Below are 56,365 nucleotides of genomic sequence, written 5' to 3' on the forward strand. Positions count from 1 at the left end.
CGCAGGTCGGCCGGGAGCGCGTGCTCTGCGCGCTCTCGGGCGGCGTCGACTCGGCGGTCGCCGCGCTCCTCGTCTACAAGGCGGTCGGCGACCAGCTCACCTGCGTCTTCGTCGACCACGGCCTGCTTCGCCTCAACGAGGCCGAGACCGTCGTCGACCTGTTCCGGCATCACTACAACATCCCGCTCGTTCACGTTGACGCGTCGAAGCAATTCTTAAGCGAACTCCACGGCGTCACCGACCCGGAAGCCAAGCGCAAGACCATCGGCCGCCTCTTCATCGACGTGTTCGATGCCGAGGCGAAGAAAATAGGCGGCGCCGATTTCCTCGCGCAGGGCACGCTCTATCCCGACGTGATCGAGAGCGTGTCGTTCACCGGCGGCCCGTCGGTCACGATCAAGTCGCATCACAATGTCGGCGGCCTCCCTGAGCGAATGAACATGAAGCTGGTCGAGCCCTTGCGCGAACTGTTCAAGGACGAGGTCCGCGCGCTCGGCCGCGAACTCGGCCTGCCCGAAATCTTCGTCGGCCGGCATCCGTTTCCGGGCCCCGGCCTTGCCATCCGCTGCCCCGGCGACATCACGCGCGAGAAACTGGAAATCCTGCGCAAGGCGGACGCCGTCTACATCGACCAGATCCGCAAAGCGGGTCTCTACGACGAGATCTGGCAGGCCTTCGCCGTGCTGCTGCCGGTGAAAACCGTGGGCGTGATGGGCGACGGCCGCACCTACGACTACGTGGTCGGCCTGCGCGCGGTGACCTCGACCGACGGCATGACCGCGGATTTCTACCAGTTCGACATGAGCTTCCTCGGCGCCACCGCGACCCGCATCATCAACGAGGTGAAGGGTGTGAACCGGGTGGTGTATGACGTGACGAGCAAGCCGCCGGGGACGATTGAGTGGGAGTAGGAGAACCGGCGGCGAAATCGTAGTTCCGCGCAGATCCCCCATTAGTCCCATGAGGCTCCGGCGTTCGTTGCCGCCAGACACCAAGCTTGGAGATTTCTCTCTCCGGCACCGAACCATGGAGAACCATGGTAGCCGGTCTATCGCTACAGGTGGCGCGGCCGGGGTTGTGCCCTGAATCGAGAAACGGGGATCGTTCTTCTTTATCGTGGTACCGCAACACCGGACTGCGCGAGATCGCTCTCGATCAACCTATTCGCATGAAGAACTAATGATCAGAATTTGCGCCGATAAATGTTTCGAATTATCAGCGGCTTATCTAGGTACTCAACCTAAAGTATCTTACCCACGATGGGCTGTGAATAGCCGTCCTTGAAAAATCCTGAATCAGCTACTAAATTCGATCCAATTTATTCATTGGAGGGTTGAGTGAATACGACAGATGCGCTGCTGAAAGCCATTCTGGCAACCGTTGGGCGTACCGCCTTCCCACCGGAAGCTCTGTATAAGATCGTGGCGCCGACGGCGGGCAGCGACAAGCAGTTGGCCGCGTACAACATGTGCAACGGCGAGAGGGCGCAATCGGATATTCGAAAAAAGCTAAAGCTTGATGCGGGCAATTTCAGCCGCCTCGTGACGAAATGGGTTGAGGCTGGCATCATTGTTCGGGTCGGCGCCGAGGAGTTTCCGCTCCACCTCTATCCACTCGTTAAGCCGAGTGGAAAAACCCCGAAAAAGGCGAGCTGACCATGGCTGACGAGATCGGGGCAAAACTCGACATTCTCATCAAATTGCAAGCTGCTGCGCTGACAAGTTCGATGGAGTCAAGCAAGGACAAAATTCAGTTCTTGGCGCAGGCGGGCCTTCGGCCCAGCCTTATCGCCGAGATCGTCGGCACGACGGCGAACCACGTCAATGTGACGCTCTCCAAAGGACGCAAATCGGTGAAGGGGAAATGAAGGCGATGGAGCGCAAAGATGAAAACTCGCTTACTGAAGAGATCCATTCCGTCAAAATGCTTCTTATCCTTCAGGCACTAGCAACCGGCTGCCAGCAGAAACATATTGCCGCCGCGCTTGGCGTCAGTGAACCAACGCTCAGCCGCATGCTGCCCAAAGGTTTCGCAAAGGAGATTGCGAGAATCGCTAACCGCCGCATGGAGGTGCGCGAATGACAATCACCGACGAGCAGGCGACGGCCATTTTGAAGGAACTTGAAATGTTGCGGAAGCTGAAAATGCTTGAACTTCTCGAAAAAGGCTACTCGCAGGGTCAGCTCGCGCAGGTGCTTGGCGTGAGTCAGCCTACCATCAGCCGCATGGTCCCGAAGGTAACACCGAAGAAGAGCTAGGACTATGAGGGGCAGACAGGCGGTCGTTGACCCGACAGGAAACTATGAGGAGAACAACCAGCGCCTCGGCAAGAGCCTTGGACAAGCCAAGCTGCGGCGCAGGTTATTCGACGTCATCTACGGCCGCGGCTCACGGCCTCGTTCCCGCAAGCAACTCATGACAGTTGCGGAAATAAAGCCCACGGACGCCCAGCAGGCCCAAAACGAAATCGAATATCTCTATAAGAAGCACCTGGTCGCACGTATTGCCAACGAAGGTTACGCGGACGACGGAAGCCATTACGTCTATCTGAAGGACGAATACGTACGCGCCAACCGCGACGACATCGTCAAGATCGCGAACAATCCAAAATTGGCCGCGAAGATGGCGACCAAACGCTCTCCGGCGTTAAACGGGAAGACGGTGATTGTGCGTCAGTTGGTCACGCCATCGGCCCTTAAGAAGCGAAAACATCTCGACGTGCTCTACTTGATGGCCAATCCGATCCGGCGATATGCGCTCCGGGTCGACGCCGAAGTCACCAAGGTTGCAGAGGAGATCCGTCGTTCACTGTTCCGAGACAATGTTACGCTTCACCAATTGCCGGCCGCCAATCTCGACACGCTTATCCGCGGTCTGAACGATCACCGGCCTCGTATCGTACACTTTTCGGGCCATGGCAGCGCGGACGGCATCGCCGTCGATGACGGGGGTATTAAACGGATCAAGAGGCAAGTCCTGAGTTTCGACATTCTGGGCAAAGCGCTTAGCGCCACGGATAAGCCGCCCGACGTCGTGGTTCTTAACGCCTGTGAAAGTGTTGGCGCCCGTACTGCTCTTCTCCAGACGGCGAAGGCCATCATTGTCATGCAAGACGAGATCAGCGACCTTGCCGCGGTGGCGTTTGCCATAAAGTTCTACGGCGGGATCGCCAGCGGTCAGCCCCTACAGTTCGCTTTCGAGCAGGGCTGCGTCGCCGTTGAATCCGTATCAATCAGCGAAGCCGCAACACCTGTTCTCATTACTGCCAAAGGATTCAATCCGAAGAAACTCATCCTGGCTTAAGTGAATTTCGGCACATCAGGTAAGTTTTCGGCTCGTAGGAATTGCGGTGACAGGACCCTTAGGGTGGGTTAGCGGAGCGTAACCCACCACTTCGCCGCATAGCAGGTAGCGCGGTGGGTTACGCCTGCGGCTAACCCACCCTACGTACTTACCGTGTCATCTCGGGTATGCCTTCTCGCCAGTCTTATCCGCACTGGCGACGGTAATTGGACGGTGCATTGAGGCGCCATTTTCTTGACCGTCAGACAGTCCAGAGTTCACATGCCAATCCAGAACTTTGGCTTATGTGCTGAGATCGAGACCCGAGTCTATGCGAAGTCGCGATGAGATACCAAGTCATCGCCACCATGAGATTCAGAGAGTTCGTGGCGAGCTTGAGCGAGACGGTTTTCCACGGCTCCAGATGTTGCTGCTCGTCACGCTCACGGGCGCATCAGGCTTTATCGCTTCATACATTCTTCTTCACGCTGGTATCGTCGAAATTTGGCTTAGGTACCTCGCCGCATTCGGTGTCGCGTACCTTCTGTTCCTAGGTCTGCTGTGGCTTTGGCTAAGAACAAGAGCGAAGGACTACGCTGACCTTCCAGATTTGTCGGACTCACCATCATCTGGCTCAGGTAGCTCTGGCACTTGTTTCAGTGGCAAGGGCGGCGAGTTTGGGGGCGGAGGAGCCAGTGGCTCGTTCGATGCATCATCCGAGCACGTCTCCGTAATTGGCGATTCGAGCAGTCCCGTCGGTGATGCTCTTGGTACGGCTGCTGAAGCTGAGGAGTTTGCTATTCCGCTCGTCGTCTTGGTTCTCGTCGCCACTATGTTTTTCTCGTCCCTCTTCATGATCTATTCGGCCCCAGCACTCTTCGCCGAACTCTTGGTTGATGGTGTGCTTTCCGCGAGTCTCTATCGCAGGCTTCGCGGTCTCGAAACGCGGCATTGGCTGGAAACTGCACTGCGGCGTACAGCTTTGCCCTTCGCGCTCACCGCCGTGATCGTTTCCGCATCTGGTTGGGGCATGGCACTTTATGCGCCAGGGGCTCATTCAATCGCCGATGTCATTTCTCATTCGAAACAAGCTGATTAGCCCGTAGGGTGGGTTAGCGGAGCGTATCCCACCACTCTCGCCGGATGGCAGGCGACGCGGTGGGTTACGCCTGCGGCTAACCCACCCTACGACTGTGTTGCTTGCATCCTTGCCGCCCGGTCACATGTACTTCCGCACCCGGTATCGGATCTCGTAGTCGCCCGGCGGCAATGGTGATACCTGGCGCGGCGGCGCGATGAACTCGATGCGTTGCCACGGTCCGAATTCCTTCTCCAGCGCGGCATCGGGCTTGATGGGCAGCTGCCAGTAACCTTCCGTCGCGTTGTTGAGCCGCAGGGACATGGTCTGGTGCGGATCGGTCTTGTGCAGGAGGAAGGCGCCCGCGATCTCGTAGCGGTCGCCGACAAGGCGAATGCTCTCGATGTAACAGCCGTGACCGCTCCGGCTGTCCCATATGGTCAGGTCGACGTCGAGATCGCCTTGATCGGATGCCGTGATGCCTGGCGGCAGACGCAGCTCATATTGCACGGACGGAATGCCGGAACTCTTGGGCCAGTCGAAGGAAGCGATCATGAGCCCGGCGCCGCCGAATGCAGTCGCCGCAAGCAAGACCAGCGCGCCCCGCTGAACCAGCTTGCCGGCGCCGATCAGGCGCAAGGCCGACCAGGCGCCCGTCAACGCCCCGACGAACAGCCCGGATATCGTGCCCCAGATCAGCATGTCCTTGAGTTCGGCGATGTCCCGGTCCGTCAGCGATGCGATGGAGTAGACGAGTTGTTCGCCGGCGCCCTGGCCGAGCCACGCGCCCGCAACGACCGCGGCGACGAACAGGATCAAACGGGTCAGAAACAACAAGGTTGGGTTGATGGTCATTACCGTTTTCCAGCGACCGGCCATTCTCGATGTGCATCGGCCCGATGCTTGGTCGGCTACTTGCCCGATCCGGTTCGAGCAAGCTCGTCCGATATCTGGACGGCAGTCCATTAGATCGTAGGGTGGGTTAGATTAGCGGAGCGTGACTCACCGCTTTTGCCGCAAGCCGTGTGGGTTACGCCCGAGCCTGTCATCGGGCCGCGCTTTGCGCGGACCCGGCGGGTTACGCCCTGCGGCCAACCCACCCTACGGCTGCCTCGCTTACGCCCGCGCCGCCCCGTTTCACATGTACTTCCGCACCCGGTATCGGATCTCGTAGTTGCCCGGCGGCAGCGGTGAGACCTGGCGCGGCGGCGCGATGAACTCGATGCGCTGCCACGGTCCGAATTCCTTCTCCAGCGCGGCATCGGGCGTGATCGGCAGCTGCCAGAAACCTTCCGTCGCGCTGTTGAGCCGCAGGGACATGGTCTGGTGCGGATCGGTCTTGTGCAGGACGAACTCGCCCGCGATCTCGTAGCGGTCGCCGACGCGTCGGATGCTGCCGATGTAACAGCCGTGACCGATCCGGCTGTCCCATACGGTCAGGTCCACGTCGGCATTGCCTTGATCGGACACCGTGATGCCTGGCGGCAGCCGCAGTTGATATCGCACGACCGGCGTGCCGGAACTCCTGGGCCAGTCGAAATAGGCCGTCATGAGCGCGCCGCCGCCGAATGCAGTCGCCGCAAGCAAGACCAGCGCGCCCCGTTGAACCAGCTTGCCGGCGCCCATTAGAAGCAGGGCCGACCAAGCGCCCGTCAACGCCCCGACGAACAGCCCGGTGATCGCGCCCCAGATCAGCATGTCCTTGAGTTCGGCGATGTCCCGGTCCGTCAGCCATGCGATGGAGTAGACGAGTTGTTCGCCGGCGCGCTGGCCGAGCCACGCGCCCGCGGCCACTGCGGCGACGAACAGGATCAGGCGGGCGAGAAACAACAAGGCGAGCTTGATGGTCATTACCGTTTTCCAGCGACCGGCCATTCTCGATGTGCATCGGCCCGATCCTTGGTCGGCCACTGGCCCGATCCGGTTCGAGCAAGCCCGTCGGACCAACTGATTGCTGCACCCGACGGGCAAAGCACGCAAGATGTTGGTCAAACTCTCGCAGCAAAAATATTTGGCTTTCCCGAAATTCGGAATCGGCGTATATGCCTCCCGTCTCACCCGGCACGAGGGGCGGTCGTACGTCGTCGCGAAACGCGGGTTTGGGATGCGGTGGACGCGGCAGCGTCGGGCGCGCGGGCAGTCGCAGGGCTGGCCTTCAAGGCTGGTGAGCGATCAGGCGGCGCGCGGACGAACGACGATGAAGAGCGTTCTTGTTTCGGTTCGATGGCGAGCGCACGCCAGCCGTCGGAAGGTGAGGCAGGGATGTCCGCGTACGGCAAAATCGTGTGGCCTGACGCCCGAAGCTGGCGCCAAGTCCGCGGAGGCGGTTTGCATCCAACCGGATGCGAAGTGCATCCAATCTGCGGGCGACGGTGGCAATAGAGCTCGTCTCACCGGGGCGACCACGACATAAGCCGTAAAACCATCGCGCAGGGAAGGCCGGGATGTCTCGGCTGCCCTGTGGTCCAACCCGTGCGCGTTTGCGCACGGACCGCGGGTGTCAGCCGGCACCCGGCCTTCCCTGCGCCCTCGGTGTGAAGAGGGTGTGGAAGTACAGCACAACTCGGGCAAAACATGCCGCGGGAAGGCGGAGTCGTATCCACAGTTTGGATATGCGTTGTTGCTTGACTCGTCTTTGCGAGCGAAGCGAAGCAATCCAGACTGCCTCCGCTGCGACAGCCTGGATTGCTTCGTCGCTTGCGCTCCTCGCAATGACGAAGCCGAGAGAGCCGCGAACATCACTCTTTCACCGTCATGCTGAGGAGGCCGCGCAGCGGCCGTCTCGAAGCACGACGGCCACACTGGGCCGTTCATCCTTCGAGGCTCGCATTCGCGAGCGCCTCAGGATGACGGAAGTGGCAGCGTCGTCGTTGCGAGGAGTGCAGCGACGAGGCAATCCAGACGATCGCCGTCGAGACAGCCTGGATTGCTTCGCTTCGCTCGCAACGACGATGCGGATGATGAGGGAGGGAACATCGCGAGCAGAAATAGCGGGGAGGGTGCGCGCAGCCCCGAGACGGACGGTACCGCAGTTACTCCGGACTTTCCGTTCCATCGGCGTGAACGGGTATCTCCGAAATCGTCGCGCCGCTCATATCACAGGCCTGGATGATATTGCGCGTCACGAGCCATCGTTTGACCCGGACCTGGTCCAATTCGGATTCATCGGCGAGGTCGCCGGCGAAATTCCGCCACTGATCGAGATTTCGTGCCGGCACGCCTACCACGACGGCAATCCCGAGCTCGGCTGCTTCGGCAATGGTGTCGCGGACTCCGCCGCCTTCCGCCTCGACCTTTCCGAATTTGTTCAGGACAAGAACTGCCGGCTCCTCGGCAAGAGCTCTCTTGAGCAAGCCGAGGGCATCGGACAGGGCCGAGCGGTCGAGCCGACATCCTCGCGCGCTGTTTCCCCGGTACTCGGAAATCCGCAGGATGTCGCCAGAGGCAAGCTCCTCGATATCCATGTCGCACTTTGCGCGGTCCCGGAGGAACTGGTTATGCTGCACCAGGCCGGCGACGTGGACCCCCATGTCGCGAAGCCCGTAGCCAAGATCAGCGAGGAAGCGGTCGGCCGCGATCCCGTCCGTGTAAACCACGGCCAGGATCGCGCGCGTGTTCTTCGTTTCAGCGTCTGCCGTCATCGTCGCCTCCCCATGGCCTGCAAGTCATGGCACTCGTCCATTGCCGTTGCCGCCGGACGTCTCGCGCAGTTCGGCCTGAATCCCCAGCTTCTTGAGCTTTTCCCAGAGATTCTTCCGGCTGATGCCCAGTGCCGACGCCGTCTGGCCCATGTGCCAGTTGTGGCCGTTCAGCGCGTTGACGATGTACCGGCGCTCGCAAGCCTGCAGATACTGGCTGAGATCTGTTTCCGGTGCCGCGCTTGGCGCGATGATGCCCTCCTGAAACAGCGCCTCTGCGGACAACACGTGCCCGGTGGTGAGAATGCTGGCACGTTCGATTGCGTGCTTCAGCTCGCGCACATTCCCCGGCCAGGGATAGTCGAGCAGCGCCGTCTCTGCGGCAGGGTGCAGCCTCTTGCGCACATCGCCGTGGGTGCTGGCGTAATCGTCGAGAAACAGCGCAGCCAGCCAGAGAATGTCGTCCCTGCGCTCGCGCAAGGGCGGGATCTTGAGCTGGATGACGTTGATTCGATAAAACAGATCTTCCCGGAATCCTCCGGCCTCCACCATCTGCCTGAGATCGCGGTTGGTGGCGCAGACCAGGCGCAGATCGACGGGGATCTGCCTCTCGCCGCCGACCCGGACGATCGCGCGCTCCTGGATGGCCCGCAGCAGCTTCACCTGCATGGCGAGCGGCATCTCGCCGATTTCGTCAAGGAAGAGGGTGCCGCCGTTGGCCTGTTCGAAAACGCCCTTCCGGGTGCGTACGGCACCGGTGAAGGCGCCCTTTTCATAGCCGAACAGCTCGGACTCCAGCAGCGTCTCGGTAATCGCACCGCAATTGACGGCGACAAAAGGTTGTTCCGCGCTGCCTGCTGTCGCGTTGCGGTGCAGCTCCAGGGCGACCTTCTCCTTGCCGACCCCCGACTCCCCGGTGATGAGAATGGTGGTGGCGTGCCGCGCAAGCCGCGGCAGCATTGCGGCGATCCGGCGCATCGGGGGCGACACGCCGAGCGCGGCGCCGGGCTCCTCGCAGGACAGCGCCGATCGCGGCAGTGCGGCCTGTTGCCTGATCTTCTCGACGAGGGCCTCGAGATCGAACGGCTTTGTGATGAAATCGGCCGCGCCCTGTTTCAGCAGTCGCACGGCTGCATCGATGGTTCCGAATCCAGTAATGAAGATGAAGGGCGGCAGCTGGGTGCGCGTTGCCTGGAGCCGGGTGAACATCTCGTCGCCGGTGAGGTCCGGCAGACGGATATCGCTGATTACGGCGTCATATCGTTCCTTCTCGATGCTGGCGAGCGCGCTGCGCGCGCTCTTGTGCCAATCGCAGGCGAAGCCTTCCAGTTGAAAGCGATCGCACAGCGAGTCGCCCATGATCTCGTCGTCTTCCACCAGGCAGAGGCGCGATTGTGCGGCCGTCATGGCGAAGCCTCCACGATCGGGAGCGTCACGACAAAGCAGGTCAAGCCCGGTTGGCTCTGCACCGCGATCTCTCCCTTCATCTGCTGCGTGATCTGGTAGATCACCCACAGCCCGAGGCCGGTGCCGCCCTCCCGTGAGGATGAAAACGGCTCGAACAGATAGTTCATCCGCTCCGGCGGAATGTGCTGGCCGCCGTTTTCCACGCGCATGATCATATTGGTGCTGTCCCGGTAGATATGACAGCGTACCCGCCCCTGGGTCTCGACCGCGGCAATGGCATTGAGGAGCAGATTGATGAGGATTTGCCGCACGAGGGTCGAAGGCAGGGGGAGCGCGTCCATGATGTCGTTTTCCCAGACGAGCTCCGCCGACTTGCGGTGAGCATCCGACAGCACAAGCGTGCAGGTATCCTCGATGTCCTGCACCGAAAGGGGATGGCTTTGCAGCCGTGCTTCAACGAGCAGGGCCGCAATGATGTCCTTGATCTGGACCAGGCCGCGCTCGATCAGCGACAAGGTTTTCATCGTCTGCGGGTCGTCATTGCCGTGCTTCTTGAACGTGCTTATGGCGTTCAGCATGCCACCGAGCGGGTTGTTGATCTCGTGAGCAATACCTGCCGCCAGGCGCCCCACGGCCGCCAACCGCTCCGAATGCAGCATCTGAGCTTCGAGCGCTTCCTTCTCCTTGAGCTGGCCGAGCATGCGCGCAAATGCCGTCCCCACCTGGCCGATTTCATCACGCGAGACATACAGCCTGCAGTCGGCGAGATCGGGCAGCGTAGGGCCGACGCGCCCCATGGCCTCGGCGAGCCTGGTGAGCGGGATCGCCATGCGCCAGGCCCAGTACCAGGTCACTGGCAGAAGCAGCGCGAGCGCCAGCAGGGTCATCACCACGGCGCTGCTCGCCATGTCAAAGAAGCGCGGCACGAACATGGATCTCGAATAGCCCATCACCAGTGTCGCAAGCCTGACCTCGTCCGACATGATCGGCGTCAGGATATAGAAACGGTCGGTGCTGGGCAGCGTGATCACTGTGAATTCCGGGGCGACCATGGCGTCGATTGCCTGTCGCAGGGGGCCCGCGGCCGGATCGTCAGCAGCAAGGTCCGAGAGCATCGGATATTGCTTCGGCTGGGTCGAAACATACACCTTTTGCCGTGCATCGAGCACCATCATGACCTGCGGCTGGCTGCCTCGGCCTTCGCCCGTCGCCCGCGTCGGCGAATTGATGATCTCATAGGCGCGCCAGACATCGTCATGGAGGATGGCCGTTGCCAAGGGACGCGCCAGAACGCGACCCATGCTGGAAGCATCGGCGAGCAGGTCGTTCTTCAGGTTCTCGTAGACGCGGTACATGACGGCTGCCGTCACCACGGCGGCGGTGAATGCAATCAAAATGCTGGCGCGAAGCGGGATCTTGTAGCGGAAGCTGAGATTGCGAATCACAGCTCAATCCTCCGCAGCGGCGCGCATGACGGCGATGCTGTCAAAGAGCTGCTCGTCGGCTGCCGTGAATCCATCCAACCGAAGCTGAGCGATCAGACGCGCTCCTTCCTCATCCGCCGGCATGGCGATCAGGGTGTCGCGCATCATCTTGAAGTCTTCCGGCGCAACCGTCTTGGCTGCCACAAACGGAGGGAAGCCGTGTTCACTCGATGCGCGAACGATACGTGTCTGCTGGGTCAGCGCGGGATGTATCTGGGCGAGGACGTCCCAGATGTAGCCGTCGACGGCCCCGCCCTGAGCCAGACCATCGGCCACCGCCTGCACCACATTGCGGTGTGACCAGGTGAAGAACGTCTTGGCGAAAAACCCGTTTGGCTTCTGATGCAGGCTGAGCAGCTCGTGGACCGGCACCAGATAGCCGGAGTTCGAGTCACGATCCGAAAACGCAAACACCTTGCCTCGGAGATCGGCGATAGAGGCCGTCTGGTGGTCGGTCGCGGGAACGATGAGATAGGAGCGGTAAGTCGGCTTTCCCCGATAGACGGGCACGGCCAACAACGTCATCGCGTCCTTGTTGCGCACGTAGGGATAGCCGCACACCCAGGCAAATTCGAGTTTCCCGGTGCGCAACAGGTCTGTGATCTCGCGGTAGGTGGCGCGTTGGACGAACTCCACAGGGCGATGGAGCTTGCTGGTTAGATAATTGCGCCAGGAATTGACGAAGGCTGTCTGGTCGTCGAGGAAGACAGGGGTAAGGCCGATACGGATCGGCGTCTGGTCCGCACGTGAAACGGCAGCGCAGAAAAACGCGCAGCACAATATGAGCGCAAGCCTGATGCTGCTCCGCAAACGTCTCTCTCCCCGAATTCCGTTCCCGGGGAGTATAACGCGACGGCCGCTCCTCCACTCTTTGATTTAGATCAATATCCGGTGCGACCCGGTGTTACCGCGTCGCTACGGCCGGCGCTCGTGAGCCGAGATGTTTGTTACCGAACAGTAACGGCCTCATCGCTCGTCTTCTCAGCTCCCTCATTGAATCGAAACAACATTAAGCCGATGGCACGATCCTTGCGATCGCGTTTCCAGCCACCCGTGCGTGGCGCTGAAAAAATTGTGCCGCCCTTAGCGGCTAGGGAGGGAACGTTGGCATGACCGAGAAACTGACCTCTTCGAGCGAGACCAGAGGCGTGCAGGGCAAGAAGCGCTACGCCATGGTCATCGATTTGCGCCGCTGCATCGGCTGCGACGCCTGCATGGTCGCCTGCAAAGCCGAGTTTGACGTGCCCGTCGGCGTGTTCCGGACCTGGGTGCCGTACCGCGTAACAGGCACCTATCCGAACGTGAAGAAGCACTTCCTGCCGCGTTTGTGCAATCACTGCGACGACCCGCCTTGCGTGCGCGCCTGCCCGGTGGGCGCGACCTACAAGGAGGAGGACGGCGGCTTCGTGTTGCAACGCTATGAGCGCTGCATCGGCTGCAAGGCATGCATGGCGTCATGCCCCTACAACGCCCGCTTCATGTTGCCAGACAACCGCACCTACACCGAGGTGACAAACGTCGTCGACAAATGCACGTTCTGTTACCATCGCGTAACGGAGGGCCTTGCCCCGGCCTGTGTTCAGACCTGCATCGGACGCGCCCGCATCTTCGGCGACCTCAATGACCCCAACAGCGAAGTAGCGCAGTTGGTGGCGACCCAGCCCGTACAAGTGTTGCGCCCGGAGGAAGGCACGAAGCCGAACGTGTTCTACATCGGCGCCGACCGCAATCTCACCGAGCATGGCCGCGCGGTCTACGACACCCCGGAGGTGCTCGAGGAAGACCGCAAGAACTTTACAGACGCCGGTTAAAGGGGAGGGCACCATGGCCGATTTCAATATCTTCCACCACATGCCGTGGGAACCGACTTATGCGATCTACTTCTTCGTGATCGGTATCTCGGCGGCGCTGTTCTTCTTCTCCGCGTTGTCCTGGTTCAACGACGCGTTCCTGTCTCTCCGGCACCGGGCGTTCTATGCGTCCTTTGTTCTGCTGGTGATTGGCGGGCTGCTTCTCATTGGCGACCTGTCGCAGCCAATGCGGTTCATAAACATCCTCAATCCGTTCTATCTCAATTTCGCCTCGCCGTTGGCGTGGGGCGGGTTGAACCTCGTCTCGTTCGGGCTGGTCTCTGTCCTCTATTACCTCGCGATGTCGACGCAAAGTCCTCACGCGAAAGTGCTCGGCATAATCGGGTCGCTCCTGGCTCTCGGCTTGCCTGTTTACACCGGCTTCGACCTGACGGTTCACCAGAACCGCCCTGTCTGGAATACCCCGCTCATGCCGGTGCTGTTCGTGGCCATGTCGATTGTCTCGGGCGCGGCGGTGGCGACGTTCCTCGCGCTAGGTGAAGAGCGTCTTCAAGGCGTTCTGCGCGCAATCATATTGTGGTCTGCGGGTGCGGTAGCCGTCATGCTGGTCTCCCTCCTGGGAACGACGGCTTACGGCGGCGTCGGCCAGGAGCTCACCTTCATGCTCATGACGAGCGGTATGCTCGGCCTCATCTTCCTTGGCCTTGGCATCGCAGTTGGGTTGGCCGCGCCCATCGCGCTTCTCCTCGTACTAGGCCGGAATGCAACCGGCACGATGGCAGCTTCGGTTCTGCTGCTTATCGGCGGAATGGCGCTGCGTTACTCGATCCTCATCGGCGGCCAGCTTGTTCAGACCTACTTCTAAGGAGAACGCATCATGAAGACAATCGATCTATCGCGGCGCGGTTTCCTTAAAGTCGGCGCGGCGACCACCGCAGCCGCGGCAGCCGCCCCAACTGTCTTGGAAGCCATGGAGGTGGAGGTCGGCGGCAAGGACTTCGGTCCCGTGACCAAGGCCGAGCGCAAGGCGATCCCGATCACCTGCCACGTCTGCAACATCCAGGACGGCGCACTCGCGTTTGTCGAAAACGGGCGCGTCGTAAAACTTGAAGGCAATCCGGAACACGTCTCGACGCGCGGGCGCCTCTGCGCCAAGGGCAATGCCGGGATGTGGTATTCGTACGATCCCGACCGGATCCTGTATCCGCTCAAGCGCGCGGGCAAGCGCGGCGAGGGCAAGTGGAAACGCATTACTTGGGACGAAGCGCTTGCGGAGATTGCCAAAAAGCTCGATGCCGCGCTTCAGGAAGATCCCAACAGCATCATGCTGAAATACGGTCGAAACCGCTCCGGCGGCGCCATCGATCGCTTCATGCAGACGCTGGGCTCGGCAACAGTCGTCAATCACACGTCGGTGTGCGAGTCTTCCAAGAAGGTCGGCATGGAGCCGACCTGGGGGCCGGATATCGAGACGCCGGATTTTGCAAACACCAAGTACATCCTCAATTTCGGCTCCAACATCATGGAGGCCGCGTACTTCCACAACCCGTATTCGCAGCGCCTCACCGAGGGCATGGCCGACAACAAGGCGAAGCTGGTGACCTTCGATGTGCGCCTGTCAAACACGGCGGGCCGCTCGGATGAATGGATACCGGTATTCCCCGGCACCGATGGTGCGGTTGCCTTGGCAATCGGCCATGTCATCCTGCGTGAAGATCTCCAGGACAGTGACTTCATCGAGACCTGGACCAACGTGACGGTCGCTGAGCTGAAGAACCACTACAAGCAATACACGCCGGAATGGGCCTCGAAACTCTCGGGCGTGCCGGTCGCCACGATCGAGCGCATTGCCAGGGAGTTTGCTCAGACCAAGCCGGCAACCACCTACACCTATCGGGGTCCCGCCAAACACCTTTACGGCTCATACAACGAGAAAGCCTGCATGATGCTGCCGATCATGACCGGCAACATCGAGGTGCGGGGCGGCTATTGCCTGCCGCGCGGGATGAGCTGGCCGCAGCCGCAGCCGGCGCCGCCGAAGCCGGCAAAGCCCTCTTATCTGGCACACCCGGACGAGTATCCGCTGGCGGCGCACAAGGTCAGCCACCTCGTTCCGTTCTGGATCGCCGAGGGCAAGCAGAAGATCAACGTCTACTTCACGTATCAGGACAATCCCGTCTACACCAACCCCGGATCCGATGCGGTGTGGGGCAAGCTGTTCCGCGACGAGAAGCTGATCCCGTTCCTGGTATCGATGAGCCCGTTCATGGGCGAAGAGACGGCGCTCGCCGATATCATTCTCCCGGACTGCCCTTATCTCGAGCGCTGGGAGCCCGAATCCATGCCCAACTCGCTGTGGCCGTGGCTCGGCATTCGCCAGCCGGTGATCAAGCCGCTTGGCGAGTCGCGTGAAAACCGCATCATCTTGCGCGACATCATTCATGCCCTCGACAAGGACGGCAGCCGAGGGATGAAGAAGTACTGGGAGTTCAAGGATGGCGAAGAGTATATGCGCCATCACTTCGACAACGTTCCCGGGCTCAAGGAAGCAGGCGGACTCGAGTTCCTCAAGAAGCACGGCGTATATCCGATCTACGGCAAGCTCGACCCGAAGAGCGGGCAGGTCGTGGACAAGACCGGCCGCCCGATTCAACCGGAGTTCGGCCTGCACAAGAAGCAACTGAGTTCCGAGGACATGACGGGCGCCGCGGTCGATGCCAAGGGCATCATCACCAAGAACGGCAAGGCGATCGGAGTTCAGCGCAACGGAAAGAACTATGTCGGGTTTCCAACCGGCAATCGTCTGGTCAATGTGCGGGTCGACGAATGGGCCGACTTCGGCTTCAACCCGATGCCGACCTTCAAGCAGATCCCCTGGCACAAGGAGATGAAGGACGACGAGCTGATCCTCACGACCTACAAGATCAACGTCCACAAGCAGTCGCGCACCGCGGCCGTGAAGTGGCTGGCCGAGATCATGCATTCCAATCCGGTGTGGATCAACTCGGCGACAGGTCGAAAACTCGGCGTGAAAACCGGCGATCTGGTCCGGGTCGAGAGCAAGGTCGGGTACCTCGTCACAAAGGCCTACGTGTTCGAGGGCATCCATCCGCGAGTGGTGGCGATCCCCACCGCCTTCGGTCACTGGGCCTATGGACGCCTGGCATCGGGCGCCCGCGCCAAGTTACGCAGCGAGAAAGCCGGCTCTTGGGGCGCAAATGACGATCCCGACCTGAAGAACGTCTGGTGGGATGACAAGGGCGTTCACCCCAACAACATCATTCCGGTGGTCGCCGACCCGATCGGCGGCTCGCAAGGCTGGTACGACACGGTGGTGCAGGTCAAGAAGGCCGGGCCCAGCGACAAATACGGTGACAGTGTCGGCTACTGGGACAAGCACGTCGACGCGTTCAAGGAGACGATGCGCTACGCCTACACCGGCGACAAGCATCGCGAGATGCACCCCGAAATGTCGTCCTGGAAGGGCCCCGGCAGCGTCAAGAAGAAGGAGGGCGGGCACTAAACCCGCCGAAGTTCTGCGCACTTGCCGGCCATGTCTCCCCGGGCATGGCCGGGTGTCCTTGGAAAGGATCTTGCCATGAATGTTCATGCTGCGGAGCTGGCACAGACCGGGCAATCGCCCGACCAATTGCGCGCGCGCGCCGGGTACTATCGATTGCTGGCCGGGGCCTTCATAGAGGAGCCCGGCCGCGATTACCTCATCGCCTTGCGCTCCAAAGAAGTGCAAGCCGAGCTCCATGATCTGGGTGTCCGTTTCGATCCTGACGTCACGGATACTGATGTCGATACGCTGGTTTCCGAGCTTGCCTGCGAATATGCGGCCCTGTTCACGTCTCCCGGCGGGTGTCCGCCAATCGAATCGGCACGACTGAGCGGCCGGTTGCAACAGACTGCGTTTGAACAAGTGCGCGCAGCCTACGCGCAGGCCGGCTTCAAGGTGCGGCAGGGACGTTTCACTCTGTTCGAGGATCAGCTCGGAGTTGAGCTGTCCTTCGTGGCTGCGCTGCTGGATCGCTTGGCGGCCGCTCGCAAGGCGGACGACCTGGACTCGGCAAAGCACCTCGAAAAGGAGATCAAGCGCTTCTGGGCGCTTCATCTCGGCCTCTGGGTGCGCGGCTATGCGCGCCTTCTTGAGCGCGTGACCGTCCATTCCTTCTATCGCGAGATCGCCGCTTTGCTCGGCACCTTTGCCGAGGCCGAACTGGAACTGATCGGCGTCCACGTGGATGACGTCGATGGTGGCAGGGAGGTGGTGCCTAAAGCCGATATCCCGCTCGAATTCAATCCCGATGAGCCCGTTTGTGGCGGCTGCAGAGGCCCGGACTCAGATAGCGCGGTCGCATGACTACGGTGCTCGCCGGTCAATGCGGCTCGATGCCGCCCGAGGTTCGGGCCTGCGACCCCTTCGCCTGGGCGGAACTGGCGGACTTCTGGGACGCGGGCGATTTCAGGGCGGTTCATGACTGGCTGGGCCTGCGCTGGAATCACCTGATCCAGACCCGCCCGGGCGGGCACGCGGACAAGGATGCCCGCTTCCTGCAGGCACTCGCGTTTGCGGCGCTCGCCTTCCATTTCACCCAGAACCAGAAGCAGGACGGGGCGGCCCTGGTCGCTGACGATGCGCTCTCCATGCTGCCAGGCTATCTGCCTCTTTATCGCGGACTGGACGTAGCGCCGGTGATCGCAACGCTTTCCACTCTCCGGCCATTGCTCGAGGGGCTTGCGCCGGAAGACGATTGCCCGATGCGCCCATTCACGTTCAACCGACTGAGCTATACGAGCCCCGGATCATGACCACGGGCATCGCCGAAGCAACTCCCGTACTGCATGTCCAACGCTGGGCTCGAGTCGATGAGGCACCGTTTGCCGAGCCCGTGTTCATTTTTGACGCCGACGGGCTGCCCGAAGATCTTTCGAATGTCTCCGTGGTGATGCCGCAGGGCGGAGCGGCGCGCGCCCGCGAGTTGGCGCGCCGAAACGCAGCCCGCGTGATCCTCGGTGATGCCGCGCTCAAGGACAGCAGCATCGTCGCGCCGCTTGCGAAAGAGCTGGGCGAAGCGAAAGTCGGCGTTTGGCTCCCGGTCCAGCGGATGATGGTCAGCTGGGCGCTCGATGTCGAGTCCAATGCCGATTTCCGCTGTCTCGCACCGTCCCGGGCAAAGCCCGCCTGGGAAGTACTTACGAGCAACGGTGCAGGTAGCGGCACGGACGCACTGTGGTGGAGCCAGCAGATGCAGGAGCGCGGCGCTGCCATCGTACTGGTCGGCGCCGACCTGACCGGGGACGCCGATCTCGATATCTGTGCGGAGATCACCGAGGTACTCGGGGAGCGCTTCTGGCTGACACCACGAGCGGATGCAAAAGCTGACATGCGGCCTTGGCTGCAATATGGTCACGTGCGCAATCTTGTCCTGCCGGCTTGTGATCAGGCTATTATCGCGGAACTGATTGACGTAATCACGATACCTGGAGAAACAGCTGCCGCATGATCAGATGGCTATTTGCGTTCGCTGTGGCGTTGATGTCGCCAGGCATAGCAACAGCTGGTCTGGCACTTCTGCTTGACGGCACTCAGTTGGCAGAGGCTCTGAAGAGCAGCCAACCCTGCTGCGTGATCGACGCGCGCAGCGAGGGTCCGCGCAAGCAGAACCCGATTTCGTTCGCCGTGGCTCACCGCGAGGGGATGGTCGTCTCGGCCTCGAGCTTCGCCATCATCATTGCGGATACCGATCAGCGTGCGCTCGAGATTGCCCGGGCGCTAGCGGCCTCCAATCCGGGACGGATCTTCGCGGTGAAGGGAGGATTTGCCACCTGGCAACAGCTGTCCGGGAATGCTGAAGGGACCACGATGCCAAGGGGCTTCACGATCCCGTCGAACACCTGCGAACAAGGCAAACCGTTGCAGGAGTTCAAATAGCCTTGCCACACGCCCAACCAGAGTTCCGCCAAAGGTCCTGCGCGCGCTACCGCTTCCGTTACAGCAGCTGCCGGGCCTGCGCCGACGCCTGCCAATATGGGGCCATCACGCCGTCGGACGAGGGCATCAGCATCAACGAGGCCGATTGCCGCAATTGCGCACTGTGCACCGCCGCGTGTCCAACCGAGGCCTTAAGCGCGGGCAACCTGCCGCGCATCGACATATTGAAGCGCGCGCTTGCGGTCAAACAGGTGACATTCGCCTGCGCGCCTTCGCAGGCGAATGGCGACGAGACCGTGCCTTGCCTCGGCGCCTTGGATGCCACGATGCTCGCGGCGCTTTCGGCAAGTGGAACGTCGGTGTCCCTGGCCGGCGCTCATCACTGCGTTAGCTGTCCGCATGGCGAGCAGGGAGCTCCGATGATGGCGCGGAATCTCGATGGCGTGGACGTCCTCCGTGCTGCGGTCGGCAACGAACGCTGGGCCGCGATCACGGTTCTGGAGCCTGATCCGGCGCGCCCAGCGGACGACGGGCATGATGCATCGCGCCGCCATCTTTTCCGGCGCTTCCTCGCCCGGCCGGCCGAAGCGATCGCCCTTGCTTCCTCTCAAATGGAGCAAGATCCCGTCCCATTGAAAGCCGTGCGTTTTGCCCGTCCCATTGCAAGCACAAGCCGCTCCTTGCTGCAGCGGCTTTTCGATGCGGCTCAAGCCGAGGCTCCTACGTTGCCGCGGCACCCGGCATTACCCTTCGGCCGGATCGAAATGGTGAAGGACGGCTGCAACGCCTGCGAAATCTGTGCGCGGGCTTGTCCGACCGGCGCAATGGAGGTAGCCGAGACCGGAGTATCGTGGTCGCTCAACTTTCAATTCTCGCGCTGTGTGGCTTGCGGCCTGTGTGTCGAGGCCTGCCAGCCGAAGGTGCTGCGTCTCGCCGAGACCATGAGTGAGTTGCGCGAGCCATCCAATGCCGTGCCGCTTCATACGCTCGGCAAACAGCGGTGTACGCACTGCGATCGTTTCTTCATCTCCGCCGAACCGCTGGAGCTTTGTCCCATCTGTCAGGGCGATGATGACGACTTCGCGGCCATGTTCGGGTGAGGAGGTTGGCGGTGACCCTGCTTGATTTGCCGAAATCGTGCTGTTCCGACCGGGCGGAGTTCATTTCAGTTGAAGCGGCAAGATCGCGCGCACTGCAGGGCGTAAATCCCGTTACCGGCGAGGAGGTTGTCGGACTCCGCGCGGCGCGCGGCCGGGTCAACACGTCCGGAATCGCCGCCGGCCACGCCCTGCCGCCGTTCGATCAATCGGCCATGGACGGCTATGCGGTCCGCACAGGCGATTTCAGTGATGGATCGATCGCGTTGCCGGTCGTGGCACGACAGCCGGCAGGACCGGCCCTGGGCGTGTCGATCGGCGAGCAGCCGGCGGCCGTGCGCATATTTACCGGCGCTCCGATCCCTCCGGGCTTCGATGCGGTCGTCATGCAGGAGCATTGTGAGCAGCACTGCGGCTCGGTAACAGTGCCCAGGCGGCCCGAGGCGGGTCAGCATATTCGCGTCTCCGGAGACGACGTGCCGGCAGGCGCCTTGATTGTTCCCGCCAATACTCTGATCGATGCACGACACGTTGCCATTCTGGCGGCGGCAGGGGTGCCGAGCATCAACGTGCGCAGGCGCGTGCGGGTCGCTGTACTATCCACTGGCGATGAGTTGCGTGAACCGGACCAGCAGCTCCGGCCTGGCGAGATCCACGACAGCAATCGCGCGATGCTGTTGTCGCTGCTCGAGAGGCCTGCCGTCGAGCTGGTCGACCTCGGCCGCATTCCGGACGATCCCGCCTCGATCGCAAAAGCGTTCGAGGCTGCGGCCCGGGATTTTGATATCGTGATCTCCAGCGGCGGCGTTTCGGTCGGCGAGGAGGATCACATCCGCACCGCTGTGTTCGCCGCAGGCGGTGAAATTGCGCCGCTCAATGCCAGCATCAAACCGGGAAAACCGATCTCGATCGGGCGTCTCGGGACGGCGAGCTTGGTCGGCCTGCCGGGCAATCCGGTGTCGGCCCTGGTCACCTTCCTCTGGTTTGCCCAGCCGATCATCGTCCGTCGAATGGGGCTGCGGCCGGAGGCTCCTCGTGCAACGCGCGCGGTTGCTGCGTTCGCGGAGCAGCGAAGGCCGGGGCGGGACGAATTCGTGCCCGTGGTCGTTGCCGGGCGCGACCGGGAAGGGCGGCTTCTGGTCGAAAGACGCCAGCGTGCCGGGTCGGCGCGGCTATCATCCCTGATCGATGCAGATGGCTTGGCACGTATCCCAGGCGAATTGAGCGCGGTACGCAGCGGCGACACGCTGGATCTCTACACTTTCGATCCAGCTTTCTCTCTCTGAATGAACCTGTGTGCGGTTCAGCTCTGGGCGATGTCCATCGTAACGGGGACGGGTGGCGGATTTCGATACCGCTGATCAGCTTCTTGTGAATGCGTCGCAACTGGAGATTGAATGCTTTTTAAGACATCGATGCGAAGCTTGTTCTCACTTTCATTCCCAGGAAACGTCTAGGATTTGCATGAGCTCGATGTTCCGATCCCTGAAGGTGCAGGCGGGGATCGCCGCCACCGTCATGTTCGCCGCAGGTGTAGTTGCAGCCGGTGTGCTGTCATTTGAGGCGATGAGCCGGACACTCGAACAAGGCCATGCCGAAGCAGTTGCTGCGGGAGCAAGCGTCGGCCTCGAAACTCTTTCCGGTGTTGGCAACCGGATGAACGTCTACGCGGACATCCTCGCTCGCAGTCCGGAGCTGGCGCTCGCGCTGCAGCAATCCGACAAGGCTGGCCTGGAGACCTTTGCGGTCCGCGAATTCAAGGCCATTCACGAAGCCGATAAGCTCATCACGACCCTGGAAGTGACCGACTCGAAGGGGGTGGTCGTTCAACGCGGACACAACCCGTCGAAGCGTGGCGACGATAAGTCCAACCACCCGCAGGTTCGTGGTGCGCTGGGCGGAAAGGCCATTCGGGGCTTGACCGTGTCGCCTACAACCGGAGAGCCCGCGGAGGACAGCGTCAAGCCGGTTCTTGCCGGCAACAAGGTCGTTGGGACCCTCAAGGTAGGTTCATATTTCAACCAGGCGTCCGCGAATGAGCTGAAGAGCCGCACGGGGCTTGAGGTCGTGTTCATCACCCGAGGGAAGGCCGCCGCATCGACCTTTGGCAAAGATGTGGAGGTGAGCGTTCCGCCCGAGGCGATCAAAGGAGCTTCTGCCGGGAGTTCGGCGACGCTTGATGTCTTGGTCCAAGAGAAGCCATTCGGCGGGCGTCTGGTCTATGTGCCAAGCGACGTCGGCGAGGGAATGACCATTGCCTTCCTGTCAGGGCTCTCTGACATCGAAGCGGCGAAATGGGCCTTTGCACGATCCCTGCTCTTGAAATGTGCGCTCGCGCTGGTGGTCATCCTGCCGCTCGCGTTCTTCGGAGCGCATGTGGCGACGCGTCAGCTCCTGCACCTGGCTGCAGCCATGCGTGAGCTCGCTGCCGGCAAACTGGACGTCGCTCTTCCCGGACTGGGGCGACGCGACGAGGTTGGCGATATCGCCAAAGCGGTCGAAGATTTCAAGATTGTCGCCGCCGAGAAAGCCAAAGCCGAGCAGGAGAAGCAGCGTCAGCTGGACGAGCAACTGGCGCTTGAACAGAGAAATCATGTGCACAAGATCGCCAACGATTTCGAAGAGACCTTGGGCGGCATTATCCATACCGTCTCTTCAAATGCCTCGGTGCTGGAGTCGGCAGCAAGCAAACTGACGGCAACGGCCGAGGGTACCCACCGTTTGTCGACGGGTGTTGCCGCTTCGTCCGAGGAGGCGTCCGCCAGCGTTTCTTCCGTCGCGCAATCAGCGACGGAGATGGCTGCCACGGTCCAGAAAGTCGCGGAGCACGTAGCCCGGTCGCGTCAGATATCGGACGAAGCCGTTTCGCGAGCGGGGAAGGCCGACGAGCGAATCGCGGACTTGAGTCGTGCCGCGTCCCGCATCGGAGACGTGGTGCAACTGATCACCTCGATTGCGGCGCAGACGAACCTGTTGGCGTTGAATGCCACGATCGAGGCTGCGCGCGCTGGAGACGCGGGCAGGGGCTTTGCGATCGTAGCCCAGGAGGTGAAAGCGCTCGCCGCTCAGACGGCGAAGGCGACCGAGGAGATCGACTCTCACATACAAGGCATGCAGACCGCCACCACTGAATCGGTTGCTGCCATCAAGGACGTCAGTGCTACGATTGGCCAGATTTCAGCGATTGCTGAAGAGATCTCCGCGGCTGTTCAGGCTCAGAACGAAATGACCGGTGGCATCGCCAGCAACGTCGAGCAGGCCGCAAGAGGCACCGCCGAGGTCGCTTCAAACATCGCGAAGGTGAATGCTGGAGCCGTTGAAACCGGATCGGCGTCAACTCAGGTGCTCGAAGCTGCCCGCTCGCTGACGAGCGAGAGCGAACGGCTGAGGTCTGCGGTAGAAGGCCTGTTGGCCACCGTCCGCGCCGCGTAGCAAACTGCTGCAAAATCCTGCAACTGAGGCAATCTGCCGCTCGCAAGTGCCGGGTAGCTTCATAACGATATCCACCGTTCGATGTTTCGGTGTTCTGCGATCTCTCCGGGGGAGGCCCTTATATAACTAATAAAGTAGTTGCGTCTGCCGGCGGCTGGACCTATATGTAGCTCTATGCAGATCGACGCAGCAGCAAAGGTTTTTGCCGAGTTAGGGAACCGGACGCGGCTGGACATTCTGCGGCTTCTGATAAAGTCAGGTCCTGAAGGATTGCCGATCGGCGACATCCAAAGGCACTTGGATATCCCGTTGTCGACCCTGGCCTTCCACCTGCGCGGCCTGGTTGAGGCCGAGTTGGTCGACCAGGAAAAGCAGGGCCGGGTTGTATTGTGCCGGCCTCGTCTCGACAGAATCAACGACGCAATCGCCTTTCTGAAGAAGGAATGCTGCTCAGGCATCGCCCGGACGGGCGCACGGCAGCGAAGCGTGGCATGAGTTTTTTTGGCCGAACAAAACCATATTACTGGTGATATGGCGCAATTTGAAATGAAGCCGGGCAAGTGAGGAGAACGATCATGAGCGATGCCGCAGTCAAGCAGCAGGAGATACGGCCGGCGGTTGTCAACGGCGCACTGCTATCAATTCCCCTTCCTCTGCTGATGCTGCTCACGGCGCTGGCGATCGGAATCGGCATCGGCCTGAGCGGAAAACCCCTGCTGCATGCGCTTGACGTCGGCTTCGGCGCCGCATTGGCGGAATATGCGCTGATCCTGATCCCTGCTTTCACGCTGGCGGCATCTCTGTCGCGCTCGGGGGCCCGAGCCGGATCGGAGCGGACCATCGTCCTGCTCGCTCCCTTGGCCGGCGCGGGAATGGCATGTCCGGATACTGCCTATGCCGCTCTCTCCCCCGTGGCCGGCGTGCGAAAGCTGTCGATGCTGTTTGGCGCTTATGCAGGCTTCAAGCTGTTGGTCCCGGCGGGTCCCGCGATCGTGGGAACCGGACTCGGTGGTTTTGATATGCGGCTTGCTGTCGCCGCCGTACCGGTCTTCTTTGTTGCTTGGTTCGCGGGATTGCTTTTTGCCTGGCGCTTCGAGGCAGGAGTGCATCATGACTCGGCATCGAGCGGCGGAGGGCTCAGTGGCCGGGTCATTGCGCCGCTCGCTACGATCATGGGACTACTGGCTCTGGGTTTCTTCCTTAACAGCCGAATGGAATTGCCCGCGCTCCCCGCATTCCTGCTGTGCCCCAAGGGCGCTCTGCTGTTGGGTGCAATCGTGTCCTTGCTGCCGCTATCGCACGCTGACCGGGCCGAAGCCCTGGAGAGCGGCATGCGACGTGCAGCGCCGCTGTTGCTGACTATCGGTGCAGCCAGTGCGTTGGGGGCTATGCTCGTCGAGGTCCTGCCCGTGGACCGGTATGCCCATTTCCTGGTCTCGACGGGTCTTGTCCTGCCTGCGTTGTTCCTCTTCACCGCGACCTTCAAGGTGGCCAAGGGCTCGTCGATGGCGACCTTCGCCGGGACCAGCGGGATCGTCGCAGCCATTCTGCCGGCGTTGCACGTGTCGCCGGAAGCCGCGACCCTGGCCATGTGCGCCGGCGCCTTCGTTTCGATCACCCCGAACGACAGCCTGTACTGGCAAGTTCGGCAGGACGTCTTTGCCGGCCAAACCGAATCCTCGGCCATGCGGGTGCTGACCGTAGGCTCCGCGCTGCAAGGTTGCGCTGCTCTGCTGACAATTTGTGGGATGCAGGCGGCGGGACTGATCTAAATTGGGAGCGCCCACTTCTAAGCCGACGGATCGGCTTTCGGGATGAGTCGTCACCAACCGGCGATTATGCTTGCAACAATGCAGTAGTCTCACACTAAATGATAGAGTGGGAGTAGGAGGGCTAATCACCTCCACCAGCAAGTCTTCGCGTTACCTCTGCATCGGAGACGTTTGATGCTGCCCGCTCACATGTACTTTCGTACACGGTATCGGATCTCGTAGTCGCCCGGCGGCAGCGGCGATACGGGGCGTGGTGGCGCAATGAACTCGATGCGTTGCCAAGGTCCGAATTCCTTCTCCAGCGGAGCATCCGGCTTGATTGGCAGGTGCCAGTAGCTTTCCGTCGCGTTGTTGAGCCGCAGAGACATCGTCTGGTGCGGATCGGTCTTGTGCAGGACGAAGTTGCCCGCGATCTCGTAGCGGTCGCCGACAAGTCGGATACTGTCGATGTAGCAGCCGTGACCGCTCCGGTTCGCCCATAAGGTCAGGTCCAGGTCGACATTGCTTTGATCGGATGCCGTGATGCCTGGCGGCAGCCTCAGTTGATATCGCACGACCGGAGTGCCCGAACTCTTGGGCCAGTCGAAAAAAGCGATCATGAGCGCGCCGCCGCCGCATGCAGTGACCGCGAGCAAGACCAGGGCCCCTCGTTGAACCAGCTTGCCGGCGCCGATCAGTCGCAAAGCCGACCACGCGCCCGTCAATGCCCCGACCGCCAGCCCGGTGATCATGCCCCAGATCAGCATGTCCTTGAGTTCGGCGATGTCCCGGTCCGTCAGCCATGCGATGCCATAGACGAGGAGTTCGCCGGCGCCCTGGCCGAGCCATGCGCCTGCAGCGACCGCGCCGACGAACAAGATCAAGCGGGTCAGAAACAATAAGCCAGGCGTTATGGTCATCACTTTTTCCAGCGACCGCGGCATTCTCAGGGTGGACGGCCCAATGCTTCGTCGCCACTTCCTCTATCGCATGGCAGATAGCGCGGTGGGTTACGCCTGCGGCTAACCCACCCTACGGACCTACGTAGAACAGGTCCTCAAGGCGTTCGCGTTTGATCTGCATCAATAGATCGAATTTCATATCTCGCAAAATGAGAATAATAGCCCAAAGCGACTATCTCTGTACCGCAATCCGGCTTTCCGAGCATCGTGGCGAACGCCGTGCATACGATGCCGACAAAGCAGGCAGCAGGGACCATCGTGAAGTACAAAGTTACGACGTTTGAGGGACTGAAATCGCTTCCCGCGAGTGTGGCAATTCTCGACGCTTCCGGCACGATTGTGGCGGTCAATGATGCGTGGAAGCAATTCGGTCGACAAAACGGATTGCGCCTTCCTAATTCAGGAATTGACTCGAACTACCTGCGATATTGCCGATCCGATGAACCGGACTCACGTCGGTTCGTAAGTGAGCTGAGAGCATTGCTCTCGGGTAAGCGTGATCTCTTGACGTTCATTTATCCCTGCCATTCGCGGACGCAGGCGCGATGGTTCTGCCTCATCGGGCTGCCGCTCTCGCTGAATAAATCAGCCGGCGTGGCGATCCTTCACGTAAACCTCACAGCAATGCTGCCGGTTCCGATCGGTGCGCGACGAGCGCGCGCCAAGGGGGAGAAAGGACAAATTCGCCCGGGGACCAATTTAGCCGCGATTGGCGGCGCCCTGGAGCGCTCCGTGCTGGAAACGCTCTCGTCACAATTGAACACAATGTTCACCGGGCCTGCTGCGCGCGAGAAGCACGGAGCGCAAGGGGAAACCGATCAGGTCGTCCGTACTCGGTTGAGCAAACGGCAGATACAAGTCCTGCGTCTGCTGGGCGAAGGCAAGTCCAACAAAGAGATTGCGATGGCGCTCTTTCTTTCGCCCAACACTATTAAGCTGCACGTATCAGCGATCCTGGAACGTTTGAATCTCAGGAGCCGCACTCAAGCAGCACTTCTTTCATCAACGCTTCTGCAAGACAATTAGGCCGAGGTCAAAGCGCAAGCGGCACCTGGAGAATAGTCGTTTCGGGCTATTGCTCAGGCTGATCTCTCGTGAGAGGAACGATTAGTGTTGTGGCGTTGGAGGAGACGAGAATGGGTGCACTCGGAACGGTATTTCAGCCCGACGAAATCAAGCTGATGAGGTCCGCGCTGGATGAGGCGGCAATCATCCTGCCTAAGGCAGAGCGAACGTCTGTCATGATGGTGAAGCTGGCCTCGCGTATCCTCGCAGCGGCGGCGAAGGGTGAGCGCGATCCGAATAAGTTGAGAATTGCAGCACTTCTGGAAGGAGCGGATGTTCAAGACACATCGCGCGCATCATTCGCGGAGCGGCGGCCGTCAGCAGATTAGTTACAGCGCCCTCAACCCCCGCCGATCAATCAACATTGAGCGAGCCTATCAACAGTTCCGCGCATGCGTGAGCTGGTGGTGCAAGTCGAGCTCTCACATGAGGCGTGTCGGCGACTAAGACAAACGCCGAAGTCGAAGATGGGCTCGCCGGATATCGGCTTTGCGAAACAGGTACCGAGCCGACGATAAATCAGCTTGTCTGATTGATCGATCTCGACGGACTGCGGCCACAGCCAGGAGAGCATCATGCCCCAAATTCAGCTAAGCCAAGTTCAGCCTATCACGTTCAGGTGCCGCTTCGAGACGACGGTGGCAGACGTGCCTTCAGGTCATGAGTTCTGCGTGTTTGAGTTCCCCGGGTGCAAGGGATGCCCGAAGGCGCTGCACCCGGTCCGGACGGTGGAAACTTCACAAGATCCCATGAAGTCGGAGGCGTGGCTCGCATGGGGTGCGCGCCTTTCCTGCTCCAAGAAATAGTTTTCGCTTCAATCAGATCAGCTATGGAGAAGCGCGACCATGCCCATCCATCGGCAAGCCGCACCTGTCTCAATGATCTTCGGAAGACACTGCGAGAGCGGCAAGGTTGCCAAGCAACTCCGCAACCTGCTTGGTTTCGTCACGGCGAAGGATTGGGTCTGGAAAGCCGCGATTGTCGGACTATGCGGAAGCGTCACGTACACCTTGCTGATGCTCGGCAAAGCCAAACTGGGCATACTTGAATCGTTCCAGCCCTATCAGAGTCTCCAAATCGCGCTTGGTTACTGGACCGGGGAGTACGTTCATCCGCTGGTACCCTGGCTGTTTTCGTATATCAACGGCTCGACTGCGGCTGGCTTTGCTTTTGCCAATCTCTACCGGCGCTTGCCGGGCAGCAGCGGTCCTACGAAGGGGTTCATCGCCGGTGCAATCGGATGGTTGGCGATGGATTTGATTTTCTTTCCATTGCTGGGGTTGGGCGCTTTTGCGAGGCACCTTGGCTTCGGCCTGTGGCCCGCGCTGTTCTCCCTCGGGATGATGCTGGCCTACAGCGTCGCAATGGGCGTCGTTTACAGCGCCATGGATACAACGCCGTGCCAAGCCGCTTCTCTTTATCAAAAGTGCTCGCTGCTTCGTTAGGTGCCGCCCAGGCTATGCCAGACAGCTTAGGGCCGTAGGGTGGGTTAGCGGAGCGTAACCCACCACTTCGCCGCTTGGCAGATAGCATCGTAGCCCGGGTGAACGAAGTGGTACCCGGGAGTGATCGCGACCCGCATCTCGCTGCGCATGCGGGCTACAAGTGATTGCTGTGCCTGTCGGGCAAAACACCCGAGATGTTGGTCAAACCCACACACCAAGAATATTCCGCTTTTCAGAAATTCGGAGTTGGCGTATATGCCGTCCATCCCACCCGACACGAGGGGCGGTCGTACGTCGTCACGAAACGCGGGCCTGGGATGCGGTGGACGCGGCAGCGTCGGGCGCGAGAGGGCAATCGCAGGGCTGACCTTAAGGCTTGTGAGCGATTTGCCGGCGCGCGGACGAACGGCGCTGAAGAGCGTCTTCGCCGGGCTTCGGGGGTGAGCACACGCCAGCCCTCGATCGCCGGGCGAGGACGTCCGCGGATGGCGAAATCGTGTGGTCCTGGCGCCCGAAGCTGGCGTCAAGCCCGCGGAGGTGTTTCACGCCAACCGGCGTGATGCGCCAACAAACATCCGCGCGGCGACGGTGGCAATAGAGCTCGTCTCACCGGGGAGATCACGACATAAGCCGTAAAACCATCAGCGCAGGGAAGGCCGGGATGTCTCGGCTGCCCTGTGGTCCAGCCCGTGTGCGTTCTGCGCACGGACCGCGGGTGCCAGCCGGCACCCGGCCTTCCCTGCGCCCTCGGCTTTCAAAAGAGGGTGAAGAGGACAGTAAAACTCGGGCGCATAGCGTCGCGAGAAAGCAGCGTCGTGTCTCATGGCGTCATGTATGGAGCGATAGCGACGAAGCAATCCAGCTAGTTGCCGAGGACGCAACCTGGATTGCTTCGCTTCGCTCGCAATGACGGGGGTGGGACGCCGCGAGCGGCCATGTATCATCCTCGTCCTGAGGAGCGCGCCGTTGGCGCGCGTCTCGAAGGGCGAGGGCACCAGCGGGGCCTTCATCCTTCGAGACGCGCTTCGCGCCCTCAGGATGACGAATCGGCAGCCGTGTCATTGCGAGGAGCGCAGCGACGAAGCTTGTGCCATGCTCGCAGATGGTCGAAGGTCTGCTTCAGCGATTTCGATACAACAGGAGGAAGTCTTCAATGACCCGCGTGCGCTGTATCACCGAGATGGGCATGGGCGTCGATGTTCACGGCAAGGACGCGACCAAGGCGGCCAGGCGCGCGGTGTCGGATGCCATTCGGCACTCGAGCCTCGGCTTCTTCCGGATGCTGGGCAAGACGCCGAAGGACATGTTCGTCGATGTCACCATCGGCGTGCCGGACCCGGCCGCCGTCGACACCGCCGCGGTCGCCAGGGAATTGCCGTACGGCACGGTGACGGTGAGCGCGGTGAACGGCGGGCTGGAGATCCCGGTCGAGCAGGGCGGGGATGCGATCATCATCGCCAACGCCGCCGTCATCGTCAGCCTCGACGACGGCAAATAGCCGCGCGTCCGGTGCGGGCTTTCCAACCGCCAATGTGGGTATATATCCGTCCTAATTCATTCGGGGAGGGGCGCATGCACGCCAGAAATCGCGATCTTACCGCCGTGCGCGCGGCGATGCAGCGCTATGTCGATCAGGAGATCATCCCGGGCGTGTCCTGGGCGGTGTTGCGCGGGGGCGACGTCGTCGATCAGCAGTGCGTCGGCTGGGCGGACCGCGAGGCGAAGACGGCGCTGCGGCCCGATCACATCTTTCGCGCCTTCTCCAACACCAAGATCGTCACCACCTGCGCGATCATGCTGCTGGTCGAGCAGGGCCGCCTCTCGCTCGACGATCGGGTCGAGAAATTCCTGCCGCAGCTTGCCAATCGCCAAGTGCTGAAGGCGGGCGCGACCAGCCTTGCCGACGTAGAGCCGGCGCGAGGTGCGATCACGATCCGTCAGCTGCTCACCCATACGTCCGGCCTGAGCTACGGGATTTTCGATCCCGGTACGGTGCTGTTCAAGGCCTATAATGAAGGAAGGGTCCTCAATCCGTACACGCCGCTGACGGACATGATCGACAAGCTGGCCGATCTGCCGCTTTCCTATCATCCCGGCGAGGCGTGGGAATATTCGGTGGCGACCGACGTGCTCGGCCGCGTCGTGGAAGTCGTTTCCGGCAAGACGCTCGGTGACTTCTTCAAGGCGTACATCTTCGAGCCGCTTCATATGCGCGACACCGGCTTCTTCGTGCCGACGATCGAGCAGGAGCGGCTGGTCGCCTATTATCGCGGCGCGGATGTGCTCGATCCGACGAAGCCCGGCCTGTGGCGCGTTGACGACCAGCCCTACCCGGAGGCCTACCGCAAGCCGTTCGCGCGGCAGTCGGGTGGCGGCGGCATGGTCTCGACCTTGCCGGACATGCTCGCCTTGGTGCGGGCGCTGCTGCCGGGCTCGGACAGGCTGCTCAAGCCCGACACCGTCAGGCAGATGATGACGAACCAGCTCGCCAGCGGCCAGACCATCCGCTTCGCCACGCTCGGTCCCATCCCCGGGAAGGGTCTTGGGTTAGGCGGCGCCGTCACCTTCGCGCCGACGCCGCTCGATCCACGGAATTCGCCAGGTGAATTCCAGTGGGGCGGTCTCGCCGGCACGCATTGGTGGATCTGCCCGCAGGCCAACACTGCCGGCGTCCTGATGACGCAGCGCGCCCTGGGCTTTTGGAATCCCTTCTTCTTCGAGTTCAAGCGCCTCGCCTACGAGGCAGTCGGCCCGTGAGGGGCGGACCTCGCAAGGCTACGGAGTGCGCAAATAGAAGAGCGGGGAAAGCATGGCTTCCCCGCTCGCTCAGTCCTTCCACGGATCGAACTCGCCTTCACCGGCCATCGCCACCGCGAACGGCCGCAAGGTGTGCAGGACCCGCACCGTGCCGGCGTGCTGCGCCAGCACTTCGGGCAGCCGCCGATAGGCCATCGGGCTTTCGTCGAGATCGGCGCCGATCAGCGTGACGCCGCGCTCGTTCAGCCAGCGGTCCATTTCCGCGCGGGTAAAGCGCCGCTTCGCTTCCTTGCGGCCGAACAGGCGGCCGGCGCCGTGCACCGTCGAGTAGAGCGAGGCCTTGGCTTCGGGACTGTCGACACCTTCGAGGATGACGGCATCGTCGCCCATCGAGCCGCCGACAAATCCCTTTTGTCCGGGGAAAGCCGGCGTCGCGCCCTTGCGCACCACCCACAGATCCCTGCCGTCATGCGTCTCGCGCCAGGCATAGTTGTGATGGTTGTGCACGGCTTCCGTGATGCTGCCACCGATGATCTGGCGGACGCGCTCCACCACCCATTCGCGGCCGGCATAGGCATAGCGGCCGGCAAGCTCCATGGCCGCGATGTAACGGCGGCCGAGTTCGGAATCCTCGTCGACCACGGCGGGCGGGACGTTCATGCCGTCCTTGCCGCCGGCGGCCTTGAGGTACCGCGTTGCGCTGGTATGGCCGAGGCCGCGGCTGCCGAAGTGAACGCCGATCCAGACAAAGCCCTCCTCGTCGCGCATCAGGTCGACGTAATGGTTGCCCGAGCCCACCGTCCCAAGCTGGGAGACGGCCTTCTGGCGATAGGCCTCCATGTCGCTCTCGCGCCAGGTATCGCCGTCGTCGAACAGCGCATCCTCGACCTTCTCGGCGTTGGCGCGGCCGATGCCGAAGGAGATCGTCTTGGCAACGTCGCGGATGATGATCGGCGCGATCGCCTCGATGTCCTCGAAGCGCGTGTCGAGCCGTGCCGCCATGTTGCCGCAGGCGATATCGAAGCCGACGCCGGAAATGCTGATCTGCTTCTCATAGGCGATCACGCCGCCGACCGGCTGGGCGTAGCCCAGATGGCCGTCGGCGCAGATCACGCCCGATACGACGTTGCCGACTGCCATGCAGTTGCGCATTTGCGCCACCGTCGCGTCGTCGTGCTGGCCGAACACTTTCAGCGGCGCATTCCTGAACCGCTCGTCCTGCGGACGCAGGCTCGCGATCTCGGCAGCGGCCGCTTCGGCTTCACGGGTGAGGTGCTCCTTGCGTGCCGCGTCCCGGTAAAGGCACCAGGCCGGCTGGCCACGCCCTTCGCCGACGCGCGAATCCGGATCGACGCCGGCCGCAAGGCAGAGCTCGCGGGCGCGCTCCTGGTGGGGATCAGGTCGTCTCATGGTCTTTTCCTAACCTCAAACGTCCGCCTGAACCGCGATGCGGTCCATGCAGTTGCTAATGATCAATGTGAGAGTGCCCGGGCGCGGGCGTGCCGCGCCCGGGCTGCTTGTTGGGACAGATCAATGCTTCGTCGCTTCCGACGCCGCGATCCACGCGAGCACGGCCTCGGAGAAGCCGTCGACGCGCGTCCACGGGCCGTGCCCGACACCATGCTGGTACGAGGCCACGTTCACCATGTAGCCGCACGCCTTGGGGGCGGGGACGGCGTCGTGGCTCTGCTCGTCGGTGAAGACGATCAGGCGATCGCCCTTGCGGTCGATCTTCGAAACCGCCTTGCCGAGGTAGGTCGAGCCGTGCGGCTGCGAGTTGATGATCGCATCGCGCAGCGCGAAGCCGCGGCGGGGAGGGACCTTCTTCACGTCCTCGCTGAATGTGAAGACTTCCACCTCCTCGCACACCTCGCGGGCGAGGATCGCCAGACCGCAGGCCGCTTCCGCGCTGGTCATTTCCGACTGCGCGGAAAGGCGTGCGAACATCGATCCCGACACGTCGATCAACAGCCGCGTGCGGCCGGGCAGCCGCACGTAGTCCTTGACCGACTTGAGCATCGCGCTTTCGAGCTCGGGCTCGAAATCCGGCGCGTAGCGCGCCGCCGTGATGAAGCGATAGGGAAGGATACGATCCGTCCGCATCGCCTCGATCGCGTCCGCGATGATTCGGCGCGGCACCTCCGCCTTCTGCATCAGGCGCAGGTTGCGAAGCAGCGCCATGCCGCCGAGCTTGTTCTCGGCGATCAGCCGCTCGAAGGTCTCGCGCTTGTTCTTGCCGGACGAGAGCGAAACCTCCCAGGTGTCGGGCGAAGCCAGCTCGCCGTCGACGAGCTGTTTCCACACCTTCTCCTGGTCCGCATCCTTCGGCTTGGCGTGGACCAGGAACAGGACGTCCCGGATCCGCACCGCGCCGTCGCGGTCGTACTTGGCGAGCTGATAGGCGTCGAACTTGGTCAGCGCGCGCGCCAGGCCCTTTTTGACCTGCGCCGAGACGGGCTGACGCTTGCGCTGCTGGTGAGGGCCGAGCGCATCCGCCCAGTAGATCGCCAGCAGTTCCGTCATCTCGTCGGGGCGCTGGATCACGCGGGCGAGCGTATCGGCAACCAGCACGCGATGCTTCTCGTGCCGCGCCATCTCGCGCAGTACCAGGAGCGGCGCATGCCGCAGTTTCATCGCCTCGCGCGCCTCGATCGCGAGCGCGGCGACGCGCGCCGGATCGACCCGCGGCACCAGTGTCTTGATGCGCTCGGCGATGGCGACGCCGTCCTCGTAGAACTGGTCCTCCCACAAGAGGCAGTTCATCAGCGCGCGCCGCAGCTCCATTTCGGGCGTGAAGCGCCTTGCCCGCGCCCCTTCGTACGTGAAGGCGCGGACGATCTTGTTGAGCTTGATCATGAAAGCCCCTCCTTGAAGTTGATGATGGATCGGATAGGTGCGCCGGGGAACAAGCGAGGCTGTATTGCCCTTTCGGGCTTCACATGCTCTGCCACTGAGCTACGAAAGACTTGCGCCTTCCGGGAGGAATCGAACCTCCGGCCTTGTGATCACGAAGTAACAGCGCTCTTCACCACCGGCGATAGGACCACGATCCGGGAACAGGCGATTGCTGAGACCCGGCCAGCGCAGGCTGGCCGGGAAGCGCTCTATCCACTGAGCTACCGGCGCATGGAACGCCGGACGGGATTCGAACCCGCGACCTCTCGCGTTCAAGGCGAAGTAACAGCGATCTTCACCACGGATCGTGAACTGGTTGGCGGGGAACGGACGATGCTGTTGCTGCCCTTGCGGGCTGCTCGTTTAAAAGACGAAGTAACAGACATCTTCACCACCGCCTTGCCGGCGTTTTCATGCCGCCGGCAACTGAATGGGTACGCTGGGGAACTGTCGATGTCGGTTTCAGTGACGCCAACGCAGGTTCTTGGCCCGAAAGACAAGAACCGAACCCGCGACTCAACGGCCCTCGCAGAGCCGCTTCCACGGTACGTGACGCCAAAGGCGGGATTCGAACCCGCTTTTCCCATGGCGCGAAGTATCCGACATCTTCACCACCAGCGTCGGTTGAGCCGCAAGACATGCGGCAAACCAAAAGAGTCTAACAAATTCTATGGCGGCGCTCTCAACGACGCGCCGCATAGCGAACCCTTTGTCTGGTTCGCTCTGCCATCGGTATCCGGCTCATCGCCTCGTTCCCTCCGGCAGGCCCCGCGCTCTTGGGCACGCGCGTCATCCGCGCGAGCCCCGGGATCCGGGTCTCCCGTCCGGCTTCTCGCCGGCGAATTTCAACGTGTCGGCTCCGGGCAAGAAAAAACCCTCCGGAGCGGCTTGGCTCGGGAGGGTCCGTGTGGGTGCGGACTTTCGAACTTGCTTTCTAGGCAAGATCGCTCCCATGAGCCAGGCATGCGCCATCGACCGGCGCGAAGCCATTCGATAGGCGTTGCAGTTGTCCATATCCGTGTCGCATGTCACAGCTCAGGTTCATTGCCGCGAACACGATTGTTCGCGAGGGCGCGGGACATACGCCCGGGAGTTGTGGTTGTCAAGCGGGTGTGCGGGCGCAGATCGCAACTTCGGGCGATCATTGTCCCACAGGGATCATGCGCAAGGTGTCTGTTGTTTGAAGTCTGTATCTCTGTGTACTCCGTCATTGCGAGCGAAGCGAAGCAATCCAGCATGTTGCTACAGACTGGATCGCTTCGTCGCTATCGCTCCTCGCAATGATATTGGGGAGATGATATGGCTCAATCGTTTTCGGAATGATGAGTACATCATGCTGTCAGAGCACAAGCGAGTGAAGCACGGTCAACAACCGGGTGATCTTCCTCGTCGCACCAAGATCAGAATGCGAGAAAAGAGTGGCCCGATCTGGTTGACCGGCGCGTCACATGCCTATGAGCTTGGAGAAAAGGTCATCAAGTCCTTCCGCAGGATCTTGCAGAAAAAAGGCAAGAAGGTGCAGCGCCGGCGGGACAAGCGAGAGATCGAACGTCAACTGGATGACGACGTGTAGCTCTGTTCTTTCGATTCGAGCGCTGGTCTTCTCATCGCATCATCGCAATGGCTGCGCACCGATCGCGAGCAGGCGCGGCGCCTGTTCGCGGATTTCTGCTGCGACCTTGCGCTCGAGGCGGCGCAGCGATTTTCCCGAGCGGAGGTGTCGTGGCTCGGCGGAGGACTGGCCGCAACAGGGCGCCAAGGCATCACGTACTGCTTGGCCGGGGCAGCAGCCGTTAGCCGCGCAAAATCGAAAGCTGAACACGTTCCGGGTCTCTCAAAAAACTTTTTGTCATCAGCGCAACAAAATAACACGCCCCTTGTTGATGTTGGAAATTGCGCTTGTATTTGGAGGTCTGTGATGAAGGTTCCAAGGATTGCTGCAGCGATCTCACTGGTAGGCGCTCTTTCCCTTGTTCCCTATACCCCGGCGTATTCCGCGCCGCTGACAGCGCTTTCCGCGGTCGCGAAGCCGGCCGAGCAAGCCGGAGTCGTGCAGGTTCATTACCGTGGCTGGCACGGCGGCGGATGGGGGTTCGGCGCACTGGCCGCTGGTGCGCTGATCGGAGGCGCTCTCGCCGCGGCTACGACACCATACTACTATGGTGGTGGCCCCTATTACGGTTACGCTGGCTATCCTGCTTATGGGTACGGGTACGGGTATGGGTATCCGCGCTATGGCTACGCCGGGGGGTATTATCCCGGCTATGCCTATCGTCCCTTCTACAGAAGGCACTACATCGGGTATCGACCGTACTGGGGAGGATATCGACCCTATTGGGGCCACAGGTACGGCGGGTACCATTGGCGTCGCTGGTGAGGGAAGTAGTAGATCACCCAGGTGGAGCGAACCACGCGGTGCGTTCGGGCCTGCACTCTTGATAATCATAATCCCGAACGCGACCGTCTGCGAAAACCCCACCCAATTGAACGTCGGGCGACGGGGCGGGCATCGTCTCGCGCCGCTCTTGCTCCTTGTAATCCCGTTCGCCGGGTAGCTTCGGAGGCCAGCGCCGACAGCGGATTGGCGTCATGTTACGGCTACGCCAGCCACCGTTATCGCTTTCTGGCCGCGCACGTAAGAAGATCACGAGAGTTGCAAGTCGGGTATCTTTGGCGATCACAGATCGGCGGCTTAGATGCGTATCCTGCAGTCGGTCATGCCGCTTGCTCACGCCCTTTTGGGCATTTCTTCGGCTTCTTCTATTGTCAGCACCCGAAGCATTTCGATGCCGATTTCACCTTCCTGAGGGGACCGGATGAACTTGATTTCCTGGCCGCTGTTCTGAAGCTCCTCGACAATCGCCAGAGCGCGGTGAGCTGTCGGCGCTTCAGCGGCCGAGATCTCCCGGTTGTTCTTCGTTGCGAAACCAATGGTGTAGGACATTGCTCCTCCTTGGAGGGATCCTCAGACCGCGGAAACACGGCCAGATCGTGTTGGGCAGGCGTACGCATCTAATGTGAGAAGGTTCGTTCAGGTGCTTTGACCAGGATCAACCCCGGCCGCCGCGGCTGGCCGCGTGCCGATCGCGAGCAGCCGCGGTACCTGGTCGCGGATCTCGGCTGCGACCTTGCGGTCGAGCCGGCGCAGCCATTGTTCCGGAATGGCAGAGGTGCCGTAGGTCGCTCCGGCCAGCATCGCGGCGATCGCGCCGGTGGTGTCGGCGTCGCCGCCCTGGTTGACCGTGCGCACGACGCATTCGGTGAACGAACTGGTCGTGAAGAAGAAGTGGAGGGCCGTCTGCAGCGTGTCGACGACGTAGGCGGTGGAGAGGCCGCGATAGGGCGCGAAGCCAAACTGGCGATGCTGGGCGACGAGATCGAACGCAATGGCGCGGACCGCATCCTTTTCCGTGCCGCCGAGCAGCGCCTGCACCATTCGCACCAGGGTGAGGGAAGCTGCATCCGAGAACGGATGGTGATGCGTCACACGGCTCTGCGCCAGCGTCCATTCGCTCGCCCGGCCGGGTTGCTGCAACGTTGCCAGCGCCACCGGCAGCACCCGCATCGCCGCGCCGTTGCCGGCGTCGCCTTCGAAGAAGGTGCCCTGCAACGTGCCGCTGGTGATGTAGCGGCGGATGCCGCGCCGGCAGGTCGCGCCGACATCGACCGGGCGGCTCTTCAGCCACGCGGCGAATTCCTCGCAAAGGTCACGCAGGTCGAGGCCGTCGTGGCGCAACAGCGAGCGCCCCAGCGCCAGCGACATTTCGGTGTCGTCGGTGACCTGTCCCGGCGCGAGCTTCAGCCAGCCGCCGCCGACGATCCTGTCGTGAACGCCGTACTGCGCCTTGATTTCGGTGGGCGTCATGAACTCGACGGTCGCGCCCAGCGCGTCGCCGACGGCAAAGCCGAGAAAGGCGGCCAGCGCGCGATCGTCGATGCTCGGGGAGGAATGAGTCATGATCCGCTCAGTAGTAGCTCGCCCGAAGGCAATATTCGCCGCCGATGACGAGGTATTCGCCTTCGCCCCTGAGCGGGTGGCTCGCGAGCAGCTGGTTATAGAACGCGATCTTGGCGGTCGGCACCTGCGCGGTGAGAATGGTTTCGCCGAAACACTCGGCGATATGGCGGTCGGAGGTGAAGGATGCAAGGTTGTTGAGGCGCATGATGACAGTGCGCTTGTCGATCCGCTCGAGGATCTGGTGCTCCTTGAAATCGTGGACGCCGCGATAGAGCGTCAGATGCGTCTCGCCGGGCGCGGAGAAGCGCCCCAGCGCCCATTGGCAGAATTCGTAGAGCAGGTCGAGCTGCACGTAGATCGCATTGTTGTGGAAGCGGCTCGACATCTTCTGTTCGACATAGCTCGTCCACGCCTTGCTGGAGATGCGACGGATCGGCTCCTTGTGAAACGTCGGGAAGATGCCGAAGCGGCTTTCGACCCAGCCCTTCAGCACCGCGCCCTCCGCGCCGTTGCTGTCGAATCCCCAGCCCTTGATCAGGTTGAGGAACGAGGAGCGGAAGCGGCGCCGCCCGCTCGCCGCATCGACACGGGCCTCGCGCTGCTCGGGGTCGAGCGCGAACATGGCGGTCATGTACTTTAAGAAGGCTTCGCCGCTGTCGGCGAGATCCTCGGCCTGGCTCAGCATTTCGAACAGCGCCGGATTCATTTCGCGCACGCCGGCGATGTGCAGCGGCAGCGGTCCGTCGTTGAAACGGTGGCTGGCGAGAAACTCCATCGGCACGCCGACCAGGTTGGTGGAATGTCCTATGCCGGTGGGAGGGCGCATCGCGGGCCAGTGATGATGCTCTGCCGGAGCCGATTCCGACCTCGGTGTCGGGTGCTTCGCTTCGCCGGCTGATTAACAGGGGAGACAGGGGATCAACAAGGGAGACTGCGGCCTGATCGTTAGCGTTGGCCGGAGTCGCCGCCTCGGAGCAGTACGCCATGCCGGGAGGCGTGCTTATTGCGTGGGCGTTTGATCTGCGCGGCGAGAAACCGCTTGCAATAACATTTCCAACGGGTTGAGCGACGCATCGGCGCGGCGGGATAGGAAATTGCCCATTTCTTAATCGTGCAAGCACGCAAATCAATCATCGGCCTACGCTGGTTTTGATATGCAAATCTGCACACCTATTTGCACATCTTGGCATTTTCTTTTGGCCGAGCCCGACGAACAATGCCCGAGACCGGCAAGACCATGTCCGCACGGGCTTGGCATGCAACGGCGCGAGGGGTTGATGCGATACCTTCCTGAAGTTTTGGGAAGTCCAAAGGTGCGGCGCGCGATCGAGTTGGCGACCGGGCCGCTGCTGCTGATCGTGTTCTGGTGGATTGCCTTCAAGGGGCAATTGGTCAGCAATGACCTGCTGCCTTCGCCGATCGATACGCTGCGCGATACGGCGAGCAGTATCGCAACGGGGCGGATGACAACGGACTTTCTTCGCACGCTGGTTCGCGTCGCATATTCCGTGCTGATCGCCATCGTTGCCGGCGTGCCGATCGGGATCGTGCTCGGTGCGAAGGCTGCGGTCTACAGGTCCGTCGAATTCCTGATCGACTTCTTTCGGTCAACGCCGGCGACGGCGATGTTTCCGCTGTTCCTGCTGCTATTCGGACTAGGCGACTTTGCCAAGATCGCCGTCGCCGCATTCGCCGCGTGGCTGGTTATCGTGTTCAACGTCGCCTACGGGGTGATGAATGCTCGGCAGACCCGCATACTTGCGGCCCGGTCGATGGGCGCCTCTTCAGCGCGCATCTTCAGAGACGTCATTTTCTACGAAACCCTGCCTCAGACGTTCGTGGGATTGAGGACGGCGGTCTCGCTTGCTCTCGTGGTGATCATCGTTGCGGAGATGTTCATCGGCGCAACTGACGGGATCGGCCACCGCATTATCGATGCCCAGATCTCCTACTCACTCACCGACATGTACGGCTCCATCCTGGTGGCGGGTGCGATGGGCTACGGACTGAACTTTGCACTGCTCCTTGTGGAGCGTTCTCTGGTGCACTGGTCGGGCAAATGACACCTCTTATCGAAAAATCATCAAACGACAGAAGGATCGCCATGCGGATCTTGAAGACGATTGCTGCCACAGCTTCCAGCGTGCTGCTGGTTACATCGGCCGCCAACGCGGCGTGCACAAAGACCGAAAAGGTCACGGCTGTCTGGCTGCCGATCATGCAGACGACCGCTTACTACGTCGCCCTGGAAGAGAAGCTCTTCGAGAAGGCGTGCATCGAAATCGTCTCGACGAGGATGGAGGCGCCGAACCAGATCATCGACGCCTTGATCGCCGAACGTGCCGACTTCGGGCCTCCCGGCGCGGCAGCCGGCATCGCGATGATCGCGGAATCGAAGTTTCCGGGCAAACTGAAGGTCTTCGGACTGCAGGGCGGCGGAATCGCGGTCAACCGGATCAACGATGGTTTGATCGTGAAGCCCGACAGTCCCATCAAGAGCTTTACCGACCTCAAAGGCAAGACGCTTGGACATATTCCCGGCATACAATGGCGAACCATCTCCAGGCACATGGTGCGTGCCGCCGGGCTTGATCCCGATAAGGACGTGAAGCTCACCGACCTTGCGGTCGCGATGCAGGTGCCGGCGGTCGTCGGAGGCACCGTGGACGCGACCTTGTCGCTGGAGCCGGTTGGCTCGATTGCGGTCGCATCGGGCAAGGCCACCCGCGCCATGACCAATCCCGTCGCCCAGGTGATTGCCGATCCGTTCTATTCCGGCGCCTCGCTCATGACCACGAAGTTCCTGAAGGAGCGACCGGAAGTCGCCCGCAAGGTGGTCGAGGCGATCGACGAGGCAACGGCGCTCGTGAACGCGGACTTCGCGAAATACAAGCCGGTGCTTCCGAAGTACACGCCCATCAAGGAGGATCAGTTGGGGTTGCTGGCCCAGCCATACTTGCGCAGCTTCAAGGACCTGAACGAGACGGACCTGAAATCCTATCAGGCGCTGGTCGATATCTTCGTGAAGGAGGGCGTGATCACTCAGCCCATGAACGTTCACGAGAAGATGCTCTCGAAATCCGATCTCGGAAACTGAAGAGGCGAGAAGCCGATGACGAGACCCATCCGAAACTTCGAAGTGGTTGCCGACGCGTGCAGCCCTTCGGGCGCAGCCGAGCGCAGCGCGCGGCAGGCCTATGTGACGGTCCGGGGCTTGAGCAAGAAGTTTCAGGGCACGACGATCTACGAGGATTTCTCGGTCGACCTGCCGATGGGCAAGTTCATATCGGTCTTCGGGCCGAACGGGTGCGGCAAGAGCACGTTGATCAACATGATCTCCGGACTGATGCCGATGGACGCCGGCGAAGTGCTTTACGATGGTCAGAGCATTCGCGACACCAGGATCTCGTACGTGTTCCAGAACTATCGCGAAGCGCTGTTTCCCTGGTTGCGCGCGATCGACAACATTCACTATCCGTTGAAAGTGATGGGGCTCGATCGCAAGGAGCGACGGCTGCGGGTCGAGAAGCTGCTCGCCGAATTCGACGTGCCGTTCGACCTCAACGCCTACCCCTACGCGCTGTCGGGCGGGCAGCAGCAGACCGTCTCGATCCTTCGGGCGCTTGTTACCGAGCCCGAGGTCCTGTTTCTGGATGAGCCGTTTTCAGCTCTGGATTACGAAATGACGCTGTTCATGCGTGAGCGGATTCAGAAAATCTTCATGAAGCTGAAAACGACGACATTGCTCGTGTCGCACGATCTTGAGGAAGCAATCCAGCTTGCTGACCAGGTGGTGCTGCTGACACGTCGGCCGACACGAGTGGCGGAAATTGTCTCCGTCGACCTGCCCTGGCCGCGCGATCTCGATGTTACGACGGGAGAGAAGTTCGTCGCGCTGAAACGGCACTGCCTCGATCGCTTCTGGCACGAGGTCAAGCGCGACTGAGTTGTATTTGAGCAGACAATGGAGACCGACATGAGGAAGCGTCGCTTTCGCGCCGCCGCCGTTCAGACGCTCGCGCGTCTGGGAGACTATGACCACAACATCGCTCTCGCAACGGCCTACGTCGAGGATGCCGTGAGGCAGGGCGCCGAACTGATCGTGTTTCCGGAGTGCATGGACACCGGCTACCTGTTTGACTCGCCCGAGCATTGTCGCGCGCTTGCCGAGACCGTGACCGACGGTCCTTTCGTCAAGGCTTTGGCGGCGCTTGCCAGGAAACATTCGGTCTACATCGCGAGCGGCGTGACCGAGTGGGATCCGGTCAAGCAGAAGATCTTCAACACCGGCGTGATGTTTGACCGCAAGGGCGAACTGGCCTGCCACTATCACAAGCAGTTCCTGGCTACGCACGACCAGAACTGGTTCAGCTTCGGTGAGCGGGGCTGCCCGGTGGTCGAAACGGATCTAGGCCGGATCGGGTTGTTGATTTGCTTCGACGGGCGCATCCCCGAGATTTTCCGCTCGATGACCATGCAGGGCGCGGAAGTGATCGTCGACATGGCAAACTTCTTCGCCATGGATCAGGCCGACATGTGGGGACCGGCCCGCAGCTACGAGAACGGGGTTTGGCTCGTGGCCGCGACGAAGGCGGGCTATGAGCGATCGATCTACTATCCGGGCGGCAGCATGATCGTGGATCCCAAGGGGCGCGTCATGTCGAAGGTGCCGTACGACACGCACGGCTTGGCCGTAGCCGACATCGATCTGGAAGCCGCGTCCGACAAATCGATCTACGCCGCCAATGACAAGATCGCAGACCGTCGTCCGGATACCTACGGAATCATGGCCCTTCCTTATGAAAAGACGCCGGTCTGCAAGAGTGCGGAGAAGCCGCTCGTGCCCGCCCGGTCGGTCGCAAAAGTTGCGGCCATCCAGATGCACGTGACGAAGGAGGGGTCTTCGAAGGATGTGCTCGAGATGGTGGACCATACGGCGAAGCTCGGCGCTCAGGTCCTGCTGCTTCCGGAATACGCCTTCTGTCCGTCGTCGATCCCCAATGCCGCCGAGGCGGAGGCGCTGGCCGAGCGGACGCCCGCCTTGCTGGGTGAGGTCGCTTCGATAGCTTCGAAATACCGGTGTCTGATTGCGGTACCCAGCGTCGAGCGCGCAGCCGCCGGCCTGTACGTGACGACGTTCCTCATCGGTCCGGAGGGGACGGAGGTGGGGCGTTATCGCAAGACACATCTGACGGCCGAAGACCGCAAATGGGCGAAGGCTGGCGACACCTATCCGGTGTTCGAGACCCCGTTCGGCCGGCTCGGGGTGATGTCGGGCTATGACGCTGTTTTTCCCGAGACCTCGCGGTGTCTGGGAATTGCCGGTGCCGACATCATCCTGTGGCCCGCCTCGTTGCGGGAGCCATTCGAGCGGGAGCTGCTGGCCGTTCCGCGGGCCGAGGACAACCGGGTTGCGGTCGTTCTCGCGAACCGCGTCGATTCGCCTTATCCGGGCGGAAGCCTCGTGATTCCCCCGAATGGTTTTCCGCTCTGGGATATCAATGTCGTCGCCCCGCGCTCGCTCAAGCTGGGTGCGGTCATGCCCAGGCACATCGACCTGGCGGTCTGCCGTCAGAAGCTGATGATTCCCAAGGTCGACATGTTCGCGAACCGCCTGGTCGAGACTTACGCGCCGATTATTGCCGCCTGACGGTTGCCGTCTGCGCCGAATTGCCGGAGACTGGCCGCATTGCATCGAGAAGCCGTACGGCAGGTTGGGAAGGTTGCGGTGGCAAAGGCAGGGCGTCCGCTGCGATACAACTGGGATGACATCGTATACTTTCTGGAGGTGGCCCGAACGCGCAACCTTGTTCGGGCCGGCCAGAAGCTCAAGGTCGATCACACCACAGTCAGCCGGCGCGTCAGGGAGCTGGAGCGCAGCCTCGGCACGACGCTCTTCAAACGAAGCAAGGCCGGCTTTTCCCTGACCGAGGCGGGTTTGCGACTTCTCCAGTACGCCGAGGGCATGGAGAGTCAGGCGAACGCCATCGCAGCAAGTGTTGCCGGCAGCGAGGGAGCGAATGCCGCCGGCGCGGTGCGGATCGCCAGCATGGAGGGAATCGGCAGCATGTACCTGACGCGGTGCATGGCCGACTTTCACCGGATTTATCCTTCCATTCAGGTCGAGCTGATCACGGATACGCGTCTGCTCGACATGACGCGGCGCGAAGCCGATGTCTTCGTCTCCTTTTTCAAACCGCAGGGGAGGCGACTGACGGTGAAGAAGGTAGGTGAGTTCCGCATCTTCCTGTACGCGTCCCGCGCCTATCTCAAGACGCACCAAAACCCCGCCAACCTGAAAGAGCTTGAACCTCACGACTTCATCGATTTCATCGACGAACTCATCCACATCAAGGAGAACCGATGGCTCTCCGACATCCTGCGTCCGCCGCACGTGGTGTTCCGTAGCACCAGCCTGGTTTCCCAGTTCATGGCTGTTTCGAGCGGCGTCGGCATCGCGATGCTTCCGTCGTTCGTGGCGGCCCAGAACAAGGATCTGCGGCCGGTGCTTCCCAGTTACTTTTCCGTTCGCGACATCTGGCTGTCGATCCATGAGGATCTGCTGCATATCGCGCGGATCAAGGCCGTGATGAGCTACCTCGAGAAGCGCATCGCCTCGGACAAAGCCCTCCTGATGTCCCCGGTATGGCGCGACTGAACGGGCAGGCGGACGCCCGGGGTGATGGAAACCATGGCCCACTATCTCGGCCTGGATGGATTTCGCGGCGGCTGGGTTGCGGCGTTCATCGACGATGACGGCCGTCATGGTTTCGACTATTCGCCTCACCTGGGCCGGCTGCTGTCGATGCCTTACGAGCGGGCGATGATCGACATGCCGATCGGGCTGAAGACGTCCGGCCACCGCAACTGCGACCTCGCCGCGCGCGAGCTGGTCGGTGCCTCCGTCTTCCTCGGCGCGCGCCGCAATATGTGCGAGTTTCCCGACCAGCGGTCTGCCAATCGTTATTATTGGCAGCACGAGGGGCCGGGCACCGGCGTGTCCTGCCAGCTCTGGAACATCAGGGACAAGATCCGGGAAGTCAACGCCTTCATCACACCGGAAGCCCAGGCAATGATCGGCGAGGCTCATCCGGAGCTGATCTTCCGCAATCTCGCGGGCGGCGCGCGCCTGGACGGCAAGAAGTCGGCGCGCGGCCGCGACCAGCGCGTCAGGCTGCTGGAAGGCCGCGGCTTCGTCCGGCTTGCGAAATGGCTGACGCATCGCTTCGGCACCGGGATCGGATGCGACGACCTGATTGATGCCTGCGCGTGTGCCGTCGCCGCGCGCGACAGCACGGCGCGTCTCGGCGGCGATGAAACCGATCCCCGCGGCCTGCGAATGGAGATCAACTATTGAGAGCGGCGAGGCTGGCCGCGGCGGCGCCTTGCCCGACCTGTCCGGTTGTTCGGGCCATCAAGACCGGCTAGAGAAGCGTCCTTGCGGCCGTATCGCGCCGCCCGCCAGGGCGGAGCCGGATCGCTCAAAGGGCAGTCGAGACGCTAAGGTCAGTAGCCAAGGTCAGTAAAGGAGGGGCGTGTGAGCGACACCATCAAGTATCAACTGGACGAAAACAGAATTCCGAAAGCCTGGTACAACATCCAGGCCGATCTGCCGAAACCGCTCCCGCCCGTCCTGCACCCCGGCACCAGGCAGCCGATCGGTCCCGACGATCTGTCGCAGTTGTTCCCGATGGCGTTGATCATGCAGGAGGTGACGACCGAGCGCGACATCGAGATCCCCGAGCCGGTGCGCGAAATCTATCGCATGTGGCGGCCGACGCCGCTGTTCCGCGCGCGGGCGCTGGAGAAGAAGCTCGGGACGCCGGCCAAGATCTTCTACAAGTACGAGGGCGTCAGCCCGGCCGGCTCGCACAAGCCGAACACCGCCATCCCGCAGGCCTTCTACAACAAGCAGGAAGGCGTCAAGCGCCTGTCGACCGAGACCGGCGCCGGCCAGTGGGGCTCCTCGCTGGCGCTCGCGGGCTCCCTGTTCGGCCTCGAAGTCACCGTCTACCAGGTGCGAGTGTCCTACGATCAGAAGCCGTACCGGCGCGCGCTGATGGAGACCTACGGCGCCAACTGCCTGCCGTCGCCCTCCAACACCACGGACTACGGACGCAAGGTGCTGGCCGAACGCCCCGATCATCCGGGCTCGCTCGGAATCGCCATCTCGGAAGCCGTCGAGATCGCGGCCAAGGATCCGCAGACCAAGTACGCGCTCGGCTCCGTGCTCAATCACGTGCTGCTGCACCAGAGCGTCATCGGCATCGAGGCGATGGAGCAGCTTGCCATGGCGGACGCCTGGCCTGATGTCGTCATCGGCTGCGCCGGCGGCGGCTCGAACTTCGCCGGCATTGCCTTCCCGTTCATCGGCCGCGGCTTGCAGGGCAAGGCGAAGAAGCCGCGTATCGTCGCGGTCGAGCCGGCCGCCTGTCCGTCGCTGACGCGCGGCAAGTATGCCTACGACTTCGGCGACACCGGCCAGATGACGCCGCTGGTCAAGATGCACACGCTCGGCTCCGGCTTCACGCCGCCCGGCTTCCACGCCGGCGGCCTGCGCTATCACGGCATGTCGGCGCTGGTCTCGCACCTGAAGGAGCTCGGCGAGATCGAGGCGGTCGCCTATCAGCAGCGCGGCTGCTTCGACGCGGCGGTGGACTTCGCCCGCTGCGAGGGCATCGTGCCGGCGCCGGAATCGACGCACGCGGTGAAGGCCGCGGTCGAGGAAGCGCTGCGCTGCAAGCGCGAGGGCAGGGCCGAGACCATCCTGTTCAATCTGTCGGGCCACGGCCATTTCGACATGGCCGCCTACATCGACTACTTCTCCGGCAAGCTGCAGGACGTCACCTACGACGAAGGCGACCTCGCCAGGGCCATGGCCGCATTGCCCGAGGTGGCGTGAACGCACAGTCGAAGCAAGTCTCACCTATCTTCGCGGGACCGCCCTCCGACAGGAGTGGCGGTCCTTGGTTTTTGAAGCACACCGTCGTTCCGGGCTGCGTGCGCAGCACGCGAGACCCGGAATTCATCGGGCCGCATGCTCGGTGGCGAAATGGATTCCGGGCTCGCGCTTCGCGCGCCTTGGAATGACGAGGAAGTTGCGGTCGCGTCTGCTCCCGAACGCAGGAAGTGTAGCCCGGATGAGCGAAGTGACATCCGGGTTTTTGTTTCGGTCCCCGCACGTCGCTGCGCTCATGCGGGCTACTCGCTGACGCGTCGCGCGGAATGACGGGTGGAGAGAACGAGGCGCGGATGAGCGACTTGTCCGCCGCAGCTCGAAGAGCGAAGCGGAAAGCGATATCCGGGTTTTCATTTTCCGAATCCCGTATGTCGCGGAACCTTTCATCGCGCGGCGCGCGTCGGCTTGCGAACATCGAGTTCCATCCGTGGAACCCACGTGTTTGCAAAGCAGCAACACTCGTACATTTGACTGATGCAACGCTTGCTGAATCAACAAAATCGGCGCACAGGATTGCGTACTGCTTGCAGTGTTGATCCGGTCAATGTCGATCCGGGCGCGGGATTCAAGATGGCTGGTGTTGCATTCAAGGGACGGCTGATCGCGCTGTCCATCGCTCTCGTCGCCGCGGGTGGCGCCGCGCTTGCGGTCGGTTACAATTATCTTCGGCCTGCTGCGAAGGTTGAAGTGATGGCGCTGGGCGAGGTGCCGCCGGCCGCAAAGGATCCAGCCCCCGCGTCATCTCAAGCGCCCGCTGCATCGCCCGCCCAACAGGAAATCAACACCGCGCTTGCGACGGCAAAGAACGAGGCAGCTGCGGCGCTGTCCGATCTCGTCGCCTCGCCAACGCCTGCGCCCGCCGCCGGCTCCGGCCCCGCGTTCGACCTCGCCCGCGTCGAGGAGACGGGCGAAGCGGTCATCGCGGGCAGGGCCGCGCCGGGCGCGACCGTGGAGCTGTTGCGCGAAGGCAAGACGCTCGACCAGGTCGTCGCCGACGCGTCCGGTCAGTTCGTCATGGTGTCGCGCCTTCCCGCGGGCAAGTACGACCTGACGCTGCGGTCGAAGGCATCGGACGGCACGGTCGCGCTGTCGACGAAGGGCGTGCCGGTGGCGTTGAACGAAGTCGCCTCGAGCCCCGCGGCGCCATCGCGCGCCGATGCCGCGCCGGCGGGCAAGCAGCTCGCCGCTGCCTCGCCGCCTTCGCAAGCGCGCGCTGCCGCGCCCGCATCGGATGCCGCTCCGGCCTCGCCCAAGCTGGCGGCAGCGGACACCACGGGTGCGATCGACGGCAAGTCCTCGACAAAGATCGTATCGCGCGGCGACAGCCTGTGGCGCATCAGCCGGCTCACCTACGGCGACGGCAACAGATACGCGATCATCTACAAGGCCAACCGCGGCCTGATCCGCGATCCCAACCGCATCTATCCCGGGCAGACATTCGTGCTGCCGACGAAGGAGCGGTGAGGGGCAGGCGCGGCTCGCGAGGACGGTTTGGCGTTCGTCGCGCCGCAGGCCAATGGCTCGCTGCCTTCAACTCGCTGCATGAATTGAGCGGCCGATCGGGACAAGAAGCCGCAAGCGGGTGTAGGCTCATCGCGCGAGGGACGCCCCGCAAGAGTTCGCGATGACCCCGGAACCCGCTTCCCTTTGTCTCGGCTGCTGGCAGAACCTGCATCTGCCGATCCCGTTGCGCGGCCCGTGGTCGGCGCCGTTCCGCGTGTTCGGCATTCGCCCGAGCCGGATGAACCCGAACACGTGCACGATCTGCGAGATGGCCTTCTCGAAGATCATGAAGGCGCGCGCCGTGACCATCGACGCCACCGTGATGTTCGCCGACCTGCGCGGCTATACGGCCCTGACCGAGATGATCGATCACGAGGCGCTGAGCTCGGTGCTCGGCGCGTTCTACGACGACTGCGCGGCGGCGATCTGGCGCTATGACGGCATCCTGAACAAGACCATCGGCGATGCGGTGCTCGCCATCTTCAATTTCCCGGTGCACCAGAGCGACCACGCGCTGCAGGCCGTGATGGCGGCGCGCGAGATCCAGCACAGCTTCACCGGCAGGCAGGCGGAATTGCTCCGCGCCATCGGCCGAAGCGATATCGAACTCGGCATCGGCATCGGTATCGACAGCGGCGAGACCAATTTCGGCGAGTTCGGCCATTCGCACCGCGACCTCACCGCGATCGGCACCGTCGTCAACCGCGCCTCGCGCGTCCAGGGCGCCGCCAAAGCGGGCCAGATCCTGGTGACTCAGGCGGTGCGCGACCGCGCCAGCGACATAATCCCCGGCCTCGGATCCGACTACGCGCTCAAGGGCTTCGCCGAACCGCTGACGCTCTACACCCTGGAAGCGAAGATGCCTGTCGCATCGTGACGCTTCGTCTCCCTCTCCCGCGCTTGCGGGGGAGACGAGCGAAGCTCGCTCTCGGAGGGCCGGGGTGGGGGCTCTCTCCGCGAATGCGGTGACAGTTACCGACACGCCCAACCATCCCCATCGTCATTCCGGGATGGCCCAAAGGGCCAGGCCCGGAATCCATAACCCCAGGCTTGGGTTGCCTTGCATCGCTGTGGCCCGAGTTTTCGCCGCAACACCATCCTGTGGTTATGGATTCCGGGCCTGCGTGCTGCGCACGCATCCCGGAATGACGACGAGGGGAGGCGCTATGCGGTGCTCCTTGGCAGCACCTGCACCACGCCAAACGTCAGCCCCATTGACCCATCCCACATCTGAGCAAGCCCGAAAGAATTAACACAAGCTAATGCAACTCAAGTGCAAGTCGTGCGCAATCAGGATCACCCGGCAAACAAGATCCGGGATCGGAGAGCGCCCACATGCCTGCCGTTGCACCGAAGAAACGCTTCGCAATTCTCTTGGCCCTCGTTCCGGTCTGCAGCGCGGTGCTGGTGTTCACCTACGCTTATCTCCGCGGCCCACCGCCGGTCGAAATGTCGACCCTGCGCCAGGCCCCGGCGGGGGTGCCGGATGCGGGCTCAGCGAGCACGCCATCGCCCGTTCGGTAAAAAATCGGGTGTCGCGCACCGGGGCGTCCGAGGTCTTCGCTCGGAGGCTCGCGCATCCTATTCCCACCCAGCTGCCAGCGCTTCTGCTTGCCGGATGACCAAATCGACAGCAGCTTTCTGGAGATCCGGCGGATATCCGTATCGAGCGAGCAGCTTCCGCACCTCGATCCGCATCTTTGCCCTGACGCTCTCCTTCCGCGTCCAATCGATTGTTGCCGAGTTGCGGATCGTCTTCGATAGCAGCTGAGCCAAAATTCGTAGCTGCTCGTGGGCCATGAGCTCCTTTGCCGAGCCATTCTCAGCCAGTGCATCGTAGAAGGCCAGTTCCTCATTGCTGAGCCCCAATTCGGCGCTTCTGGAATTCGCGGCGGTGATGTCCTTGGCGAGGGCGAGCAACTCCTCAATCACCTGAACACTGTCGACCGCCCGGTTGTGGTACCGACGAAGAGTATCGTCCAGGCGATCGCTCAGTTTAGTGGCTTCCACGATGTTCGATCGCGAACGTGCGTTGATTTCATCTGCTAGAAGCCGTCGCAGCGTTTCGACGGCGAGGTTCTTTTCCTTGACCTGCCCGACCTCGGCCAGGAACTCGTCTGAGAGGATCGAAAGATCCGGTTGGTCGAGCCCTGCTGACTTGAATACGTCAAGGATGCCATCCGCCATCACGGCGCGGGAAAGCAGTTGCCGAATATCACGCTCGATGTTCTCGCGGCCTCTACCCGCTCCGGCTGTGTACTTTACCAGATTGGCTCGTATCGCGGCCATCAGTGCAATCTCGTCTCGCCGCTCAGTGACGCGCTCGTCGCCGGCACTCAGCGCGTAGGCAACCTCCAGCTTGGTAGCAGCTTCGATGAAGTCCTCACGACGCCCATTGGCCAATATGTGTTCAAGACACTGCTTCAGGATCGTCAGCCGAGCAGCGGCCCCAGCCCCCGACGACCTCTTCGAAACGGGTCAGATTGATCTTGTTACGTTCGATAGCTGCTTCGTCACCTTCCGTCAGCTCCTCGGCCAGAGCGTCCAGCTCCGGGTGCGCGGAGCCGCCAATCCGCCGGATGACGGTGACAAAAAGGAATTCGTCGCCGGGGAGAGCACGAAGTAAGCCGTCAAGCCACTGCGCAGGGAAGGCCGGGTTGTCTCGGCTACACCTGTATGCTCGTGTGCGGCTTCTTTGCGCAATTTGCACACGAGACCGCGGGTGCTAGCCGGCACCGGGTCTTCCCTGCGCCCTCTGCCTTGAAGCCTGCCTTGAAGAGGGTGAGGAGATTACCCACAACCCGGACGCATTGCGCCGCGGGACTACGAAAGCGCGTCTGGTGTTGAGAATTGGATCGAACGCAGCGACGACAGTCTGGATTGCTTCGTCGCTTGCGCTCCTCGCAATGAAGGTGCTGGGCATTGCGCCGCGAGAATGCGGACGCATATCTTCTGATCTGTTTGCTGCCTTGAGGGAGGGAACCCCATGGGCTTCTATCAGAGTCATGTCGTGCCTTGCCTCACGCACCTTGCGATGAGCCAGAAGCAGCTCACGCCGTTCCGGCAGCACGTGGCAGGTAGCGCCGAGGGCAGGGTGCTGGAGATCGGCGTCGGCTCCGGCCTCAACTTCCCGTTTTATGGGCGTGGCGTGAGCTCGGTGATCGGGCTCGAGCCGTCACCAAGCCTGCTGCACCGGGCGCGCTCGCGGGCGTCGTCGGCGCCGGTGCCCGTCTCACTGCTCGATGCCTCGGCGGAAGCGATCCCGCTCGATGATCACAGCGTCGACACGGTGGTGACGACCTGGACCTTGTGCACGATTCCGGATAGCGCACACGCGCTGGCCGAGGTTCGTCGCGTGCTCAAGCCCTCGGGCAGGCTGCTGTTCGTCGAGCACGGGCGCGCGCCCGAGCCTTCCGTCGCACGCTGGCAGGATCGCCTCGATCCCTTGTGGTCGCGCCTTGCCGGCGGATGCCATCTCAACCGCAAGATGGATGATCTCGTCACTGGGGCCGGCTTCCGCATCGAGCAGCTGCAACACGCGCGATTGCCCGGACCACGCACCCACACCTTTCTCTATGAAGGCTCCGCGCGGCCGGCGTGAGCGGATGGGACAACGGCGCGACCGGACGCAGCGTTGCCGTTGCGACTGGAATCGGCAATGGTGCGCGAAAGTCTGTTGGAGCTGAGCGTCATGAGCATCGATCCGGTCAATCCGGTCGGCAACCGCGCGGGTGTCGCGAAATCGGGCGGCACGCAGGCCGCCAAGAATGGCGCGACCTCTGCTAGTTTCGACGCGTTGCTTGCCGCGACGCAGGCTTCAACGGTCAATCCGGAGAGGCATGCAACCGGCGCCGCCGGCAGCCCGCCCCCGAGCGGGTCGATCTCGGACATTGCCAGGTCGGGGATCAAGATCGACGAGTATTTTACGCCCAAGCTCGGCGCCGGCCTGCCGCCGCTGTTGTTGCCGACGCGGGCCAACATCGACGCGCTGTCCAGAGATGTCTCGGGAAAGCTGCGCCAGTTCCTCGCCGACAACGGCATTCCGTCGGCGCCGTCGCAGATCACCTATGGCAGCGACGGCAAGATCCAGTTTCCCGGCGACTACGCCTACGCGGACAAGTTCGAGCAGGCGCTGGCGAACAATCCGGTCATGGAAAGCGAGCTGCGCACCGTCAACGCACTGACCAGCCACTTCGTCGCCATGCAGCCGAGCATGGCGTTCTCGCAAGCCTATGGCGCCGCGCAGTCGCAGGCCGAGATTGATGCCGTGATGCAGAAGTACAGCTACCTGTTCAGCGGCAGCACTCAGTCCGCCGATATTGCCCTGACATTTGCGCCCAATGGCACCGTAGAGCCGACTGCCAACGGCAAGCACTATTCGAGCGTGAATTTCAGGGCCTGAGCTGTTCATCAGGATGAGGAACCGACAGCGCCGTCATTGCGAGGAGCGTAGCGAGGAAGCAATCCAGACTGTTACCGCGGAAAGAGTCTGGATTGCTTCGCGGAGCCCGTCATCGGGCCGCGCTTCGCGCGGACCCGTTGGCTCGCAATAACGACGTTGAACCCGAGTGCCGCAAACCTAGAACAATCTCCCCCCGTTCGGCACCGGCCGGCTCGGCTGCACCAGCACCACCTTGCCATCGGCATCCGGGAAGCCCAGCGTCAGCACCTCGGAGATGAAAGGCCCGATCTGGCGCGGCGGAAAGTTGACCACGGCCGCGACCTGCTGGCCGACGAGGCTGTCAAGCGGATGATTCTCCGTGATCTGCGCCGAGCTCTTGCGCACGCCGATCGCGGGACCGAAATCGATCCATAGCCTGAACGCCGGCTTGCGCGCTTGCGGAAACGGCTGCGCGTCGACGATGGTGCCGACCCTGACGTCCACGGCAAGGAAGGTGTCGAAGTCGATGGTGGGCGCGGGTGCCGCCGCCGGGTCGTGGCTCATGTGCATCGGTTGGCCTCGCTATCGTGTTTTGACGCATTGTGATGCGCCCGCGCGCTGCCTACAAGTTGGAGGGAGTCCCCTCAGCCGTTATTGCGAGCGGAAGCGAAGCAATCCAGATATGCATGCGCGGAAGCAGTCTGGATTTGCTTCGTCGCTTGCGCTCCTCGCAATGACGGTGTTGACGTTTCCCCCGAAGGAGCCCTCCTTGACCATCACCATCTACGGCATCAAGAACTGCGACACCATGAAGAAGGCCCGCGCCTGGCTCGAGGCCCACGGCGTCGCCCATGATTTTCACGACTACAGGACGGCCGGCATACCCGCGGAAATGCTGAAGCGGTGGAGCGATGAGCTCGGCTGGGAGAGCCTTCTCAACCGCGCCGGCACGACGTTCAGGAAGCTGCCCGAGGCCGACAAGGAAGGCCTCGACGAGAACAAGGCGCTGGCCTTGATGCTGGCGCAGCCTTCGATGATCAGGCGGCCGGTACTCGATCTGGGCGGCAGGCTATTGGTCGGCTTCAAGCCGGACGTCTACGCCAGGGAGGTCGGCGCCAGGAAGAAAGGCTAGACCGAGACAGGATCTGGACGGATCGGGTACCGCGCGCCTGCTTCAAGACCGTCATTGCGAGGAGCGAAGCGACCGAAGCAATCCAGACTATTGCCGCGGAAGGAGTCTGGATTGCTTCGCGGAGCCTGTCATCGGGCCGCGCTTCGCGCGGACCCGTTGGCTCGCAAAGACGAGTACCTGCTCCAACTCGCCGCGGCGGCTCAGTCGAATTCGATGGTGTCGGCGGGGGCGATGCGGCCGGGGAGGCGGTGGAAGAGCTCGCGGTCGATCACCGCGCGCAGTCTTGGTCTCGGCGGCTCGTCATTGCCGCGCATCAGGTTGTTGATCTCGAAGCCGCCGTCGACGCTGATGGTTTTTATCGAGGCGACGATATGGCTGATGCGGCCGTCGGTCGAGAACGGCAGCAGCAGCCGCTCGTAGGCGACGATGCGGCCGTAGACGTCATCGACATCGGCGATGGTGTAGATCGGCAGTGCGCGGGCCACGCATTCGTAATAGACCGGCATCACGTGAGGGGCGAGGCGGGCGCCGACATATTCGTCGAGATAGCGGCCCTTGCCGGTCTGGCCGTAGGCGTTCGACAGGCGCGTGCCTTCGCTCTGGATGATCAGGCGCGGCGGCGCGGGTTCGGTGTCCACGGTGTAATAGACGAGATCGGGAAGCTCATCCTCCAGCCGCGCGGGCTGGTACTCCCAGATTCCCGGCATCTGCTGCTGCCGGACATAGAGTCGCAGCCAAGTGTTCAGGAGATCACGTTGCCGGATCGATTTGACGACCGATGGAGGGGCGCTTTCGAATTTCACGTCTGGCATTCCGCATCAAGGCAGACCGGGCGGATTATCGGTTGGGCGGGAAAATATTCTATGAAAGCGGCCTCTGACCCCCAAACAGCGTTAACGCCGGCTTCCCGGTCCCGGGGCCTCGAAGGGGGGGAGGGAGGCCGGAGGCCGCCGACCAAGGAGGGCTGTCCGGCTCACCTATGTTATTCCGCCTGCCCAGCTTTCTGCCTTGCCTAACCCCTGCCGCCTCCGGCATATTCCCGGCCCGGAGCCGGCGTGCCAGGAGGGGTGCGATGTCTCCGGGATACCGACAGCAAGAAGTTAGCCACGCGTGACGGCGCGTCGCGCGGGCGGGGGGAAATTTGTTTGGCCGATGAGTTCATTCTCGAAACCCAAGGTCTGACCAAGGAGTTCGCGGGTTTTTTCGCCGTTCGCGATGTCTCACTGAAGGTCCGCCGAGGGCACATCCATGCGTTGATCGGTCCGAACGGGGCCGGGAAGACGACGTGCTTCAACCTGCTGACCAAGTTCTTGAAGCCGTCCGCCGGGACCATCCTGTACAAGGGGCAGGACATTACCTCGATGGCGCCCGCCGACGTGGCGCGGCTCGGCCTCGTGCGCTCGTTCCAGATCTCGGCGGTCTTCCCTCATATGACCGCCCTGGAAAACGTCCGGGTCGCGCTGCAGCGCCAGCACGGTTCTTCGTTCGACTTCTGGCGCTCGAAAACGGTGCTCAACCGCTTCAACCCGAAGGCGATGGAGCTATTGAACGATGTCGGCCTCAGCGAATTCGCCAACACGCCCGCGGTCGAGATGCCCTATGGCCGCAAGCGAGCCCTCGAGATCGCGACCACGCTTGCGCTCGATCCGGAAATGATGCTGCTGGACGAGCCGATGGCGGGCATGGGCCACGAGGACATCGAGAAGATCGCCACGCTCATCAAGCGCATCTCCGCCAAGTACACCATCCTCATGGTCGAACATAACCTGAGTGTCGTCGCCAACCTGTCCGACGTCATCACTGTGCTGACGCGCGGACAGGTGCTGGCGCAGGGCGATTACTCCGAACTTTCAAAGGACGAGCGGGTGAAGGAAGCCTATCTGGGAGCCGGTCATGCCTGATGTCGCGACGGCCGACGCGCCCAACAAGTCGAACACCGGCGGAACCATCCTGTCGGTCCGCAATCTCGAAGCCTGGTACGGCGAATCCCACATCCTGCACGGCATCAATTTCGATGTGAACGCCGGCGAGGTCGTGACCCTGCTCGGGCGAAACGGCGCCGGCAAGACCACGACGCTGAAGTCGATCATGGGGATCATCGGCAAGCGCTCGGGCTCGGTTCGATTCAACGATCAGGAAATCATCCGTGCGACCTCCGACAGGATCGCGCGCATGGGAATCGCATTCTGCCCCGAAGAACGCGGCATCTTCGCCAGCCTCGATGTGCGGGAGAACCTGCTGCTTCCCCCGGTCGTGCGCGCCGGCGGCCTGTCGCTCGAGCAGATTTTCGACCTGTTCCCGAACCTGAAGGAACGCCTTTCGAGCCAGGGCACCAAGCTCTCCGGCGGCGAGCAACAGATGCTTGCGATCGCACGCATCCTGCGCACCGG

At 62.0% G+C, this 56,365-nt stretch carries 55 protein-coding genes and 2 pseudogenes (1 of these 57 cut by a window edge); 42 read left to right on the top strand and 15 right to left on the bottom strand.

Annotated features, from left to right (window positions below; genetic code table 11):
• The 7 genes from guaA to HY852_RS13075 all read left to right on the top strand — a co-directional run.
• A partial coding sequence (gene guaA, locus HY852_RS13045) for a glutamine-hydrolyzing GMP synthase (RefSeq protein WP_291605122.1) occupies positions 1-911 on the top strand: 911 nt, incomplete at its 5' end.
• Between the two features lie 426 nt (positions 912-1,337).
• Positions 1,338-1,655 carry a helix-turn-helix domain-containing protein gene (locus tag HY852_RS13050; protein ID WP_291605123.1) on the top strand — a complete coding sequence of 106 codons (318 nt, stop codon included), beginning with the start codon at positions 1,338-1,340 and terminating at the stop codon, positions 1,653-1,655.
• Between the two features lie 2 nt (positions 1,656-1,657).
• Entirely contained in the window at positions 1,658-1,867 is a 210-nt protein-coding gene (locus tag HY852_RS13055; protein ID WP_291605124.1) for a hypothetical protein, read from the top strand.
• 5 nt (positions 1,868-1,872) lie between these two features.
• Positions 1,873-2,082, top strand: coding sequence for a hypothetical protein (locus HY852_RS13060; protein WP_291605125.1), 210 nt, complete (start codon positions 1,873-1,875; stop codon positions 2,080-2,082).
• On the top strand, positions 2,079-2,258 hold the full coding sequence (locus HY852_RS13065; RefSeq protein ID WP_291605126.1) for a helix-turn-helix domain-containing protein: 180 nt from the start codon (positions 2,079-2,081) through the stop codon (positions 2,256-2,258). Before HY852_RS13060 ends, HY852_RS13065 begins: the two co-directional genes overlap by 4 nt.
• Positions 2,259-2,262: 4 nt before the next feature.
• Complete coding sequence (locus HY852_RS13070; RefSeq protein ID WP_291605127.1) at positions 2,263-3,303, top strand: CHAT domain-containing protein; 1,041 nt, start codon at positions 2,263-2,265, stop codon at positions 3,301-3,303.
• 403 nt (positions 3,304-3,706) lie between these two features.
• Positions 3,707-4,381, top strand: a complete 675-nt coding sequence (locus tag HY852_RS13075) for a hypothetical protein (protein ID WP_291605128.1) — start codon at positions 3,707-3,709, stop codon at positions 4,379-4,381.
• A 120-nt stretch (positions 4,382-4,501) separates the two neighbouring features.
• Here the strand turns inward: HY852_RS13075 and HY852_RS13080 are convergent, their stop codons facing one another.
• The 6 genes from HY852_RS13080 to HY852_RS13105 all read right to left on the bottom strand — a co-directional run bounded on the left by HY852_RS13080 (position 4,502) and on the right by HY852_RS13105 (position 11,699).
• Complete coding sequence (locus tag HY852_RS13080) at positions 4,502-5,215, bottom strand: hypothetical protein (protein ID WP_291605129.1); 714 nt, start codon at positions 5,213-5,215, stop codon at positions 4,502-4,504.
• 282 nt (positions 5,216-5,497) lie between these two features.
• Positions 5,498-6,211, bottom strand: a complete 714-nt coding sequence (locus HY852_RS13085; RefSeq protein ID WP_291605130.1) for a hypothetical protein — start codon at positions 6,209-6,211, stop codon at positions 5,498-5,500.
• 1,181 nt (positions 6,212-7,392) lie between these two features.
• Positions 7,393-8,001, bottom strand: a complete 609-nt coding sequence (locus HY852_RS13090) for a DUF2478 domain-containing protein (protein ID WP_291605131.1) — start codon at positions 7,999-8,001, stop codon at positions 7,393-7,395.
• Positions 8,002-8,025: 24 nt separating this feature from the next.
• Positions 8,026-9,405: a sigma-54 dependent transcriptional regulator gene (locus HY852_RS13095; protein WP_291605132.1), complete on the bottom strand. Its 1,380-nt coding sequence runs from the start codon at positions 9,403-9,405 to the stop codon at positions 8,026-8,028.
• A complete protein-coding gene (locus tag HY852_RS13100) occupies positions 9,402-10,850 on the bottom strand; it encodes a HAMP domain-containing sensor histidine kinase (RefSeq protein ID WP_291605133.1) in 1,449 nt (482 codons plus the stop codon). Before HY852_RS13100 ends, HY852_RS13095 begins: the two co-directional genes overlap by 4 nt.
• A gap of 3 nt (positions 10,851-10,853) precedes the next feature.
• Positions 10,854-11,699, bottom strand: a complete 846-nt coding sequence (locus HY852_RS13105; protein ID WP_291605134.1) for a PhnD/SsuA/transferrin family substrate-binding protein — start codon at positions 11,697-11,699, stop codon at positions 10,854-10,856.
• Positions 11,700-11,998: 299 nt separating this feature from the next.
• Here HY852_RS13105 and dsrO point away from each other — a divergent pair, with 299 nt between their 5' ends.
• The 13 genes and pseudogenes from dsrO (at position 11,999) to HY852_RS13165 (ending at position 24,939) form a co-directional block, all read left to right on the top strand.
• Positions 11,999-12,700 carry a sulfate reduction electron transfer complex DsrMKJOP subunit DsrO gene (gene dsrO, locus HY852_RS13110; protein WP_291605135.1) on the top strand — a complete coding sequence of 234 codons (702 nt, stop codon included), beginning with the start codon at positions 11,999-12,001 and terminating at the stop codon, positions 12,698-12,700.
• 13 nt (positions 12,701-12,713) lie between these two features.
• Complete coding sequence (gene nrfD, locus HY852_RS13115; RefSeq protein WP_291605136.1) at positions 12,714-13,565, top strand: NrfD/PsrC family molybdoenzyme membrane anchor subunit; 852 nt, start codon at positions 12,714-12,716, stop codon at positions 13,563-13,565.
• A gap of 12 nt (positions 13,566-13,577) precedes the next feature.
• Positions 13,578-16,223 carry a molybdopterin-dependent oxidoreductase gene (locus HY852_RS13120; RefSeq protein ID WP_291605137.1) on the top strand — a complete coding sequence of 882 codons (2,646 nt, stop codon included), beginning with the start codon at positions 13,578-13,580 and terminating at the stop codon, positions 16,221-16,223.
• Positions 16,224-16,253: 30 nt separating this feature from the next.
• Positions 16,254-17,066: a molecular chaperone gene (locus HY852_RS13125; RefSeq protein ID WP_291605304.1), complete on the top strand. Its 813-nt coding sequence runs from the start codon at positions 16,254-16,256 to the stop codon at positions 17,064-17,066.
• Positions 17,063-17,515: a DUF309 domain-containing protein gene (locus tag HY852_RS13130; protein WP_291605138.1), complete on the top strand. Its 453-nt coding sequence runs from the start codon at positions 17,063-17,065 to the stop codon at positions 17,513-17,515. The genes HY852_RS13125 and HY852_RS13130 overlap by 4 nt, the downstream gene beginning before the upstream one ends.
• Positions 17,512-18,210, top strand: coding sequence for a hypothetical protein (locus HY852_RS13135; RefSeq protein ID WP_291605139.1), 699 nt, complete (start codon positions 17,512-17,514; stop codon positions 18,208-18,210). Before HY852_RS13130 ends, HY852_RS13135 begins: the two co-directional genes overlap by 4 nt.
• A 122-nt stretch (positions 18,211-18,332) precedes the next feature.
• A complete protein-coding gene (locus HY852_RS13140; RefSeq protein WP_291605140.1) occupies positions 18,333-18,638 on the top strand; it encodes a hypothetical protein in 306 nt (101 codons plus the stop codon).
• A gap of 2 nt (positions 18,639-18,640) precedes the next feature.
• Positions 18,641-18,817, top strand: a pseudogene (locus HY852_RS27915) (hypothetical protein); the annotation flags it as partial.
• Between the two features lie 243 nt (positions 18,818-19,060).
• Entirely contained in the window at positions 19,061-19,738 is a 678-nt protein-coding gene (locus HY852_RS13145; protein ID WP_291605141.1) for a 4Fe-4S dicluster domain-containing protein, read from the top strand.
• A gap of 11 nt (positions 19,739-19,749) precedes the next feature.
• On the top strand, positions 19,750-21,021 hold the full coding sequence (glp, locus tag HY852_RS13150) for a gephyrin-like molybdotransferase Glp (protein ID WP_291605142.1): 1,272 nt from the start codon (positions 19,750-19,752) through the stop codon (positions 21,019-21,021).
• Positions 21,022-21,199: 178 nt separating this feature from the next.
• The gene (locus HY852_RS13155; RefSeq protein ID WP_291605143.1) at positions 21,200-23,167 is read left to right on the top strand and encodes a methyl-accepting chemotaxis protein; all 1,968 of its coding nucleotides are present in this window, start codon (positions 21,200-21,202) and stop codon (positions 23,165-23,167) included.
• Positions 23,168-23,341: 174 nt separating this feature from the next.
• Entirely contained in the window at positions 23,342-23,662 is a 321-nt protein-coding gene (locus HY852_RS13160; protein WP_291605144.1) for a helix-turn-helix transcriptional regulator, read from the top strand.
• Between the two features lie 80 nt (positions 23,663-23,742).
• Positions 23,743-24,939, top strand: coding sequence for a hypothetical protein (locus HY852_RS13165; RefSeq protein ID WP_291605145.1), 1,197 nt, complete (start codon positions 23,743-23,745; stop codon positions 24,937-24,939).
• A gap of 185 nt (positions 24,940-25,124) precedes the next feature.
• Here HY852_RS13165 and HY852_RS13170 read toward each other — a convergent pair whose 3' ends face one another.
• Positions 25,125-25,862: a hypothetical protein gene (locus tag HY852_RS13170; protein ID WP_291605146.1), complete on the bottom strand. Its 738-nt coding sequence runs from the start codon at positions 25,860-25,862 to the stop codon at positions 25,125-25,127.
• Between the two features lie 225 nt (positions 25,863-26,087).
• Between HY852_RS13170 and HY852_RS13175 the strand changes: the two genes are divergently transcribed.
• The 5 genes from HY852_RS13175 (at position 26,088) to HY852_RS13195 (ending at position 31,147) form a co-directional block, all read left to right on the top strand.
• Positions 26,088-26,906 (top strand): response regulator transcription factor, encoded by an 819-nt coding sequence (locus tag HY852_RS13175; protein ID WP_291605147.1) that lies wholly within the window; start codon positions 26,088-26,090, stop codon positions 26,904-26,906.
• A gap of 110 nt (positions 26,907-27,016) precedes the next feature.
• Complete coding sequence (locus HY852_RS13180; protein WP_291605148.1) at positions 27,017-27,274, top strand: hypothetical protein; 258 nt, start codon at positions 27,017-27,019, stop codon at positions 27,272-27,274.
• Positions 27,275-27,790: 516 nt separating this feature from the next.
• Positions 27,791-28,390, top strand: coding sequence for a DUF6789 family protein (locus HY852_RS13185; RefSeq protein WP_291605149.1), 600 nt, complete (start codon positions 27,791-27,793; stop codon positions 28,388-28,390).
• Between the two features lie 1,153 nt (positions 28,391-29,543).
• Positions 29,544-29,888, top strand: a complete 345-nt coding sequence (locus HY852_RS13190; RefSeq protein WP_291605150.1) for a Lin0512 family protein — start codon at positions 29,544-29,546, stop codon at positions 29,886-29,888.
• Between the two features lie 74 nt (positions 29,889-29,962).
• The gene (locus HY852_RS13195; RefSeq protein ID WP_291605151.1) at positions 29,963-31,147 is read left to right on the top strand and encodes a serine hydrolase; all 1,185 of its coding nucleotides are present in this window, start codon (positions 29,963-29,965) and stop codon (positions 31,145-31,147) included.
• Between the two features lie 69 nt (positions 31,148-31,216).
• Here the strand turns inward: HY852_RS13195 and HY852_RS13200 are convergent, their stop codons facing one another.
• Positions 31,217-32,557 carry an RtcB family protein gene (locus HY852_RS13200; protein WP_291605152.1) on the bottom strand — a complete coding sequence of 447 codons (1,341 nt, stop codon included), beginning with the start codon at positions 32,555-32,557 and terminating at the stop codon, positions 31,217-31,219.
• Between the two features lie 120 nt (positions 32,558-32,677).
• The gene (locus tag HY852_RS13205; RefSeq protein ID WP_291605153.1) at positions 32,678-34,003 is read right to left on the bottom strand and encodes a TROVE domain-containing protein; all 1,326 of its coding nucleotides are present in this window, start codon (positions 34,001-34,003) and stop codon (positions 32,678-32,680) included.
• A 1,372-nt stretch (positions 34,004-35,375) separates the two neighbouring features.
• Between HY852_RS13205 and HY852_RS13210 the strand changes: the two genes are divergently transcribed.
• Both HY852_RS13210 and HY852_RS13215 read left to right on the top strand, forming a co-directional pair.
• A complete protein-coding gene (locus HY852_RS13210; RefSeq protein ID WP_291605154.1) occupies positions 35,376-35,615 on the top strand; it encodes a hypothetical protein in 240 nt (79 codons plus the stop codon).
• 345 nt (positions 35,616-35,960) lie between these two features.
• On the top strand, positions 35,961-36,419 hold the full coding sequence (locus HY852_RS13215) for a hypothetical protein (protein ID WP_291605155.1): 459 nt from the start codon (positions 35,961-35,963) through the stop codon (positions 36,417-36,419).
• 351 nt (positions 36,420-36,770) lie between these two features.
• Here HY852_RS13215 and HY852_RS13220 read toward each other — a convergent pair whose 3' ends face one another.
• The 3 genes from HY852_RS13220 to HY852_RS13230 form a co-directional block, all read right to left on the bottom strand.
• Positions 36,771-36,986 carry a hypothetical protein gene (locus HY852_RS13220; RefSeq protein ID WP_291605156.1) on the bottom strand — a complete coding sequence of 72 codons (216 nt, stop codon included), beginning with the start codon at positions 36,984-36,986 and terminating at the stop codon, positions 36,771-36,773.
• 87 nt (positions 36,987-37,073) lie between these two features.
• Positions 37,074-38,000 carry an ADP-ribosyl-[dinitrogen reductase] hydrolase gene (gene draG, locus HY852_RS13225; protein WP_291605157.1) on the bottom strand — a complete coding sequence of 309 codons (927 nt, stop codon included), beginning with the start codon at positions 37,998-38,000 and terminating at the stop codon, positions 37,074-37,076.
• Positions 38,001-38,007: 7 nt separating this feature from the next.
• The gene (locus HY852_RS13230; RefSeq protein WP_291605158.1) at positions 38,008-38,826 is read right to left on the bottom strand and encodes an NAD(+)--dinitrogen-reductase ADP-D-ribosyltransferase; all 819 of its coding nucleotides are present in this window, start codon (positions 38,824-38,826) and stop codon (positions 38,008-38,010) included.
• A gap of 451 nt (positions 38,827-39,277) precedes the next feature.
• On the opposite strand from HY852_RS13230, the gene HY852_RS13235 reads away from it, so the two are divergent.
• The 10 genes from HY852_RS13235 (at position 39,278) to HY852_RS13280 (ending at position 49,986) form a co-directional block, all read left to right on the top strand.
• Positions 39,278-40,063, top strand: a complete 786-nt coding sequence (locus HY852_RS13235) for an ABC transporter permease (protein WP_291605159.1) — start codon at positions 39,278-39,280, stop codon at positions 40,061-40,063.
• Positions 40,064-40,104: 41 nt separating this feature from the next.
• Positions 40,105-41,097: an ABC transporter substrate-binding protein gene (locus tag HY852_RS13240; RefSeq protein ID WP_291605160.1), complete on the top strand. Its 993-nt coding sequence runs from the start codon at positions 40,105-40,107 to the stop codon at positions 41,095-41,097.
• Positions 41,098-41,112: 15 nt separating this feature from the next.
• On the top strand, positions 41,113-41,946 hold the full coding sequence (locus tag HY852_RS13245) for an ABC transporter ATP-binding protein (protein ID WP_291605161.1): 834 nt from the start codon (positions 41,113-41,115) through the stop codon (positions 41,944-41,946).
• Positions 41,947-41,976: 30 nt separating this feature from the next.
• Positions 41,977-43,650 carry a carbon-nitrogen hydrolase family protein gene (locus HY852_RS13250; RefSeq protein ID WP_291605162.1) on the top strand — a complete coding sequence of 558 codons (1,674 nt, stop codon included), beginning with the start codon at positions 41,977-41,979 and terminating at the stop codon, positions 43,648-43,650.
• Between the two features lie 78 nt (positions 43,651-43,728).
• Complete coding sequence (locus HY852_RS13255; protein ID WP_291605163.1) at positions 43,729-44,658, top strand: LysR family transcriptional regulator; 930 nt, start codon at positions 43,729-43,731, stop codon at positions 44,656-44,658.
• 33 nt (positions 44,659-44,691) lie between these two features.
• On the top strand, positions 44,692-45,357 hold the full coding sequence (locus HY852_RS13260; protein WP_291605164.1) for a DUF429 domain-containing protein: 666 nt from the start codon (positions 44,692-44,694) through the stop codon (positions 45,355-45,357).
• 180 nt (positions 45,358-45,537) lie between these two features.
• Positions 45,538-46,902: a TrpB-like pyridoxal phosphate-dependent enzyme gene (locus HY852_RS13265; RefSeq protein ID WP_291605165.1), complete on the top strand. Its 1,365-nt coding sequence runs from the start codon at positions 45,538-45,540 to the stop codon at positions 46,900-46,902.
• Positions 46,903-47,529: 627 nt separating this feature from the next.
• Positions 47,530-48,423, top strand: coding sequence for a LysM peptidoglycan-binding domain-containing protein (locus tag HY852_RS13270; RefSeq protein WP_291605166.1), 894 nt, complete (start codon positions 47,530-47,532; stop codon positions 48,421-48,423).
• A gap of 160 nt (positions 48,424-48,583) precedes the next feature.
• Entirely contained in the window at positions 48,584-49,339 is a 756-nt protein-coding gene (locus tag HY852_RS13275; protein ID WP_291605167.1) for an adenylate/guanylate cyclase domain-containing protein, read from the top strand.
• A 458-nt stretch (positions 49,340-49,797) separates the two neighbouring features.
• On the top strand, positions 49,798-49,986 hold the full coding sequence (locus HY852_RS13280; RefSeq protein ID WP_291605168.1) for a hypothetical protein: 189 nt from the start codon (positions 49,798-49,800) through the stop codon (positions 49,984-49,986).
• A gap of 57 nt (positions 49,987-50,043) precedes the next feature.
• Here HY852_RS13280 and HY852_RS13285 read toward each other — a convergent pair.
• Positions 50,044-50,904 (bottom strand): annotated as a pseudogene (locus tag HY852_RS13285) (DUF3387 domain-containing protein); the annotation flags it as partial.
• 544 nt (positions 50,905-51,448) lie between these two features.
• On the opposite strand from HY852_RS13285, the gene HY852_RS13290 reads away from it, so the two are divergent.
• Both HY852_RS13290 and HY852_RS13295 read left to right on the top strand, forming a co-directional pair.
• Positions 51,449-52,063: a class I SAM-dependent methyltransferase gene (locus HY852_RS13290; protein WP_291605169.1), complete on the top strand. Its 615-nt coding sequence runs from the start codon at positions 51,449-51,451 to the stop codon at positions 52,061-52,063.
• 57 nt (positions 52,064-52,120) lie between these two features.
• A complete protein-coding gene (locus tag HY852_RS13295; protein WP_291605170.1) occupies positions 52,121-52,864 on the top strand; it encodes a hypothetical protein in 744 nt (247 codons plus the stop codon).
• Positions 52,865-53,041: 177 nt separating this feature from the next.
• Here the strand turns inward: HY852_RS13295 and HY852_RS13300 are convergent, their stop codons facing one another.
• Positions 53,042-53,413: a tRNA-binding protein gene (locus HY852_RS13300; protein WP_291605171.1), complete on the bottom strand. Its 372-nt coding sequence runs from the start codon at positions 53,411-53,413 to the stop codon at positions 53,042-53,044.
• A 199-nt stretch (positions 53,414-53,612) separates the two neighbouring features.
• Between HY852_RS13300 and HY852_RS13305 the strand changes: the two genes are divergently transcribed.
• Positions 53,613-53,975, top strand: a complete 363-nt coding sequence (locus HY852_RS13305) for an ArsC family reductase (protein ID WP_291605172.1) — start codon at positions 53,613-53,615, stop codon at positions 53,973-53,975.
• Positions 53,976-54,175: 200 nt separating this feature from the next.
• Here the strand turns inward: HY852_RS13305 and HY852_RS13310 are convergent, their stop codons facing one another.
• On the bottom strand, positions 54,176-54,787 hold the full coding sequence (locus tag HY852_RS13310; RefSeq protein WP_291605173.1) for a hypothetical protein: 612 nt from the start codon (positions 54,785-54,787) through the stop codon (positions 54,176-54,178).
• 333 nt (positions 54,788-55,120) lie between these two features.
• On the opposite strand from HY852_RS13310, the gene HY852_RS13315 reads away from it, so the two are divergent.
• Together HY852_RS13315 and HY852_RS13320 are read left to right on the top strand one after the other, a co-directional pair.
• Entirely contained in the window at positions 55,121-55,876 is a 756-nt protein-coding gene (locus tag HY852_RS13315; RefSeq protein WP_291605174.1) for an ABC transporter ATP-binding protein, read from the top strand.
• Positions 55,869-56,365: the 5' portion of an ABC transporter ATP-binding protein gene (locus HY852_RS13320; RefSeq protein ID WP_291605175.1), read on the top strand. 250 nt of this gene lie beyond the right edge of the window; 497 of the gene's 747 nt are visible here — the first part of the coding sequence; the start codon lies at positions 55,869-55,871; its stop codon lies beyond the right edge, outside the window. Before HY852_RS13315 ends, HY852_RS13320 begins: the two co-directional genes overlap by 8 nt.

Source organism: Bradyrhizobium sp. (genome assembly GCF_016213215.1).
Classification (GTDB): Bacteria; Pseudomonadota; Alphaproteobacteria; order Rhizobiales; family Xanthobacteraceae; genus Bradyrhizobium.

What these genes read in the sequence shown, in the direction of transcription:
- HY852_RS13160 (WP_291605144.1), top strand. Translation starts at nt 23,342, where the DNA reads ATGCAGATCGACGCAGCAGCAAAGGTTTTTGCCGAGTTAGGGAACCGG.
- HY852_RS13310 (WP_291605173.1), bottom strand. Translation starts at nt 54,787, where the DNA reads ATGCCAGACGTGAAATTCGAAAGCGCCCCTCCATCGGTCGTCAAATCG.
- HY852_RS13075 (WP_291605128.1), top strand. Translation starts at nt 3,707, where the DNA reads ATGTTGCTGCTCGTCACGCTCACGGGCGCATCAGGCTTTATCGCTTCA.
- HY852_RS13120 (WP_291605137.1), top strand. Translation starts at nt 13,578, where the DNA reads ATGAAGACAATCGATCTATCGCGGCGCGGTTTCCTTAAAGTCGGCGCG.
- HY852_RS13185 (WP_291605149.1), top strand. Translation starts at nt 27,791, where the DNA reads ATGCCCATCCATCGGCAAGCCGCACCTGTCTCAATGATCTTCGGAAGA.
- HY852_RS13210 (WP_291605154.1), top strand. Translation starts at nt 35,376, where the DNA reads ATGCTGTCAGAGCACAAGCGAGTGAAGCACGGTCAACAACCGGGTGAT.
- HY852_RS13155 (WP_291605143.1), top strand. Translation starts at nt 21,200, where the DNA reads ATGAGCTCGATGTTCCGATCCCTGAAGGTGCAGGCGGGGATCGCCGCC.
- HY852_RS13235 (WP_291605159.1), top strand. Translation starts at nt 39,278, where the DNA reads ATGCGATACCTTCCTGAAGTTTTGGGAAGTCCAAAGGTGCGGCGCGCG.
- HY852_RS13240 (WP_291605160.1), top strand. Translation starts at nt 40,105, where the DNA reads ATGCGGATCTTGAAGACGATTGCTGCCACAGCTTCCAGCGTGCTGCTG.
- HY852_RS13200 (WP_291605152.1), bottom strand. Translation starts at nt 32,557, where the DNA reads ATGAGACGACCTGATCCCCACCAGGAGCGCGCCCGCGAGCTCTGCCTT.
- HY852_RS13260 (WP_291605164.1), top strand. Translation starts at nt 44,692, where the DNA reads ATGGCCCACTATCTCGGCCTGGATGGATTTCGCGGCGGCTGGGTTGCG.
- HY852_RS13190 (WP_291605150.1), top strand. Translation starts at nt 29,544, where the DNA reads ATGACCCGCGTGCGCTGTATCACCGAGATGGGCATGGGCGTCGATGTT.
- HY852_RS13165 (WP_291605145.1), top strand. Translation starts at nt 23,743, where the DNA reads ATGAGCGATGCCGCAGTCAAGCAGCAGGAGATACGGCCGGCGGTTGTC.
- HY852_RS13230 (WP_291605158.1), bottom strand. Translation starts at nt 38,826, where the DNA reads ATGCGCCCTCCCACCGGCATAGGACATTCCACCAACCTGGTCGGCGTG.
- dsrO (WP_291605135.1), top strand. Translation starts at nt 11,999, where the DNA reads ATGACCGAGAAACTGACCTCTTCGAGCGAGACCAGAGGCGTGCAGGGC.
- HY852_RS13180 (WP_291605148.1), top strand. Translation starts at nt 27,017, where the DNA reads ATGGGTGCACTCGGAACGGTATTTCAGCCCGACGAAATCAAGCTGATG.
- HY852_RS13300 (WP_291605171.1), bottom strand. Translation starts at nt 53,413, where the DNA reads ATGCACATGAGCCACGACCCGGCGGCGGCACCCGCGCCCACCATCGAC.
- HY852_RS13220 (WP_291605156.1), bottom strand. Translation starts at nt 36,986, where the DNA reads ATGTCCTACACCATTGGTTTCGCAACGAAGAACAACCGGGAGATCTCG.
- HY852_RS13280 (WP_291605168.1), top strand. Translation starts at nt 49,798, where the DNA reads ATGCCTGCCGTTGCACCGAAGAAACGCTTCGCAATTCTCTTGGCCCTC.
- HY852_RS13055 (WP_291605124.1), top strand. Translation starts at nt 1,658, where the DNA reads ATGGCTGACGAGATCGGGGCAAAACTCGACATTCTCATCAAATTGCAA.
- nrfD (WP_291605136.1), top strand. Translation starts at nt 12,714, where the DNA reads ATGGCCGATTTCAATATCTTCCACCACATGCCGTGGGAACCGACTTAT.
- HY852_RS13090 (WP_291605131.1), bottom strand. Translation starts at nt 8,001, where the DNA reads ATGACGGCAGACGCTGAAACGAAGAACACGCGCGCGATCCTGGCCGTG.
- HY852_RS13125 (WP_291605304.1), top strand. Translation starts at nt 16,254, where the DNA reads ATGTCTCCCCGGGCATGGCCGGGTGTCCTTGGAAAGGATCTTGCCATG.
- HY852_RS13070 (WP_291605127.1), top strand. Translation starts at nt 2,263, where the DNA reads ATGAGGGGCAGACAGGCGGTCGTTGACCCGACAGGAAACTATGAGGAG.
- HY852_RS13095 (WP_291605132.1), bottom strand. Translation starts at nt 9,405, where the DNA reads ATGACGGCCGCACAATCGCGCCTCTGCCTGGTGGAAGACGACGAGATC.
- HY852_RS13145 (WP_291605141.1), top strand. Translation starts at nt 19,061, where the DNA reads ATGGCGCGGAATCTCGATGGCGTGGACGTCCTCCGTGCTGCGGTCGGC.
- HY852_RS13215 (WP_291605155.1), top strand. Translation starts at nt 35,961, where the DNA reads ATGAAGGTTCCAAGGATTGCTGCAGCGATCTCACTGGTAGGCGCTCTT.
- HY852_RS13205 (WP_291605153.1), bottom strand. Translation starts at nt 34,003, where the DNA reads ATGATCAAGCTCAACAAGATCGTCCGCGCCTTCACGTACGAAGGGGCG.
- HY852_RS13085 (WP_291605130.1), bottom strand. Translation starts at nt 6,211, where the DNA reads ATGACCATCAAGCTCGCCTTGTTGTTTCTCGCCCGCCTGATCCTGTTC.
- HY852_RS13270 (WP_291605166.1), top strand. Translation starts at nt 47,530, where the DNA reads ATGGCTGGTGTTGCATTCAAGGGACGGCTGATCGCGCTGTCCATCGCT.
- HY852_RS13060 (WP_291605125.1), top strand. Translation starts at nt 1,873, where the DNA reads ATGGAGCGCAAAGATGAAAACTCGCTTACTGAAGAGATCCATTCCGTC.
- HY852_RS13250 (WP_291605162.1), top strand. Translation starts at nt 41,977, where the DNA reads ATGAGGAAGCGTCGCTTTCGCGCCGCCGCCGTTCAGACGCTCGCGCGT.
- HY852_RS13245 (WP_291605161.1), top strand. Translation starts at nt 41,113, where the DNA reads ATGACGAGACCCATCCGAAACTTCGAAGTGGTTGCCGACGCGTGCAGC.
- HY852_RS13065 (WP_291605126.1), top strand. Translation starts at nt 2,079, where the DNA reads ATGACAATCACCGACGAGCAGGCGACGGCCATTTTGAAGGAACTTGAA.
- HY852_RS13195 (WP_291605151.1), top strand. Translation starts at nt 29,963, where the DNA reads ATGCACGCCAGAAATCGCGATCTTACCGCCGTGCGCGCGGCGATGCAG.
- HY852_RS13080 (WP_291605129.1), bottom strand. Translation starts at nt 5,215, where the DNA reads ATGACCATCAACCCAACCTTGTTGTTTCTGACCCGTTTGATCCTGTTC.
- HY852_RS13290 (WP_291605169.1), top strand. Translation starts at nt 51,449, where the DNA reads ATGGGCTTCTATCAGAGTCATGTCGTGCCTTGCCTCACGCACCTTGCG.
- HY852_RS13295 (WP_291605170.1), top strand. Translation starts at nt 52,121, where the DNA reads ATGGTGCGCGAAAGTCTGTTGGAGCTGAGCGTCATGAGCATCGATCCG.
- draG (WP_291605157.1), bottom strand. Translation starts at nt 38,000, where the DNA reads ATGACTCATTCCTCCCCGAGCATCGACGATCGCGCGCTGGCCGCCTTT.
- HY852_RS13135 (WP_291605139.1), top strand. Translation starts at nt 17,512, where the DNA reads ATGACCACGGGCATCGCCGAAGCAACTCCCGTACTGCATGTCCAACGC.
- HY852_RS13170 (WP_291605146.1), bottom strand. Translation starts at nt 25,862, where the DNA reads ATGCCGCGGTCGCTGGAAAAAGTGATGACCATAACGCCTGGCTTATTG.
- HY852_RS13275 (WP_291605167.1), top strand. Translation starts at nt 48,584, where the DNA reads ATGACCCCGGAACCCGCTTCCCTTTGTCTCGGCTGCTGGCAGAACCTG.
- HY852_RS13130 (WP_291605138.1), top strand. Translation starts at nt 17,063, where the DNA reads ATGACTACGGTGCTCGCCGGTCAATGCGGCTCGATGCCGCCCGAGGTT.